Here is a 56,445-nt window from a genome sequence, read left to right on the forward strand (position 1 = left end):
AAACCCCAATTGCGAAAGCAGTTGGGGTTTTGTTTTGGGCGCTCGAAAAGTGTCCACCTTGTCCCCGTACACCTGTGCGCCCCAACCTCCGACTTGACTGCCCCGACAAATTTGCACAGTTATTTCTGAGCGACACCACTAGAATAGCCACCTAATCATTTTTAGAGTCAGAGCCCTATCTATGCTCGATCCGGTTGATGCCCACGAGGTATCGGATTTACCGCTAGACGATCTGGTGGCATGCCATGAGTGCGACTTGCTGATGCGCAAACCAACGCTCGCCCTCGGCGAAAAAGCCCAATGCCCACGCTGCGGCTACGAGCTATACGCTCACCGTCACAATGTGGTCGAGCGCAGTCTCGCCTTGGTACTGGCAGCCCTGCTGCTGTACGTCCCCGCGAACTTTTTGCCCATCATGCAGCTCAATCTACTCGGGCAGTCTTCGGAGGACACCGTGTGGAGCGGCGTCGTTGGCCTGTTCGATACGGGCATGCAAGGCGTTGCCGCCGTGGTGTTCCTGTGCAGCATGGGCATCCCCTTGCTCAAGCTTCTGTGCCAGTTGGCAGTGCTGCTCAGTATTCGCTGGAACATCGGGCGCAATTACGGGCTGCTGCTATATCGCATCTACCACCACATGAAGGACTGGGGGATGTTGGAGGTCTACTTGATGGGTGTGCTGGTGGCGATCGTAAAGCTCGCCGACATGGCCTCCATCACAATTGGCCTGGGTCTGGTCTGCTTCGTGAGTCTATTAATGGTTCAAGTTCTGCTTGAGGTGGTGATGTCGCCCCATCAGATCTGGCAAGCGCTGTCAGGAGAGGATGACCATGCGGGCGATTGATGCAGGTATTCTGATTTGTACCGAATGCCATGAGTTGAACAAGCAGGAAGCGGATAGCGAGGAGCAGCTCTGCACACGTTGTGGCGCGTTGATCCATGCCCGTCGCCCCAATAGCCTTACACGTACCTGGGCGCTGTTGATCACCGCGGCGATCCTGTATATCCCCGCTAACCTGTTACCCATCATGACGGTCAGCTCCCTTGGCCAAGGCGACCCCAGCACCATCATGTCGGGTGTCATCCAACTGGTGCAGCACGGGATGTTTCCTATCGCTGCCGTGGTGTTCATCGCCAGTATCCTGGTACCGACCTTCAAGTTGGTCGGCATTGGCCTGCTGCTGTTCTCGGTGCAGCGTCACCAACCGCTGTCCGCGCAACAACGCATTGTGATGTATCGCTTTATCGAGTTCATTGGGCGTTGGTCCATGCTGGATATCTTCGTGATCGCCATCCTGGTGGCGCTCGTTAACTTTGGGCGGCTAGCCAGTATCGAGGCCAACCTCGGCGCTGCGGCGTTCGCCAGTGTGGTGATCTTGACGATGTTTGCCGCAGTAACTTTCGATCCCCGACTGATTTGGGATAACACGGAGTCGGACGACGACCATGAGTGATTTGCCTAAAGCTAAAACCCGCCCAGCCTCTAACTGGTCGGCCATTTGGGTGCTGCCCCTGATTGCCCTGATCATCGGTGGCTGGCTGGGGTGGCGTGCCTATTCCCAGCAAGGTATCGAGATTCAAGTTCGCTTTGAAAGCGGCGAAGGTATTCAGGTCAACAAGACCGAAGTGGTCTACAAAGGCATGACCGTGGGCAAGGTCAAAACCCTGGCCCTGGATGACGAAGGCAGCAATCGCGGGGTGATCGCCACCATCGAGATGAACAAGGACGTGGAGCAGTACCTCAAGACCAACACCCGCTTCTGGTTGGTCAAGCCCAGCGTCAGCCTTGCCGGTATCACCGGCCTGGAAACCCTGGTTTCAGGTAACTACATCGCCGCCAGCCCCGGTGATGGCGAGCCCACGCGCAAGTTCAAGGCGCTCTCCGAAGAGCCGCCGTTATCCGACGCCAAGCCCGGCTTGCACCTGACCCTCAAGGCCGATCGCCTGGGCTCGTTGAACCGTGGCAGTCCGGTGTTCTACAAGCAGATTCAGGTCGGCCAGGTCAAAAGCTACCTGCTGTCTGAAGACCAGAGCACCGTCGAGGTCAAGGTCTATATCGAGCCGACCTATGCCAACCTGGTGCGCAAACACACGCGTTTCTGGAATGCCAGCGGCATCAGTATCGACGCCAACCTTTCCGGCTTGAAAGTGCGCAGCGAATCCCTCTCTAGCATTGTCGCTGGTGGTATCGCCTTCGCCACTCCTGAAAACCGCAAAGACAGCCCGCCCACCGACCCGAGCCTGCCTTTCCGCCTATACGAAGATTTCGACGCCGCCGCAGCGGGCATCAAGGTCAAGGTCAAACTCACCGACTTTGAAGGCCTGCAGGCCGGGCGTACGCCGGTCATGTACAAAGGCATCCAGGTCGGCAGCCTGAAAACCCTGAAGATCGACCCGGACCTGTCCAGCGCCAGTGCCGAGCTGACCCTCGATCCATTGGCTGAAGACTACCTGGTCGAAGACACGCAATTTTGGGTGGTCAAACCGTCCATCTCCCTGGCGGGCATCACCGGCCTGGAGGCCTTGGTCAAGGGCAACTACATCGCGATTCGCCCAGGCGACAAAGGCTCCCCGCCACAACGCGAATACGTAGCCCGCGCCAAGGCGCCACCTTTGGACCTACGCTCCCCGGGCCTGCACATGGTGTTGCTCACCGACAGCCTGGGCTCGTTGGATGTCGGCAGCCCGATTCTGTACAAACAGGTCAAAGTCGGTTCGGTGCAGAGTTACCAGTTTTCACGCAAGAAAAAACAACTGGTGATCGGCGTTCATATCGAGAAGGAATACGAAAGCCTGGTCAACGGCTCGACGCGCTTCTGGAATGCCAGCGGCGTCACCCTTACGGGCGGGCTCACCGGCGGTATCCAGGTCAAAAGCGAATCCCTGGCCAGCCTGATGGCGGGCGGTATCGCCTTCGAAACGCCGGAACCGAGCGTGCCATTGAAACATCGCATCCCGCGCTTTCGCCTGTATGCCGACCGTGATGCCGCCAACCAGCACGGCACTCTGGTGACCATCAAAGTCGACCGCGCCGACGGCCTGAGCGCCGGCACACCGGTGCGCTTCAAGGGGCTGGATGTGGGCAAGATCGAAAGTGTCGACCTCAGTGCCGACATGCAGTCGGTGCTGCTCAAGGCGCGTATCACTCAGGTTGCGGACCGCATTGCGCGCACGGGCAGCCAGTTCTGGGTGGTCAAGCCGGAACTGGGGCTGATGAAGACGGCTAACCTGGAGACCCTGGTCACTGGCCAATACATCGAGGTGCAACCGGCCGCGAAAAACACCGGCCCGCAGAAGAGCTTTGTCGCCCTGGCCCAGCCGCCCGAAGCGGTGCATCAGGAAGCTGGCCTGAGCCTCACACTCAGCGCCGCCCGCCGTGGTTCGTTGAAGGAAGGGGTACCGGTGACCTACCGTGAAGTGACGGTCGGCAAAGTCACCGGCTATGAGCTGGGCCAGACCGCCGACCGTGTGTTGGTGCACATCCTGATCGAGCCCAAGTACGCACCTCTGGTACGCAGTGGCAGCCGCTTCTGGAACACCAGCGGCTTTGGCCTCGACTTCGGCTTGTTCAAGGGCGCGACCGTGCGTACCGAGTCCCTTGAAACGCTGGTGGCCGGCGGCATCGCCTTTGCCACCCCGGATGGCGAGCGCATGGGTAACCCGGCACGGCCGCAGCAGACGTTCCCGTTGTTCGACAAGTTTGAGGATGAATGGCTGACCTGGGCGCCTAAGATTCCACTCGGTAAATAAACCGAGGCGCGGCTATCGCGGGCAAGCCCGGCTCCCACAGGGATATGCATTTTCAGCAAGTATGCATTCCAACTGTGGGAGCCGGGCTTGCCCGCGTTGAGGCCCACAAACACACCGCAAATCCCAAGCCCCAAAAAAAGGCCGCGATCCCAAAAGATCGCGGCCTTTTTGCCTCTCAGTACAACCCGTCAGACTTCATCCAGCTCCGGCTCGTCCGCCTGCACATTCATCGTCGCCTTCACTACATCATGGCGACGGATGTACTTCCAGTCCGCCTCATCGATGTAGATCCCGTTCGGCCCGCTGCCGCCCTCCAGGTCGATCGCCACCTGGGCGGACACCTGCGGCTTCACACTCGCCAGGATCGGTACAAAGCCCAATTGCAGGCTGGTTTCCAGCAGTGCTGCCTGGTTCTTTTCATCGATGTCTGCCGCTTCATCGAGGTAGTACGGCAACCGCACGCGACCGGCCTGGTCGCGGTCCATCAGGTGCAGCAACAAGTACATGTTGGTCAGCGCCTTGATGGTCATGGTAGTGCCGTTGGACGCAGCGCCGTCGATGTCGGTATGGATCACCGGCTGGCCGTTGACCTTGGTGATTTCGAACGCCAATTCGAACAAGTCCTTGAGGCCCAACTGGTTATGGTTGGCGGCGACCAGGCGAGCCAGGTATTCCTTGGCTTCTTCGTTCTTGTTGTCCTGTTCGGCGCTCTGGCTGAGGTCGAACACTGAGAGGGTCTCGCCTTCTTCATACTGACCGGCACTGTGGATGATCTGGTCGATATGCTTGAGCGCTTCCTTGTTCGGCGCCAGTACGATGCGGAAGCTTTGCAGGTTGGAGACCTGGCGCTTGTTGATCTCGCGGTTGAACAACGCCAACTGGTGTTCCAGGCTGTCGTAGTCACTACGGATGTTGCGCAGGGTACGGGCGATGTCGGTGACCGCTGCACGGCGCGCCTTGCCGAGGGTCAGCGCCTCGTCGGTACGGTGCGCATAGGCGTTGATCAGCAGTTGCAGACGACGCTCGACATCATCCTCACTGTCGAACTTGGCCACGCCCTTGAGACGCACCTGGGCGTACAGCGCTTCGATCTGGCCATCGGCGCGCAGCAAACCCTGCCAGCTGTCCTGATAGTCATTGAGCAGCGGCAGCAGGTTGTCCATGGAGTCGTCGACCGGGTCCATGAACGGCGTGCCGAACGGCAGGTCCGCCGGCAACAGCTGACGACGGCGCAACGCGTCATCCAGCGTGCGTTGCTTGGCTTCCATATCGCCGATCTGACGGCCGACCAGTTGCAGCTTGGCCGACAGTTGCTGGACGCGCTCGGTAAAGGCATCGCTGGAACGCTTCAACTCGTCCTGGGCCGCTTCCATCTGCGCCAGGTTTTCCAGCTTCTCGCCTTCTTCGGCGCTCAGGGTCTGGGTGCGGCGGAAGTCTTCCAGGGCCTTTTGGGCATCCAGTACCTGCTGGTACAGCGCTTCGGTCTGGGTCTTGCTTGCGGCGCGGTCGGACGCCACGGCCTGCTGGGTTTTCAGTTGCTTGAGCTCTTTTTCCAGGCGCTCTTTCTGGTCACGCAACGCGGCGCGATCCGCCAGGGCTTGCAGTGCCGGCGGCTCGATGTGCGAGATGTCGATGGACAGCCCCGGCACCTCAAAGCGCTCGCCCTTGAAGCCATCGAGAATCTGCTCCAGGGATTTGACCCACTGGCCGTCCTCGTCCAGCGTGATGCCATGTTCGCCCAGCGGCAAGCTGAACAGCGAGCTGTTGAACAGGCGCATCAGGCGCTCGACATCCTGCTGCGAAAATTCTTCGCGCAGCTTGGCGTAGCTGTTGTTGTCCGCGTGATCGAGCTGCTGCTTGACCGACTTCAAGCGCTTTTCCAGGTCGCGCAGGCGTTCTTCCAAGTCCTCGGCGCTGAACTGTCGCGACTGCGCCAAGGCGCCCGCCAGTTCATCGTGGGCATCCTTGGCGGCGAGCAATTGCTGCTCCAGCATCTTGACGTCATCCACCAGGGCAAAGCGGTGCTTGAGCACCGACAACTCGCCCAACCAACGCTGGATGCCACTGATTTCCCGCTCCAGGCGCATCAGCTCCTGTGTGCCGCCGCGCTGGTCGTTTTGCAGCGCGTCCTGCTCGTTGCGGTAGTGTTCGGCCTGGATGGTCAGCTCTTCCTTGCGCGCACTGGCGTAGTCCGACCAGGTGCCCAGCAACGAATCCAGCAGCGGTGACAGGCGATGCAGTTTGCCGCGCAGGGCGTCGCGCTGTTTCACGCCATTGGCCAGGGCTTCAACCAAGGGGCCGGCAGCCACCAGCGAGTTGTAGTCCTGCTCCATGCGTCGCACATCACGGAAGGCTTCTTCACAGGCCGCGATGTAGTCGACACTGCCCGAACGCAGGCTGTGTTCGAAGGCATCAAGGAACAGTTGCTTGAGCTTGGCCGCGGTGATTTCGCGCATGTGCAGCAGGTTGATAAACAGCGCGCGGAACGTCTTCAGGCTCTGCTCGCTGGTGGAGCGCAGCGGAATCAGCGTCAGGTCCAGCGGGACCGACGTATGCCCGCCCACCAGCAAGCGCCGCAGTTCATCGGGCTTGAGCTCGTAGGCTTTCAGGCCCTCGCGCTCAAGGTTGGTGAACAGCTCTTTCTGACGCAGGCAGGTGTCGTTTTTCTGGTAGTGGGCCAGGTCCAGCTTGCCGGCGTAGGCAAAGAACTGGTGACCAAAGCCGCCGCCCGGGCCGCGGCCGACCACGCCGATAACGTGCGGGCCGTGGGGCAGAGAGACTTCTACCAGGATGTAGCTGGTGTCGGTGGCAAAGTAGAAACGCCGCGATTGTTCCAGGGTGTACTTGCCGAAGCTCATGTCCGACATGCGTGCCAGGATCGGGAATTGCAAGGCGTTGATCGAGGCGGATTTACCCAGGTTGTTGGCGCCGTACACCGACAGCGGTTCTTCCAGCGGGAACAAGCCCAGGCTGTAACCGGCGGTGTTCAATAGGGCGAAGCGGCGGATGCCGTAGCGTTCCTTACTCATGCGTCGGTCTCCTGTTCTTCGGCAATGGCACGGGCCAGGGCATCTTCTTCGCTTTCTTCGGTGAAGGCGCTCAGATCCAGCGGGTCATCAGTCTTCAGCAGTTTCTCGTCGCTGTCCTCGTCGATAATCACCGGTGCCGGCAGCGGCAGTACGCTGTGTACGCTGGCGGCAAGGTCGCGGTCCTGCTGCACCGACAGGCACACATCCAGGAAGCGGTGCATCGGCGGCAGGAAGCGGTAGATACCGTTGTCTTCGCTGGCAAAACCCAGTTGGGTCATGCGGCGCATGATTTTTTCTTCGAGCTCTTCCTGGGTCTGCACCTCGGCCTGGATAAACAGGTCACGGTATTTCTCCAGCAACGAAGGCAATTCATCGCGGCCCAGGCTGCCGCCGTCGAGCACCGCAATCGGGTCGCGACCCTGGTCGGCCAGGTGTTCGACGATGATGAAGGTGAACAGGGCCAGGCGCTGGGCGGTTTTGTTCACCTGCGCGGCAGCCACGGCAGTGTCCGGCACGAAGTAATAGAAGCCGCGGGTATCGCACACCAGCTCAAAGCCCAGGGCCTTGAACAGCGTGCGGTACTGGTCCTGGAAGTTCGACAGTTGCGCGTACAACTCCGGGTCGCGGCGGCTGACGTGGTAACCCTTGAACAGCTCGCGAAAGATCGGCGCCAGCTGGGACAGTTCGGATAGATCAAGATGCATAAGGCGTGCTCGCAGAATTCTCGGTGGCATCGACGCCGGCCGGGAGCAGGGCGAAGGAGCGCAGGCTGACCTGGTGCTCGTGGGTGTGGTAATCGCGACGTTCCAGGCGCTCGCGCTTGAAGCGTTTTTCCCGGGACAGGCGCGAGAACCAGTACAGCAATTCATCGGTGGCGCCGTCCGGTTCCTGCTCCAGCAGCCAGGTCATCAGGTCGGGCATCGGCAGCGCGTCTTCGCAGCGTTCGAGCATTTCCTTGACCGTACGCGGTGCGCGCTGGGCTTCGCCTTTGTGGGACTTGTGCGCCTTGGGGAAACGCGCCGGCTTGGGTTCGAAATTGGCCAGGGCATACACATAGGCCTCGACCTGGCTCGCACTGCCCAAAAAGGTGCTTTGCGGCCGGGTGAACATCGGCATCGCCGCTTGCGGCACCGCGTCCAGGCCTTTGCGGCGAATCGCCGACAGGGCCAGCGCCGCACCGCGAGTCACGGCGTTATGCCGGCGTGCTTCTTCACGCAGCGGCAGCAGCAACTCCCGCGCATGGCGCAAGGTCAGCTGGGCGCTGGTTTGCATCTCGAGGATGCGCGCATGGGTGCGCAGCAGCATGTCGTCATCTACCAGGTGGCCAAGACGCTGTTGCTCGGTGAGCATGCGCAGCAGCACGTTTTCCACCTTGCGTACGCCTTGCTCGAAGGCGCCGTCGGCGTTCACCAGTTGGATCATCGGCTCGACGTATTCGTCCCAGGTCGCCAATACCTCGGCGTAACGCTGGCGCAACGGGATCTGGCGGTCGCTGGTCTTGGCGCGGTCGGCCACGGCGGCGAGGGCCTGTTCGTCGTTGGCGAGTTTTTTGAGCACATCGCGCACGCGCATATCCAGCAGGCGCAGTTGCCGGGCCAGGTCGTGGCCGTCACGGATGTCGAAGGCGTCCTGGATGTAACCGGCCAGACGCTCCAGGTGGCGCAGGTAGGCTTCGATTTCCAGGCACAGGCCAAGCCGGTGCTCCTTGCGAAGATAGGCGAGGAAGTCGTGGATCTGCGCGTTGAGCTCGAAACGGTTCGGGCTCTTGGCGACAGGTACCAGGATATCCAGGCGAATCCACACGTCCAGTAGGCTGGTGATGTCCTGGGGCGTGCTGTCCAGTTGTTGGGCGGCCAACTGTGCGCGCAGCTCGGCCAGGCTCAGGGTGCCTTGGTCGAAGTGTTCGCACAGAGGCTCAAGTAAGGCCCAGTGTTCGGCGAGGGCGCGCAGGACGCGCTTGGGTTCGATCATGGGAATGGCCGGCTGGTTGGCGATTAAAAGTCGCGATTGTACTGCATCAGGCGCGGGATTTATCCACAGCCGGTCAGTGCGCAGTGGGCGATTGTTGCCGAACAGCGGTAGAATCCCCGCTCTTTACTTATCCACAAGTGGCCGAGCTGTGCTTATCGAGTCCCGACGTCGCGCTTACTTGACCGCCATGCAGGTGGTCAACTGGCTGCCCCGCACCGAACTGCCGTTTGCCGCGCCTTCGCGGCCCGAGTTGTTGCAGGCGCTTGAGCCTTATGAGGCGTTCGAGTCGTCGGGGGAAGAAGCGGCCGCGCCCGTGGCGGTGGTCAAGCCCACCCCTGAGACGCGCCCGGTGGTCGAACGGGCCAAGATCGAAGTGCCGCGCCCTGCGCCGGTGACCAAGGCTGCCAAGGTGGTGGAGGAGGCTGCGCCGGTGGCCAAGGCGCCGGTCGTGCCGCCGCCACGCTTTGCCCTGCAATTGCTGCGGGCCGGGCGTTGCCTGTTGCTGGTGGAACTGCCGACCGGCGAACGTTTCCAGTCCCGCGACCCGGCCTACCTGTTGCTCAAGGACATGCTGCGCGCCGCCGGCCTGCCCGACAGCCCGCAAATCGTCGGTGAGCCGGTGCGCTGGCCGCTGCTGGTGCGCGGCACCATGGACCAGGGCCCCGAGGCCGCACGAGATTTCGTCCAGGGGTTTGTCTCGGCACGCCTGGAAGACGAGCCTTGCGTGTGCCTGTGCCTGTGGCTGATCGGCCTGCCCGCTGTGCGGTTTGCCGGTGAAGCAAACGCCGAGGCCTGGTACCGCGAGCTGCAGGTTGAAGGCCTGGGTTCGGTGTGGGCCCTGCCGGGCCTGGAATTATTAATGGAAGAGCCACAGCGTAAGGCTGATGTCTGGCAAGCCATGCGCCGGCTGATGGCGCGCTGGAAAACAACTGATGAGTGAGGCTTTATCCTTTCGCCCGATGACCGAGGCCGACCTCGAGGCCGTGCTGAAAATCGAATACGCGGCGTTCAGCCACCCCTGGACCCGCGGGATTTTTCTCGACGGGCTGGGCAAGTACCAGATCTGGCTGATGTTCGAAGGCGAGCAGCAAGTGGGGCACGGGGTGGTGCAGATCATTCTCGATGAAGCGCACTTGCTGAACATTACTGTGAAGCCGGAAAACCAGGGCCGTGGTTTGGGCCTGGCGCTGCTGGAGCATTTGATGTCGCGTGCCTATGCCGCCAATGCGCGAGAATGCTTCCTCGAAGTGCGGGACAGCAATACCGGCGCGTTTCGCCTGTATGAGCGTTATGGCTTCAACGAGATCGGCCGTCGCCGGGATTACTACCCCGCTGTGGGTGGCCGCGAAGATGCAGTCGTGATGGCGTGCACCCTGGTCGATTAAATACAGAGCCCCCTATGTGCAGAACCTCTGTGGGAGCCGGGCTTGCCCGCGATGCAGGCACCTCGGTCTTCAAGTAACACCGCGGTGATACCATCGCAGGCAAGCCAGCTCCCACAGGGTCAGCGCTTGCCGTTCAGCGGGTCCAGATCAGCCAGTTCCGCCTCATCCAACCCATTCCCGCCACCAATGTCATTCTCTCCCACGACGCTCAAGTCATAGTCGGCGGCATTGTCTTCGCCTTCCTCCTGCGCATCCCGCGCGCCGTCCTCACGGATCAGCGTCTCCGGGCTCATATCGTCGTCGGTGGATTCATGATCATCCGTCGATGCGCCGGTCAGCCCGGCTTCGCGCACCCGTTCGTCGGGCATCAGATGGTCGCGCTCACGGCGGGGCAGCTCGTCGCCGATTTCCGCAGTCTGGTCCTGCTCGTCAAAATCCAGCTCGCGCATCTCACCCATGCGGTCTTCGTTGTCATCGATCGGTTCCGGCTGCGTTGCGCCGTAGGGACGTCGTGATTCAGTCATGGCCAATCCTCATACTGTGGGGCTTATAGTGTGTGGACAGGCATGGCAGCCAAAAAATTCAAGCTAATTAGCGCCTGGCGTGACCCGGACGAGGGCTTGTCAGTCACAAACCTGCGCATCATTCCTGAGGCTTCCCTGATGAACGAACTACAAGACCTGCTTGATAACAACGAACGCTGGGCGGACGCGATCAAACAGGAAGATCCCGAATTCTTCGCCAAGCTCGCCCGCCAGCAGACCCCGGAATACCTGTGGATCGGCTGCTCCGATGCCCGTGTACCGGCCAACGAGATCGTCGGCATGTTGCCCGGTGATCTGTTTGTGCATCGCAACGTGGCCAACGTGGTGCTGCACACTGACCTCAACTGCCTGTCGGTGATCCAGTACGCGGTGGACGTGCTCAAGGTCAAACACATCCTCGTCACCGGTCACTACGGCTGTGGCGGCGTGCGTGCGTCGATGCAGGACCGCCAGTTCGGCCTGATCGACGGCTGGCTACGCACCATTCGCGACCTTTACTACGAAAACCGCGATGTGCTGGCCCAGTTGCCGACCGAAGAAGAGCGTGTGGACCGCATGTGCGAGCTCAACGTGATCCAGCAGGTGGCCAACGTCGGCCACACCAGCATTGTGCAAAATGCCTGGCATCGTGGGCAGAGCCTGTCGATCCATGGCTGCATCTATGGCATCAAGGACGGTCGCTGGAAGAGTTTGAACACCACCATCAGTGGCTTCGAGCAATTGCCGCCGCAATACCGCCTGCGTCCGTTGGGCGAAGCCTAAGGTCGTTTGTGCTCACGCCACCAGGCCATGAAGGCCTGGCCTTCGGCGTTCAGCGGCTCCTTGCTGCCGGTGATCCAGCCCCGGCAGTTCAGCTCGCCGCAATGGCAAGCGAACTGCCGGGCCAGTGTGTCTTCGGTGGTGGCGTAATCCAGCGTCAGCAAGCTGCCGGCGCCGATGGGTTGCACCGTCCATAGCTCCAGGTACGTCGTGTCTAGAAACACGTTCGGGTTGCAGGAGTGCTGTAACAGGCCGCAGAGCCAACAATCGTACAAGTGGATGCGGGGTGACAGTTGCAGCGTGTACGGGCGCCGTTCGCTCACGGCATAACCGGAAACCTTAGCAATGCGCGTGCGACTCTCAAAGGCCACGCGCGCCGTGACCCTGGCCGCAACCCCTTCAGCCTCTTGCTTGACCTCAAAGTGCTCGGTCGAGGGGTAACCCTGTTCCACGAGCAGCGTCTTGAAGGGATAGAGGCAGTCATTCACAGCCGTTTCAGCCTTATCCATGGCTCGAGTTTTCATCACTCTCCTGAGCGGGGCTGCATGGACCTGCGGGTGTGACGGCCAGTCTTGCAGCAAATGGGCGCGGCCCTAGATTCGCCGAAGTGGGATCCGGTTTCTACTGTCAAAGTTGACAGTAGAAACGGTTTCTTCGCCTTAAAGCGCGGGGGCTATGACGGTGGGCGTGGGAGCGGCATTTCTCAACAGTTTCAACTGCGCTTTGATAGGCGCTGTGGCGCACTTGGCGTTGGCCTGCTCGGGCGTCAGGTGGCGCACCGAGGTGTAGAACAATTCACACGTCTGCTCCTTGCGCGTGACTTGCCAAGTGTTCAGGCAGGCCTTGAGCAATACGTTCGCATCGCTGGCGGGTTTCTGGCCCATGCCTGCTTGCCAGCAGGCGGCGCTCAAGTCCTGGCCCATCACTTTCAAACCGGCGTCATCAGCCTTTTGTTCATCACCGTCATAGCTGTCGGGGCTGGCCGCATACCAAATGTAACTTGGGTGGTTGGCGCCCAATACCGCGACGGTTTTGCCAGGCTCCGGGCTGATCTGCGCCAGGCTCAGCACGCCCACGGTTTGCCCGTATTGTTGCTTGATCCAGCTACGCACTGGCGCGCCGAAGGCCACCATGGGTAATGCGCCGCCAGGGCGCAGGCTCAGTTCCTTGACCATGCGGGTCTGGTAGTCGGTGAAATATCCGTAGACGGTTTCCAGGTCTTTGCCGGCATTGGACGGCGCAGCGATGGGCGCGATATCGATGATGGTCTGGTACGCCGGCGTTTCCGTGGCCGGTACGCCATTTTCGCTTAACAAGGTGGCCCAGCGGTCGGTGGTGGCCGATTCCAGGTAATCCTGGGCCTGGGTCAGCGAGTAATCCGGAGGGAAGTGCAACAGCTCGATGCTTTTGCGGTTTTCCAGGGCCATGCCCAACGGCAGGAACAGGTACCAGTTGTAGGCCCATTTGCCATCGCTGTTGAGCTGGCTGGCGCCTTGGTAAGCCAGGTCGGCGGTATTGAGCAGCGTGGTCAGTGGCTGGCCGTAACTGTCGGGCACGCCGCTGAAGGTCGCCGTGACCTGACCGTCGTGGGTCTTCACACTGACCTTGGCCCGGCTGTAACCGTCACGTTGCAGGCTCTGGTTCAAATAGTGTTCGGCGGTCTGCTCCAGTGACCATGGCCGGAAGCAGATCACATTGCAGTTGTTGGGGTACGCGAACAACTGGGTGACGCGCTGCGTGCTGCCCAGTGGCACCTCGATGTCGGCCTGTACGACCGCACTCGCCAGTAGTGCGGCGAGGGTGAAGGACAGCCTGGTCGGTTTAAACATAGTCGATTCCTTGTCAGCGAAGCCCGTCTGCGCGGGATGGAAGCCCACCTGCACACAGTAGCGGCTGACCGGGAAAATCGCGTGTTAAATCGCCCGGCATGTCGTTATTGGATAAGCCCCTACAGGCTGAACTGCAAGGCATTGCTCAGATCGCCCATGGGTTTCTGGCCGCGCGCGATCATCGCGTCATCGCGCTGCTTGAGGCCGTCCAGGGTTTCCAACTGGAACACCCGGGTGATCAAACGCAGGATCGATGCCGTGTCGTACACCGTATGGTCCACCGTGCCTTTGCGGGCAAACGGCGACACCACCAGCGCCGGAACCCGCGAGCCCGGGCCCCAGCGGTCACCCTGGGGCGGCGCCACGTGGTCCCACCAGCCGCCGTTTTCATCCACGGTCACCACCACCACCATGTTTTTCCACTGCGGGCTTTCTTGCAGCACCTTCAAGGCGCGGGCGATATGGCGGTCGCCCGAGGCCACGTCGGCATAACCGGCGTGCATGTTCAAGTTGCCCTGGGGTTTGTAGAAGCTCACGGCGGGCAGCTTGCCGGCCTGGGCGTCGGCGAAGAACCGGTTGGTGCTTGACTCATCGCCCAAACCGCCGTCGCGCAGGCGCCTGGCACGTTCTGCCGGGTTTTGCGGCCCTTGCTGCTTGAAGTAATTGAACGGCTGGTGGTGGTACTGGAAATTCGGAATCTTGGGGATGCCGCCGGAGTCCTTGAACTGCTCCAGGGTGGCTTGCCACGCACCGGCGTACCAGGCCCAGTCGATGTTCTTCTTCGACAGCTTGTCGCCAATATGCTCGTGGGTTTGCGGCACCAGCACATTGGGCAGGTCGGGCTTGGAATAATCCGGGTTTTGCGGGTCGCGGATCCAGGTGGGCCAGTAGGGTGGGGCCAGGGTGTTTACGCCGTAACCATCGGGTGTCAATGCGCTGGGGCCGAATTGTGGCGGGCCGGTCATGGCGCTGGCCGGTGACGTGTCCAAGGGCTTTAGGCGCGTGCCGCTGGGGTCATCGCTTTGCAGCGTGGCGATCTGCGCCTTGGCCACCGACTGCGCGGCATTGGGATAAAACGGCGCGGTGGCGCTGATCAGGTACTGGTGGTTAAGGAACGAGCCACCAAACGCGCCCTGGAAGAAGTTATCGCACAGCACAAACTCCTTGGCCACGTCCCACAGGCGCAGGGCATAACGGCTTTGGGCGTAATGGCCCATCACCAGCCCACCGGAATCGCCCCAGGCGACAAAACCATCATTCTTGCCGCCGTTGATCTGCATCTGGTTCTGGTAGAACACGTGCCATAGGTCGCGGGTCACCAGGCTCAATGGCAGGTCTTCGCCCTGCGGGCCTTTGAGGGCGAACGGCGCGTTGGGCAGGTTTTGCTGGAATTGCACTTCGCTGGGGTAAGTCACCCCGTCCACCGTTTGTGGGCCGACCTGCAACACACCGCCCCAGCTCGGTGGCAGGGCAGGCAATACGCTGCCATCGCGGTCGCGCTGCTGGAAGTCCTTGGCGGTTAACGCCGACAGCGGTTTCTCCACCCCGGGGAAATCTGCGAACAGGTTGTTGAAGCTGCGGTTCTCGGCATAAATCACCACCACGGTTTTCACCTGCTCGCGCAGCGCCTTGTCCAGTTCCTGGGGCGTGAGCGGCCGCGCCACGGGTGGGTTCGGTGCTTCGCTGGTATTGCCGCAGGCACTCAAGGTCGCCCCCACCCCCAACACCGCCGCACCGCCGAGGAAGCGCCGACGGCTGGTGTCTACCGGCGTTTTGGGGGCGCAGTCGTGGGCAGGGTGGTCGTTGTGCTCGTCACTCATTGCGAGGAATCCTTGGCGAGATGTTGCAAGATATTTCGCAGGACGGTAGCAATGGAATGTGACGGAACAAAGACACGCGTGTGATGGGCGGGGCGTGTCTACACGGCTCAAGCGCTGCTAGACTGCCCTTCTAATGCACATCACTGAGGTGAGTCGTGAGACCTTCAACTGCACTTGATCTGCAACGAACGGCTGTACGAGAAGTGGTCGGACGTTTCCGTATTTCCAATCCCAGAGTATTTGGGTCGGTACTGATGGGGACTGACCAAGAAGGCAGTGATCTTGATTTGCTGGTAGACGCGCCGCCGGGCACAACGCTCTTTGATCTCGGTGGGTTGCAGGTCGAGCTTGAGGACTTGCTCGGCGTTAATGTCGACCTGCTTACGCCTGGCGACTTGCCTTTGAAGTTTCGCGATAAAGTGCTAGCGGAGGCCCGGCCAGTATGACGGAAAGTCGGCTAGGGGATTATCTGGCAAGCGGCCACTGACGCGATCACTTTTGTAGAGGGCTTGAGCAAAGAAGAGTTTTTGGAGGACCGGCGAACACAACAAGCTGTGGTCATGAGCCTGATCATCATTGGTGAAGTGTCGACGAAAATCATGGATCAGCATCCGGACTTCGCGGCACGCCATTCACATATTCCTTGTACAGAGTGCATTACCTGATCTATTGGCACGCCTTCCTGTAAATCCTTGACCGCAACTGTTTACCAACAGTTGCGGTCACCCGTTATTCAGGGCATCACAGGCGGCAAATACTTCAGCGTCGTTCCCAACGCCCACAGCAGAAACAACACCAGCGGCGTATGCACCAGCAACTGCACGAACGAAAACCCGATCAAATCCCGTGCCTTCAGCCCCAGCACACCCAGCAACGGCAACATATAAAACGGGTTGATCAAGTTCGGCAGCGCCTCGGCGGCGTTGTAGATCTGCACCGCCCAGCCCAGGTGGTATTGCAGATCATTGGCCACTTGCATCACATACGGCGCTTCGATGATCCACTTGCCGCCACCTGAGGGGATGAAGAAGCCCAGCACTGCTGAGTAAACGCCCATCAGCAGGGCGTAGGTGTCGTGGGAGGCGATGGAGGTGAAGAACGTCGAGATATGGTGCGCCAGAGTCTGGCCGTCGCCGCCCTTGACCACCGTCATCAGTGCGGCAATCGAGCCGTACAGCGGGAACTGGATCAGCACGCCGGTGGTGGTCGGCACCGCACGGGCCACGGCATCGAGGAAGCTGCGCGGGCGCCAGTGCAGCAGCGCGCCCACCATGATGAACAGGAAGTTATAGGTATTGAGCCCCGAGATGGCGCTGATCGCCGGCTTGGTCGAGAACTCATGGAACAGCCAGCCGGCCGCCAGCAACGCCAGCAGAATCGTCAGCAACGGGCTGTGTTCCAGCCATTCACCGGGGCGCGTCGGCGCCTGCGGCTTGGGCAGGTTGAAGGCCGGGTCAATGCCGCAGGCCTTGGCATCCCGGGCGCTGTTGGGGCCAGGCGCGGTGGCGTAGGCGATGATCAGCGACACTACGATCAGCGCCAGCAACAGCACGCCGGATTGCCACAAAAAAATGGTCTCGGTGAACGGGATCATCCCAGTGATCGACAGAATCGACGGCGGCAAGCTGGCCGGGTTGGCCTGCAACTGCGCGGCCGACGACGACAGCCCCAGCGCCCATACGGCCCCCAGGCCCAGGTACGCTGCAGCGCCAGCGGCACGGTAGTCCATGCGCAAATCCGTGCGCCGGGCCAATGCCCGCACCAGCAAACCGCCGAACACCAGGGACAGGCCCCAGTTAAGCAACGACGCCACCATGGAAATCAACGCCACCCAGGCCACAGCCGAACGGCCATTCTTGGGAATGCGCGCCAGGCGGTCGATCAACTTCACTGCCGGCGGTGAGCTGGCGACCACGTAACCGCCGATCACCACAAAGGCCATCTGCATGGTGAACGGGATCAGGCTCCAGAACCCATCGCCAAATGCCTTGGCCGCTTCGGCCGGTGCGGCGCCCATGCCCAGGGTCGCGACGGCGACGATGATCACGGCGAGGGCGGCAAACACCCAGGAGTCAGGAAACCAGCGCTCGGCGAAGTTGGAGCAACGCAGGGCAAATCGGGCATAGCGGCTGTCTTCGATAGCATCGGCCACGAGTCTTTCCTCTTGTAGTTATTATGGGGTTTGGCAGTTTTACGGCATGTTCCTCTACGGCCATTGATTTGGGAATGTTGTTATCTTCAACGATCAATGAGTAAAACAAATATATCCGTCACGATTGCCATCGATGGGCTCAGCTCATAACCTGCACGCCATTTTGTTTGCCTGCCGAGCCTGCACATGACTGCCACCTTTTCCCCACGGGCGCAGCGTTTTTCCCGCTCCGACTACAAAACCCTGGGCCTGGCCGCCCTCGGCGGCGCCCTGGAAATCTACGACTTCATTATCTTCGTGTTCTTTGCGCTGACCCTCAGCCAACTGTTCTTCCCGCCGGAAATGCCCGAGTGGCTGCGCCTGTTGCAAAGCTTCGGCATTTTCGTGACCGGCTACCTCGCCCGCCCACTGGGCGGCATCCTGATGGCGCACTTTGCCGACCACCTGGGGCGCAAGCGCGTCTTCAGCCTGAGCATCCTGATGATGGCCTTGCCCTGCCTGTTGATCGGCGTCATGCCGACCTACGCGCAAATCGGCTATTTCGCCCCGCTGATCCTGCTGGCGTTGCGCGTGCTGCAAGGCGCAGCAGTGGGCGGCGAAGTGCCCAGCGCCTGGACTTTCGTCGCCGAGCACGCACCGCGTCACCATCGTGGCTATGCCTTGGGGTTTTTGCAGGCCGGCCTGACCTTCGGTTACCTGCTGGGGGCGCTGACCGCCACCTTGCTCGCGCAAGTCTTCACCCCTGCCGAAATCCTCGACTACGCCTGGCGGTTCCCCTTCCTGCTCGGCGGCGTATTCGGTGTGATCGGCGTATGGCTGCGCCGCTGGCTCAGTGAAACCCCGGTGTTCCTGGAGATGCAGGCGCGTCGCCAGGCCGCCGCCGAAATGCCCTTGCGCACCGTGCTGCGCGACCATCGCGCCGTGCTGCTGCCGGCGATGATCCTTACCTGCGTGCTGACGTCTGCCGTGGTAGTGCTGGTGGTCATTACCCCGACCATGATGCAGAAAACCTTCGGCATGAGCCCCAGCCACACCTTCGCCCTCAGCGCCCTGGGCATCGTCTTCCTGAATATTGGCTGCGTGCTCGCCGGCCTGCTGGTGGACCGCATCGGCGCATGGCGCGCGGTATTGGTCTACAGCCTGTTGCTGCCGGTGGGCATTGCGCTGCTGTACGCCAGCCTGATCGCCGGCGGTGTGTGGCTCGGCGCGGCGTATGCCGTGGCGGGCCTGAGTTGCGGCGTGGTGGGCGCGGTGCCGTCGGTGATGGTGGGCCTGTTCCCGGCGCAGGTGCGGGTGTCGGGGATCTCCTTCACCTACAACATTGCCTACGCGCTGTGGGCGAGTACCACACCGCTGCTGTTGATCGCGCTGATGCCGACCAGCCCGTGGATCTGTGTGGGGTATTGCGTGGTGATGGGGGCGGTGGGGGTGGCGAGTGTGATGCGTTATCAGAGGCTCTCGTTACGTTGAGTTCCAGGTGTAAGTTGTAGGAAAGCATGCTTTGGTGCTTTGCGTATCAGTTGCTCAAGAGTAAGGCATTGCTGGGGGGGGGCAGTGTGGTAGAGGTTTTTAATCTCTACCACTAGGTTGGCTACTACTTTTCTTCCTTTGTGGGTATTTGGCAGAGAAATCCTTCCGATACTTTTGGGAGCGCTCTGAGTTCTGAGGCTTTAAACTGAAGCTCTTTTGGTATCATTTCTTTTACGTTTGGTCTTCGGCGAAAGCCTGTAAATAGTGAGTAATCCAATATGAATGCCTCAAAGCGTTCGCCAGCTTTACGTGGCGTAATTGACTGGTGTATTAGATGAACCATGCGTAAGTCACTCAGTACTTTTACGAGCGAGCGCTCCTCTGACTCGTCACTTCTAATTAAAAAAGCGTTAATTTTTTTGTCGTCTAAGCAAAGTTCTTCTAACTTGTTCAGCATTTCGCGGAGCATGCCAGCTTCGTTGCGCGCGTCGCGTTGCAAATCATCCATTTTCTGTTGGCCGAATTCTCCAATAGCTACGTTTACATCAGATAAAGTAATCGTGGCATGTCGGGTGCGTGTTGCATGCTCCAGCGAGCGGCCAAACATTTGTAAAAAATCTCTCGGTACGCCGGCATTTGCCCAAGCCAATCGACGAAATGCGGATTCGGGAATCACTGCGCTTGTGAGAGAGTAACCGACGGAGTTCAAGAAGCTATCTAGGATTGCTCTTAGATGTGCCTCCGCAGCTTCAGGATTTTCAAGCGTTAAATCCAAGGAAATGTATTGCGCATCTCCTGGTATCTGTAGGCCTTTCCTGGTTTTAGGTGAATAGACATTAAGAAGTGAGCTAAGCCCAGCGACCTTTAACCATCCATTTGCTCCTTTTAGAGCTGCATTGACAGAGTGCAATAGTTCGGGTTGAGATTTTTGGTCTATAAGGTGAAAGTCATCAAGGAAAACAAAGGCATTGCTTCTTGTGATTTTCGTTATGTCTGCCAGAATTCTTTTAATCGAGATCGGGGCTCGATCAATTGAAATAACGCTCGATGAAATTTCAGATGCGACTGTGAGTAATTTTTGTGTGAGTTTTAAAGATTCTTTATCGCTATTAATTGCTTCGCATGCAGCAGCTAGAGATGTGCACATGTCGTATGCGACTTCTCTGATGAGATCGTCTCCGGTTAGTGTGGAGTAAGACTGCATGTCTAAAACAGTTACTATGGCAGGCGTTTCAGCTAATAGTTCAGTTGCACGTCTTATAAGCGTGGATTTTCCAACTCCTCTCCGTCCTCTGACAATATGAGAGGCAGGTTGAGCGAGTTGGTGATCCTCACGTTTTTGGAAAGGCACGTATGGAACTGCATAACCCCGTGAAGAACTACCTTGGGAAACTTCGCGTGTAGAACGCGTCAGCAATATAAGAAGGGCACTAGCTTCGATGGATGCCGGGAAGTTTTTTGGTTTTATTGGCGCAAGCGCCATAGCTCCTTTGAACGTATTTTCTTTTTCTAGTTTTCTCTGGCTTTCATATAGAGCATATCTGTAGAGTGGGGCGTCGCGCCCTACAGAAAATTTAAGAAACTCTTGATTTCCCACTTGAGTTCTAGTGCATGGAACGCCGGTAACACCTATCTCTCGTTCGAAGGCAATTATTGCTTCGTGGATGTCTCTCTGTTCATTGATTTCGATGTTCATAGGCCGATATTACACTTTGAATTTAAGTAGGAACGTGCAGCCGCTATAAATTCTTCGGCTTCAACGATGGCGGCTGCTGGTTTCAATGTGAAGTCAGCTTGTGTACTTGACCAATTGTCATAGTCGGCGCGTAATCGATGCTCATAAAGAAGTGATAAGCGCCCGGCCCATGTAACTACCTCTGGGAAATCACCCGGCAGCTCAGAGGAGGCCTTTCCGTGATCGTCACCTTTTAGGCTAACGAATCCTTGCGTCATATAGCGCATTCCTTTCGACGCGTTATAAGCAGCATAGTATGCACGGGAAAATACCGCTCGGATGCACCCCGCCGCTTGGATTTTTTTTGCTTCAGAGAGGTGTTGCTCTCCTAATCGAAACCACGCCACACAGACGTGCTGCGCATAGAACCCAAGCTCCGGTGTTGTGCATCCTAAGGTTGTGAGCTTTCGACTCAACTCCAGATGATTGGCGGAAAATTTCAAAAATTCTAGTTCGTGAACCGGAGGTGCTTTAGTCGCCATTTAGTCGCATCACTTGGTTGTCCTTAACTCTTGGATGGTAATTCATCTGTGGGGAAGGAGGGAGAATGAGTTTATCTATTTTTGTCTTACCTGTTGCGTCTTAAGGATACGCGGCTGTACCCGTAAGGCCGTTTTTCTCAGTGCATCATTTGTGCAGGTGTGGTCGACGAACCAGATCAGCAATGCCAGAGCAGCAACGTACCCACAAGCCCAACCACCGAAACAATCGTCTGCAACACCGACCACACCCAGATCGTCTGTTTCAACTGCAAGCCAAAGTACTCACGCACCATCCAGAACCCGGCGTCATTGACGTGGCAGAAGAACACCGAGCCGGCGCCGATGGCCAGGGCGACCAATGAGCTTTGCGTTGCCGCCAACCCGGCCATCATCGGCGCGAGGATGCCGGCGGTTGTGGTGGTGGCGACGGTGGCCGAGCCGGTGGCCTGGCGCAGGGCCACGGCGATCAGCCAGGCCAGCAGCAGGTAGGGCATGTGCGCGCCTTCGGCGACTTTGCTGATGGTCTGGCTGACGCCGGCGTCCAGCAGGGTTTGCTTGAGGCCGCCGCCGGCGCCGATAGTCAGCAGTAGTACGGCGATGGGCGCCAGGGCTTTGCGCAGGGTGTTGCCGACGTCGGCGCGTGGCATGCCCGCCGCCCAACCCAGGCAGACGACCGCGGCGATTACGGCCAGGCCGAGGGCGACCAGCGGTTCACCGAGGAATTTCAAGGTCAGGGCGAGGGTGCTTTCCGGCGCCAACGCGACTTTAGCCAAGGTGCTGCCGAGCATCAGGATTACCGGCAACAGAATGATCAGCAGCGACACACCGAAGCTCGGCTGGCGCGGGGCCTTGGGCGGTGCGCTGAACAAGGCGCCGATATCGGCCGGCTCATCCACGTGCAGGCGCTTGGACAGCCAGTTGCCATACAGCGGCCCGGCCAGGATCACTGCCGGCACCGCCAGGCAAAAGCCCAGCAACATGGTCAGGCCCAGGTCGGCGTGCAATGCGCCTACGGCAATCAGCGGCCCAGGGTGAGGTGGCATCAAGGCATGCAAGGTGGTCATGCCCGCCAGTGCAGGGATGGCGATCTTCAGCAACGGCTGGTTCGAACGCTTGGCCATCACAAAGATGATCGGCACCATCATCACCAGGCCCACTTCGAAGAACAGCGGCAGGCCGATCACCATGGCGACCAACGCCATCACCCAGGGCAATGACTTGCCTTTGCCCAGCCCGAGCAACGTGGTGGCAATACGGTCGGCCGCGCCGGATTCGGCCATCAGCGCGCCGAGCATCGCACCCAGGGCAATGATGATCCCGGCTTCCCCGAGAATCGTCCCGGCGCCTTTGCTGAAAGCCTTTGCCACTTCTTCCGGTGGCAGGCCGGCGCCGACCCCGGCGATAAAGGTGCCGATCAGAATCGACAGGAAGGGTGGCAGTTTGGTCGCGCTGATCAGCACAATGATGCTGGCGATCGCCAACAGCACGCAGAGCATGAGGCGGGTGTCGTGAACCATCCACGCGGCAGTCGATAACTCCAAGACGGAACTCCTTATCGAGCAGGTTGGCTAATATGTTTCTTTTTGTTTCGGCCCAAAAAGCTTACCTGATACATCTTCCCCAACGCGTGCATGAACGATTTTGGTGCGCCCGAAGCTAACGACCCTCTGGCGCTCAGATGACAATTTTGCAAACCATGCCAGTGGATCTGGCCTATAGCTCTATGATCCGCCCCATCCCAACCCACGAGGACATTTCATGAGCGCAGGACACAGCCACGCCCAAGTACGCGCCGGCCACGAACGCAAGTTATGGATCGCACTGGGGCTGACCGGCAGCTTCATGCTGGCCGAAGTCATCGGCGCTTTTATCACCGGCAGCCTGGCGCTGTTGTCGGACGCGGCGCACATGATGACCGACGCCCTGGCCCTGGCGATTTCCCTGGTGGCGATCCAAGTCGCCAAGCGCCCGGCAGACCGCAAGCGTACCTTCGGTTATGCGCGCTTCGAGATCCTGGCGGCCGCCTTCAACGCATTGCTGTTGTTCGCCGTGGCGTTCTACATCTTGTACGAGGCTTACCAGAGGCTGCAGGCGCCCGCCGAAATCCAGTCCACCGGCATGCTGGTGATTGCGCTGCTGGGGCTGGTGGTCAACCTGATCTCCATGCGTCTGCTCAGCGCTGCCAGTGGCGAGAGCCTTAACGTCAAGGGCGCCTACCTGGAAGTCTGGAGCGACATGCTGGGCTCCGTCGGCGTGATCATTGCCGCGCTGGTGATCATGTTCACTGGCTGGGGTTGGGTTGACTCCGTGGTCGCGGCCGCCATCGGCTTTTGGGTATTGCCGCGCACCTGGACGTTGCTTAAGGCGAGCATGAACATCCTGCTGCAAGGTGTGCCGGAGGGTGTGGACATCGAGCGGGTGGAGCAGGCCATCCGCAGCGTGCCGGGGGTCAGGGACGTGCACGATCTGCATATCTGGGCCCTCACCAGTGGCAAGAACGTGCTGAGTACGCATCTGGTCGCGGATGCGTCCCAGGGCACTGAGCAACAGATCCTCAGCCGAGTGACGGAGTTACTGCACGAACAGTTCGATATTTCCCACGCCACGATCCAGGTCGAGGGCGAGGGTTTTCAACATGACGATCACGACGAAGTGCATGCCTGAGCCTGGCTAACGGATTTGTAATCTTTCGCCCACGGCCCTGATAAGTACCGAAAGCTACATTGCCCCCGCTGGGAAACCTCAGCGACTTCATGGGCGTGGAACTCTCGTTATGGCAATTTTCGTTAGAACACTGTTGGGGGCGGCGGCACTGGTAGTGTGGATATCCGCAAACGCCGCCCAGGCACAACCCCTCACCCTCGATGCAGCCTTGCAAACCGCCTTCGCCAACAACCCGGACCTGGCGGCCGCACAATGGGAAATCGACATCGCCCAAGGCGGCCGGCAACAGGCCGGCCTGATCCCCAACCCGGTGGCCTCCTGGGACGCCGAAGACACCCGCCGCAACAGCCGCACCACCAGCATCAAACTCAGCCAGACTCTTGAACTGGGCGGCAAGCGCGGTGCACGCATCGAGGTGGCCACCCGCGCCCAGGATGCCGCCGCGCTGACCCTGGAGCAGCGTCGCAACCAGTTGCGTGCCGAGGTCATCGACAGCTACTACGGCGCCCTGCGCGCCCAGGAACGCCTTGACCTGGCGCAACGCTCCATGACGCTTGCCGAGCGCGGGCTAGTGGTCGCCAATGGGCGCGTCACCGCTGGCAAGTCGTCGCCGGTGGAAGCCACTCGCGCCCAGGTGCAGGTGTCGGAAATCCGTCTGGAATTGAACCGCGCACAGATTGGCCTCACTGACGCCTACCGTCGCCTCGCCACCAGTACCGGCAGCGCCGCCACCGACTTCCAGGCCGTCGCCACGCCAAGCACCTCGGTACCGGCGTTACCCGCCGCCGCGCCATTGCTGGCACGCCTTGAGCAAACTGCCGAATTGCGCCTGGCCGAACTCAGCATTGTGCAGAACGAAGCCAGCGTGGGCCTGGAAAAAGCCCAGCGCATTCCTGACCTGGACGTGTCGATCGGCAGCCAATACGACGCCAGTGTGCGCGAACGGGTGAACCTGGTGGGCGTGTCGATGCCGATCCCGCTGTTCAACCGCAACCAGGGCAACATCCTCGCGGCCACTCGACGCGCCGACCAGGCCCGCGACCTGCGCAACGCCGCCGAGCTGCGCCTGCGCACCGAAACCCGCCAGGCCCTGGACCTGTGGCAAACGGCAAATACCGAAGTGCGCGCGTTCAACCAGCAGATCCTGCCCGCCGCACAAAGTGCGGTAGACAGCGCCACCCGTGGCTTCGAGATGGGCAAGTTCAACTTCCTCGACGTGCTCGACGCCCAGCGCACCTTGATCGCGGCCCGCACCCAATACCTTGCGGCCACCGCCCAGGCCACCGAGGCCTGGGTACGCATCGAACGCATTTACGGCGACCTCGCCCGCTTTTGATTTTTCCTGGAGTCTCCTGATGAACAAAAAACATGGCATGGCGCTCGCCGTCGCCCTGGGCCTGATGCTTTCCGGCTTCGCCCACGCCGAGGAAGAAGAAGGCAAGCTCGAACTCACCGAGCAGCAGATTCAAGCCGCCGGCATCCAGTTGGCCCAGGCGCAACCGCGTGCCATCAGCACCGTGCTGACGCTGCCGGGCGAAGTGCGTTTTGATGAAGACCGTACCTCCCATATCGTGCCCCGTGCGGCAGGCGTGGTGGAGGCGGTGAAGGTCAACCTGGGCCAGTCGGTGAAGAAGGGTGAGCTGTTGGCGGTGATCGCCAGCCAGCAGATTTCCGACCAGCGCAGCGAATTGGCGGCCAGTGAGCGCCGGGTCGAACTGGCGCGTACCACCTTCCAGCGCGAGCGTCAGTTGTGGCAGGACAAAATCTCTGCCGAACAGGATTACCTGCTGGCGCGGCAAACCCTGCAAGAAGCCGAAATCGCCCTGAACAATGCGCGGCAAAAAATGACTGCGCTCAGCGGCAGCGCCGTATTGGCCGGCGGCAATCGTTATGAACTGCGTGCGCCCTTCGCCGGTGTGGTGGTGGAAAAACACCTGGGGGTGGGCGAGGTGGTCAGTGAAACCAGTAATGCCTTTACCCTCTCGGATCTGTCCCAGGTGTGGGTCACCTTCGGCGTATTTCCCAAGGACTTGAACAAGGTTCGCGTGGGCAAACCGGTGAAAGTCAGCTCGACGGAAATGGGCACCGAAGTGCTGGGCACCGTGGCCTATGTGGGCAACTTGCTCGGTGAGCAGACGCGCACCGCCACCGTGCGCGTAACGGTCCCCAACCCTGACGACGCCTGGCGCCCGGGCTTGTTTGTGGCCGTGCAAGTGGCCACCGACACCTACCAGGCCAAGGTCACCGTGCCGCAAACCGCTGTCCAGACCGTCGAGGACAAACCCTCGGTGTTTGTGCGTACCGAGGACGGCTTTATCACCCGCCATCTTGAACTGGGCGTCAGTGAAAACGGCTACGTCGAAGTGCGCAAAGGCCTGGAGGCCGGCGCGCAGGTGGCGACGGCTGGCAGCTTCATCCTCAAGTCCGAACTGGGCAAAGGCTCGGCCGAACACGCCCATTGATCCTGCGAGTGATTCCCCATGTTTGAGCGCCTTATCCAATTCGCCATCGAGCAGCGCATCATCGTGTTGCTGGCGGTGCTGTTGATGGCCTGTGTCGGCATCGCCAGCTATCAGAAACTGCCCATCGACGCAGTGCCTGACATCACCAACGTACAGGTGCAGATCAACTCGGCGGCGGCCGGTTTTTCGCCGCTGGAAACCGAGCAGCGCGTCACCTTTCCCATCGAAACCGCCATGGCCGGCCTACCGGGCCTGCAGCAGACGCGATCGCTGTCGCGTTCCGGTTTGTCCCAGGTCACGGTGATTTTCAAGGACGGCACCGACCTGTTCTTCGCCCGCCAATTGGTCAACGAACGCCTGCAAGTGGCCCGTGAGCAATTGCCTGACGGCATCGAAACCGCCATGGGGCCGATTTCCACTGGCCTTGGGGAAATTTTCCTGTGGACCGTCGAAGCCGAGGACGGTGTGCGCAAAGAGGACGGTACGCCTTACACCCCCACCGACCTGCGGGTGATCCAGGACTGGATCATCAAACCGCAACTGCGCAACGTGCCAGGCGTGGCCGAGATCAATACCATCGGCGGCTTCGCCAAGGAATATCAGATTGCGCCAGACCCCAAGCGCCTGGCCGCTTACAACCTGACCCTCAACGATCTGGTCACGGCGCTGGAGCGCAACAACGCCAACGTCGGCGCCGGCTATATCGAGCGCAGCGGCGAACAGTTGTTGATCCGCGCGCCGGGCCAGGTGGCGTCTATCGACGACATCGCCAACATTGTCATCACCACCTCGGACGGCACACCGATCCGCGTGCGCAATGTGGCCCAGGTCGACATTGGTCGTGAGCTGCGTACCGGCGCCGCCACCGAAAATGGCCGTGAGGTGGTGCTGGGCACGGTGTTCATGTTGATCGGCGAGAACAGCCGCAGCGTGTCCCAGGCGGTGGCGAAAAAGCTTGAGGAGATCAACCGCTCGCTGCCCGAAGGCGTGGTGGCGGTCACTGTTTACGACCGCACCAACCTGGTGGAAAAAGCCATCGCCACGGTGAAGAAAAACCTCTTCGAAGGTGCGTTGCTGGTGGTGGCGGTGTTGTTTCTGTTCCTGGGTAATATCCGTGCAGCGCTGATCACTGCGATGGTGATTCCGCTGGCGATGCTGTTCACCTTCACCGGCATGTTCACCAACAAAGTCAGCGCCAACCTGATGAGCCTGGGCGCGCTGGACTTCGGCATTATCGTTGACGGTGCGGTGGTGATCGTCGAGAACGCCATCCGCCGTCTGGCCCACGCACAGCAGCGCCACGGCCGGTTGCTGACCCGCAGTGAACGCCTGCACGAAGTGTTCGCCGCGGCCAAGGAGGCACGACGCGCGCTGATCTTCGGGCAGTTGATCATCATGGTGGTGTACCTGCCGATCTTCGCTCTCACGGGCGTGGCCGGGAAGATGTTCCACCCCATGGCATTCACCGTGGTGATTGCCTTGCTCGGCGCGATGATTCTGTCGGTGACCTTCGTACCGGCGGCGATTGCGTTGTTCGTCACCGGCAAGGTCAAGGAAGAAGAAAACTTCGTCATGCGCAGTGCGCGTCGGGTGTATGGCCCGGTGCTCAACTGGGTGATGGTGCGTCGGCCCCTGGTGTTCGGCCTGGCCGCACTGACCATCGTCGTGTCGGGGTTGGTCGCCAGCCGCATGGGCAGTGAATTTATCCCCAGCCTCAGCGAAGGTGACTTTGCCCAACAGGCGCTGCGTGTGCCTGGCACCAGCCTGACCCAATCAGTGCAGATGCAGCAGCAACTGGAAAAAACCTTACTGGCCCAAGTGCCGGAAATCGAGCGGGTGTTTGCGCGCACCGGTACGGCGGAAATCGCCTCCGACCCGATGCCGCCGAATATTTCCGACAGCTACGTGATGCTCAAACCCAAGGACCAATGGCCGAACCCGAAGAAGTCCCGCGAGGCAATCATCGCCGATATCCAACGGGCCAGCGCGATTGTGCCGGGCAGCGTGTATGAGCTCTCGCAGCCGATCCAGTTGCGCTTCAACGAGCTGATTTCCGGAGTGCGCAGCGATGTGGCGGTGAAGGTGTTCGGCGATGATATGGCGGTGCTCAACCAGACTGCCGGGGAAATCGCCGAGACCTTGCAGAAGCTCAACGGCGCCTCGGAAGTGAAGGTGGAACAGACCTCCGGCCTGCCGGTGCTGACCATCAATATCGACCGCGACAAGGCCGCTCGCTTCGGCCTGAATGTGGGTGATGTGCAGGACACCATCGCCGTCGCTGTCGGTGGGCGCCAGGCCGGTACGCTGTACGAGGGTGATCGGCGTTTTGACATGGTGGTGCGCTTGTCCGACACGTTGCGCACCGATATCGACGGCTTGTCACGGCTGTTGATCCCGGTGCCGGCGCTGGCGAGTAGTACCTCGGGGCAGTTGGGCTTTATCGCCTTGTCCCAGGTTGCCAGCCTCGACCTGGTGTTGGGCCCCAACCAGATCAGCCGCGAGAACGGCAAGCGCCTGGTGATCGTCAGCGCCAACGTGCGCGGGCGCGATATCGGCTCGTTTGTCGAGGAGGCCGAAGCCGCCATCACTACCCAGGTGAAAGTCCCTGCCGGTTACTGGACCACCTGGGGCGGCCAGTTCGAACAGTTGAAGGAGGCTTCCGAACGCTTGCGCATCGTGGTGCCGGTAGCGTTGCTGTTGGTGTTCGGGTTGCTGTTCATGATGTTCAACAACCTCAAGGACGGCCTGCTGGTGTTTACCGGCATCCCCTTCGCGCTCACCGGCGGGATCATGGCCTTGTGGCTGCGTGATATTCCGCTGTCGATTTCGGCGGGTGTGGGCTTTATCGCCTTGTCGGGCGTCGCGGTGCTTAATGGCCTGGTGATGATCGCCTTCATCCGAAACCTGCGCGAGGAAGGCCGCTCGTTATCGGTGGCGATCCACGAAGGCGCGTTGACCCGCTTGCGCCCGGTACTGATGACCGCGCTGGTGGCGTCCCTCGGGTTTATCCCCATGGCACTCGCCACCGGCACCGGCGCCGAAGTGCAGCGTCCATTGGCGACGGTGGTGATTGGCGGGATTATTTCTTCGACTTTGCTGACCTTGCTGGTGCTGCCGGCGTTGTACCAATGGGCTCATCGCCGCGATGAAGAGGCTGCCTGACAACCGTGAAAACGCCGCAATGTGCGGGCTTACCCTCTGTAGGAGCGAGCTTGCTCGCGAAAAAACCACAGGCGCCGCGTTTATTCAGGAAACACGCGTTATCGTTGACGTTTTTCGCGAGCAAGCTCGCTCCTACATTGGGCCTAGGCTGGCTTTGAAGGAAACACCAGGCTGAACCGCGTAAAACGCCCAGGCTGGCTGGTGACATGAGCATGCCCCTGATGCAAATGCATGATCGATTTCACGATGGCCAGCCCCAGCCCGGTGCCGCCCTCTGCACGGGTACGGCTGCTGTCGGCGCGGTAGAAACGTTCGAACAGGTGCGGCAGGTGGTGCGCTTCAATGCCTCGCCCCGGGTTGCCCACCGACAGCGATACGCTCTGCTCGTAGGTCTCCACCAACAGCAACACGGTAGAGGCCTCGGGTGTGTGGCGAATGGCATTGGACAACAAGTTGGAAATCGCCCGCTGGATCATCAGTCGGTCGCCGGTCACCCAGGCATCGCCGCGCAGGCTCAGGGTGACGCCTTTATCTTCGGCGCTCAGGGCAAACAACTCCATTACCCGCTGGGCTTCCTGCGCCAGGGACACCTCGGTGAATGAGGCCCGCGCCGCCGGATGGCTGACCTGCGCCAGAAACAGCATGTCGCTGACAATTCGCGCCAGGCGCTCGAGTTCTTCGGTGTTGGATTCCAGCACCGCCTTGTATTCCTGCGGCGGGCGCTGTCGCGACAGGGTCAACTGGGCCTTGCCCATCAGGTTGGTCAAGGGCGCGCGCAGTTCGTGGGCCAGGTCATCGGAGAATTGCGAGAGTTGCTGCACACCGGCATCCAGGCGGTCGAGCATCACGTTGATGCCGTGGGCCAGTTCACCCAGTTCGTGGGGCAGGTTGTCCACAGACAAGCGATGGGTGAGGTCTTGGGTGGTGACTTTCGCCGCCACCTGGCTGAACTGCTTCAACGGCGCCAGGCCCCGTTGCACCAGCCACCAGGCGCCCATGCCAATCAGTATCAGCAGTAGCGGCAGCGCAATCAGCGTGGCGCGCAGGTAGGCACTGAGCAATGCCTGGTCGTCCATGCGGTCCAGGGACAGCAGCACCCGCACGCGTTCACCGTTGGCCAGGCGCATCAAGCTGGAGGCACTGAGTACCTGGTTGCCGTAGCTGTCGACCCAATTGAGGTAGCCCAGGGTTTCCCGTGGCTTGAAGTCGGTGAGCAGTGGTTCCTGGGGCTTGCTGCCGACGTTCAGCAGCACACTGTTATCGGGCGCGGTGCCGACGATGGTCAGGTGGAAATTGTCGTGGCCGATCACCAGGTCCATCAGCGAGTGCGGGCGGGCGCGGATGGCATGGGCGTCCAGGCCCAGGGCCAGGCTGTGCTGGATCTGTTCCATCTTGCTTTCCAGGTTTTTTCGCGCGAGTTTTTCCAGCTCATGGGTGAGGGCCAGGTAGGCCAGGGTCGCCAGCAGCAACACCAGACCCGCGCCCATCAGGCTGACCGTCAGGCCCAGGCGCATCGACAGGCTGCCGGTCTTCATGGGCGCGCTTCCAGCACGTAGCCTACGCCGCGAATAGTGTGGATCAGCTTGACCTCGCTCTGGTCATCCACCTTGGCGCGCAGGCGGCTGATGGAGACTTCGACCACGTTGGTGTCGCAGTCGAAATTCATGTCCCACACCAGGGAAATAATCTGTGTGCGGGTCAGCACTTCGCCGGCCTGGCGCATGAGCACTTGCAACAGTGCGAACTCCTTGGTGGTCAGGTCGATGCGCCGGGTGCCGCGATAAGCGCGGTGGCGGCGCGGGTCCAGTTCCAGGTCCGAGACGCGGAACACTTCCGGCTGTGGAATGTGCTCGCTGCGACGCATCAGGGTGCGCACGCGGGCCAGCAGTTCGGGAAACTCGAACGGCTTGACCAGATAATCGTCGGCGCCCATGTCCAGGCCCTTGATCTTGTCAGCCAGCCGGCCACGGGCGGTGAGCATCATCACGCGCTGGGTGCCGTTGCGGCGCAATTCTTCCAGTACTTGCCAGCCATCCTTGCCCGGCAGGTTCACGTCCAGAATCACCAGTTCATAGGCGTGTTGCCCGGCCAGGTGCAGGCCGTCGATACCATTGGCGGCGCAGTCGACCACGTAGCCACTTTCGTTCAGGCCCTGTTGCAGGTAGTCGGCGGTTTTCTGCTCGTCTTCAACCACAAGAATACGCATGGGGGTTACCTCTTGAATTAGGGGAGAGAAGGCGCCCATGTCCCTATGGCGGCGGGTTCGGAAGTGGGAAAAGTCTGAAGGCTAAAGTAGCTTTAGGGTCAACTGCGACCGTCGGTCGCATGTGTCGCAGGCAAAAAAAACGCCCCAAGCGGGGCGTTAAAAATTCATCTCTTTCCAAAGGAGCTACACAAAAGCTTCAGAGATGAATGTGCTCGGGTGAATAAGTTGAAGCGAGTATAGAAAGTTCCACTTAACGAGAAGCTGAGGCCAATATTACAATTTTGATAACTGGCTATTTGTGAACAGGTGTTAGTTAATCGCGAGCGAATGTAAGGGCTACAGCACGACCAATGGGTATTCGGCAATCAGACGAACTTCTTCCAGGTCTGATTCAAACGCACTGGAGCGCACGGTGGCCTGGCGCAAGCGCAGGGACAAATCCTTCAAACGCCCACTTTGCACCACGTATTTGGCCTCGATATCCCGTTCCCAGCGGCGTTGATCGGTCAAGGGGTTACCCGCTGCATCGCGGCGCATATACACGGCATTGGCGTTGCTATAGTCGGCGCCGGTGCCTTTGCCGTAGCGGGTCATGAACGACAAGCCGGGAATGCCGAACGCTTGCATGTCCAGGTCGTAGCGCACCATCCATGAGCGCTCCTTGGGCGCGTTGAAGTCGCTGTACTGGATGGAGTTATTGAGGAAGATCGAGTCTGATTGGCGCAGGTAGTCGAAGTCATCGTCGCCGTTGTTACGCTGGTGCGACACGGCCACGCTGTGGGCACCGACCTTGACCCCGAGCCTGGCGCTCCAGATGTTGTTGTCGAACTCGCCGAGCCGTTTCTGGCCTTCGTCCACGGCCTTGTAGTAGTTGAAGTCACCGAACAATGACACGTCGTCGGTCAATGCGTAATTGGCATTGCTGCCGAAGTAGTACTGATCCCAGGCGTCCTTCAAGCGGCTGCTGTACAGGCTAAAGCCCAGATGGCTGTTGAGCTGGTAGTCACCGCCGAAGTAGGCGATCCAGGGCGAGTCGACCTTGCCTGCATAGAAGGTGGCAAAGCCTTTGTTCATGCCGCTTTCACTGGGCTGGCTCATGCCGCTCAGGCGCCCGCCTTGCAGGCTCAAGCCTTCCAGACTGGTGTTTTGCAGGGTGACGCCGCGAAAGCTCTCGGGCAACAGGCGAGAGTCGCCGTAGGCCACCACCGGCGTAAGTGGGAACACGTCGCCGGCCTTGATCACGGTGTCCAGCACGCGCAGTTTCGCCGCGCCGCCGATTTTGCTGTAGCTGTTTTCCGGCTGGTTGTCGCTGTTCACCGGCAGCACGCCGAACGAGCCTTTGCCGCCGCTGCGGCCGCTGCCCGAGTCAAGTGTGAGGCCGTACATGGCGAATGCGTCCAGGCCAAAACCCACGGTGCCCTGGGTAAAACCGGATTCGAATTTGCCGATGAAACCCTGGGCCCAGGCTTCGGAGTAACCATTGCCAGTGGGGCTGGACTGGCCTTTGCGGTCATCGCGGTTGAAGTAGAAGTTGCGTGCCAGCACGTTGATGCGGCTGCCCTCTATAAAACCCTCGGGCTTGTCCTCCACTGCCATGGCGGCCATGGGCAGTGCAGCCATCAGTGAAAAGGGAAGGGTGTAATGACGAATGCTCATGATGCGCTCCTCGGTGATGGCAGTTATCGGCTTCTTATAGAGGCGGGCGTTTTTATTGATCTGGCCCTGGCTGATAGTTGCAAATGGCGGATAACAACTGCATGGCTTGCACATTACAATTCTGGAAACTAACGACCATCTAACAAATAAGTAATGTTCTGGTGAACCTGCCGTCAGGGTGGGTTGGTTAATCTCGACACTGAACTTTTCAGTCGAGGAAACCGCGATGAACTTTTATAAAGCAGGTTTGGCTGTATTAACGGCTGTGTTGTCATTTGGCGCACTGGCCGAAGGGGGTGGGGACCGCACCTTTGCCCTGATGATGGAGCGCAATGAGAAAGCCATGGCCGCGTACGCCATCAAAAAAGGCAAGCCGGTGCCTGAGGTCCAGGCGTACCGCTATGGCATGGACCTGGACATTGCCAAGGTCGTCAACGTGACGCCGCCGATCCGCTCGTGCAACGCCGTACCGTCGCGCATGACCTACGAAGACTCCAGCGGCAAGCTCAATACCCTGGAATATCAGGTCATGGGCGTATGCCGTAACAATGGCGGTTGAAAATATAGTTCGGCCCAGGGCTCAAGCGCTCTTCAGAAAACCCCGGCAGCGCCGATGCAAGTGAGTACACCTACCTCACTTGCCTAACGGTGCCCCATGTTCAATACCCGCCTGAAGCAGGAGCTGACCGCTCTGCGCGAAGAATTGTCGAGCTTGCTCCAGGTGAAAGAGAGCCTGGAAAGCGAAATGCTCTGCCTGACACTGGACCCTGAAGGCCGTGTGGAGTGGGCCAATGCCAACTTCCTGCAGGAGCTGGCTTACTCGCTGGGCGAGATTGTCGGGCGCGCGATCGAAGACCTGGTGCCGGCCCACGTGCGCCAGGACGAGTTCCAGCTGCGCTTCAAGCACGCGCTGGCCCGCGGCGAACACTTTGCCGGCGCCGTGCGCCTTATGCGCGGCAATGGCAAGGAAGCCTGGTTGCGCTCAATCGTGCAGCCGGTGCGCAGTTCGGAGGGGCGCATCAAGCAGTTTTCGATGTTCTCCAGCGACCTTACTCGCACCATCGAGAGTTCGCGTGAACATGAAAACCTGATCACCGCGCTGATGCGTTCTACCGCGTTGATCGAGTTCGATCTGGAGGGGCATGTACTCACCGCCAATGACCGCTTCCTCGGCGCCATGGGTTACAGTCTGGCGCAGATCGAAGGCAAACATCACAGTATGTTCTGTGAACCACAGGAATACAACAGTGCCGAATACCAACAGTTCTGGAAGCGCCTGAACGCCGGTGAGTTCGTCGCCGCGCGCTTCAAACGCGTGGACAGCCACGGCCGCCTGGTGTGGTTGGAGGCCACCTACAACCCGGTGCTGGACGCCAATGAGCGGTTGTACAAAGTGGTCAAGTTCGCCACGGTCATTACCGACCAGGTCAACCGCGAGCAGGCGGTGGCCGAGGCCGCCAATATTGCCTACAGCACCTCGTTGCAAACCGACGACAGCGCCCAGCGCGGTACCACTGTGGTCACCCAGGCCGTGGACGTGATGCGCGACCTGGCCCAGCACATGCAGCAGGCCGGTGAAGGCATCGAGGCGTTGAATGCCCAGTCCCAAGTGATCGGCAGCATCGTCAAGACCATCAGCGGCATTGCCGAGCAAACCAACCTTTTGGCGCTCAACGCCGCCATCGAAGCGGCGCGTGCCGGTGAGCAGGGGCGTGGCTTTGCGGTGGTGGCCGATGAAGTACGGCAATTGGCGTCACGTACCAGCAAAGCCACCGAGGAAATTGTCGGTGTAGTGCGCCAGAACCAGGACATGGCCCGCGACGCGGTGGCCTTGATGGCCGACGGTCGTGCGCAAGCCGAGCAGGGCCTGGCCCTGGCGGCGGAGGCGGGTACCGTGATCGTCGAGATTCAGGACGGTGCGCAAAAAGTAGTGAGTGCGGTCGGGCAGTTTGCCAATCAGCTGTCGAGCTGACCTGTCGGGCTTGTGCTTGAGGTATCGTAGGTCTTTTATCGCTTGCAGAGCTGATCGACCATGAGCCCTACGTTCCGTCGCCCCGTACCACTGTCCAAGGCTTACCGTTTGCTCAACCACGGGCCGACCGTGTTGGTGAGTGCAGCCCACAACGGCCAGCGCAATATCATGGCCGCTGCCTGGGCCATGCCGTTGGATTTCGAACCACCGAAAGTCGCGGTGGTGCTCGACAAGGCCACCTGGACCCGCCAGCTACTTGAAGGCGCCGGCACTTTTGTGCTGCAGGTGCCTTGTGTTGTGCAGGCTGATCTGGTGCAGACGGTGGGCAATACCCGCGGCGTTGAAACCGACAAATTCGCAGCCTACGGCCTGCACTCTTTCAGCGGTGAGCACACCGAGGCGCCGATGCTGGAAGGCTGCGTGGCCTGGCTGGAATGCCGCTTGCTGCCCGAGCCGCATAATCAGCAGGCCTATGACCTGTTCCTGGGCGAAGTGGTCGCGGCCTATGCTGATGAGCGGGTATTCAGCGAGGGCCGCTGGCATTTTGAAGGGCATGATGAACTGCGCACGTTGCACCATGTGGCGGGCGGGAATTTCCTGGCCATTGGCCAACCGATTGTCGGGCGCCAGCTCTGACAGAGGCGCAAAGCCACGAAGATCAACTGTGGGAACTGGCTTGCCTGCGATGGCATCACCTCGGTGTACCTGATGTACCGAGGTGTCTGCATCGCAGGCAAGCCAGCTCCCACAGTCCAACCCAGTACTCAGCGTCCGAGCATTTTCACCCAACGCGATGGCGGCATGCCGTAGGTGCTGCGAAATTGGCGGGTCATGTGGCTTTGGTCGGTGAAGCCTGCGGTCATCGCCGCATCCACCAACGATTGGCCCTGGGCCAATAAGTGGCGCACCAGGTCCAGCCGGCGCATGGTCAGGTAGCGGTAGGGGCTGGTGCCGAACAACAGACGAAAATCCCGCGATAACGCCCAGCGGTCGCGGCCGGCATGGTCGGCAATTTCATTCAGGGTGATGCTGCGGCCCAGGGCGCTGTGGATGAATTCACGGGCGCGTTCGGCCGCGACGTAGTCGAAGGATTTACGGCGAATGAGGGCCCCGGACGCAGCGCTCAGCGCGTGGGCCAGGTCGAACATAGCGTCTTGTTCTTGCATCGGGTCTATCGGGCAATCCAGGCTCTGCAGCAACACTTCGCTGGCGCGGTGCAGCCGTGGGTCGGTGGACAAGCCGCCGGGGATAAACGGCAACGGCTGCCCACCAAGGATCTGCTGGATCAGCGCCGGCTCCACATAGATCATCCGGTACTTGAAGCCTTCGTCGCTGCCAGCGCGACCGTCATGGGTTTCATCCGGGTGGATCACCATGGTGGTGCCAGGCAGGCTGTGGGTTGTGCCGCCGCGATAATGAAAACTCTGTACGCCGAACAACGTGCGCCCTATGGCGTACGTGTCATGGCGATGAGGGTCGAAGGCGAAGCCGGCAAAGTACGCCTCGATACGGTCAAGGCCACTGGCGTGGGGCGCGCGGTGCAGCCAGTCGAGGGAGTGGATGGGGTTGCCCATGGTGACTTGTCACAAAAGGAAGTGGAAACACGTTAACTGAGTCTGCACCGGTTGTCTGCTGGGGTCTTGTACGATTGTGCAGGTGTGGGGCAATGCACATCGGGTAGCGAATCGCTAACCACCCATGGTAAGAAGCCTTACTTTCAACAGTGAGGCCGGGTCATGAGCAAGGTGCGGGTAGGGATTATTTTTGGTGGCCGTTCGGCTGAGCATGAGGTCTCGCTGCAATCGGCGCGCAACATTGTCGATGCCCTTGATCGCTCACGCTTCGAGCCGGTTTTGATCGGTATCGACAAGGCCGGTCACTGGCACCTCAATGACACCTCGAACTTTCTGCTCAACCAGGAAAACCCGGCACTCATCGCCCTCAACCAGTCCAACCGTGAATTGGCCGTGGTGCCCGGCAAGGCCAGCCAGCAAGTGGTGGAAACCTCCGGGCAGGGCATGCTGGAACACATCGACGTGATCTTCCCGATTGTCCACGGCACCCTCGGCGAAGACGGCTGCCTGCAAGGTTTGCTGCGTATGGCCGACTTGCCCTTCGTCGGCTCCGACGTGCTCGGCTCGGCGGTGTGCATGGACAAAGACATCAGCAAGCGCTTGCTGCGCGACGCGGGTATTGCGGTCACGCCGTTCATCACCCTTACGCGAGCTAATGCGGCGCGCACCTCGTTTGAAACGGCCGCTGGCAAGCTCGGTGTGCCGATGTTCGTCAAGCCCGCCAACCAGGGTTCGTCGGTGGGGGTAAGCAAAGTCGGCAGCGAAGCCGAGTACCGCGCTGCCGTTGAACTGGCGTTGGGGTTTGATGAGAAGGTGCTGGTGGAGTCCGCCGTCCAGGGCCGTGAGATCGAATGCGCCGTGCTGGGCAATGACGAGCCCATCGCCAGCGGTTGTGGCGAGATCGTGGTGAGCAGTGGTTTCTATTCCTACGACAGCAAATACATCGATGGCCAGGCTGCTCAGGTGGTGGTGCCGGCGGCGATCAGTCACGAAGCCAGCGAACGGATTCGCAGCCTGGCCATTGAGGCGTTTGAAGTGTTGGGCTGCGCCGGGTTGGCGCGGGTGGATGTGTTCCTTACGCAGGACGGCGAAGTGCTGATCAACGAGATCAACTCACTGCCCGGTTTTACCCGCATCAGCATGTACCCCAAGCTGTGGCAGGCGGCGGGCATGAGCTACAGCGAGTTGGTGAGCCGGTTGATTGAGTTGGCGTTGGAGCGGCATGCGGGGCGCAAGGGCTTGAAGATCAACCGCCAGTGATTGGCCCGAAGCAGTAACGCGATCAGGCGTTACTGAGTACTTCGCGAAAAACGTCCGGCCTTATGGCCGCAATATGCAGTAGCGAACGTGCTGCTCCGGAAGGTGCGCGACGCCCTTGCTCCCATTCTTGAAGGGTTCTTACTGACACGCCCAGAAGCTCGGCAAATTTGGGTTGTGAGAGCCCTGTCTTGCTTCTTGCTTCGGCAGCCTGAGTGACCTCAACGTGCTGCACGGCACCGTAACGTCCCGCTTTGACATCCTGAATGGCTGTGAGTAGTTCTTCGCCTATATTGCGTTTGGCGTCACGTTCCTTCAGTTCTTTATCAGTGAGTGGCATGGTTCATTTCCTTTGCGATTTTGTACAGGATATGTGCCGGAATATTCTCCGTGGCGCTCTTGCCATAAATCAGTAGCGCGACGACTGCTCCGCACTCCAGTTGTGTGGTGTAGATGACCCGCACTGATCCACTTTTACCCCGGCCCTCCATGCTCCAGCGTATCTTTCGGCAACCTCCCGAGCGCGGGATGACATTTCCAGCATCAGGATGGCTGGCGAGAAACGCCATGAAGATACCTTTTTCATCTTCAGTCCAATAGTCAGGCCATTGCCTGCTGAATAGAGGAGATTCTATGAGAGTGAGCACGCGAAATTCTACGTCTTTGACGTAGCCTCTGGCAAGAAAGGGCGGGCCAGAAAATCGCAGGTGAGATGGGGCTGCTCAAGAAGGTTTTTATCGCAAAAGATGACATGGCACTTTGAGTTCTGGCGCTCCGCGTAGGATTTAAGGCGTAAGGGTGCAGGTCTTTTTTATAAGCCTGTACGGATAGATCAACGTCTTAGTCACCCAACGCCTCACCTTCACGCCGAGGGTCAGCACCGCCACTGAGCGTCACCTTGCCGTGGGCATCCCGTGTGCGCACGATGGCCTGCACGCCGCTGGTCATCTCGATCTCGCTCAGGGCGTGGCCCTTGTCCTTGAGCACCTGTTTCAGCTCCGGGCTGAACAGCCCAGCTTCCAACTCGGTAGCACCATTGCGACTGCCGAAGTTAGGCAGGCTGATGGCCGCCTGCGGGTCGAGCTTCCAGTCGAGCATGGCCACCAGGGATTTACTCACGTACTCGATGATCTGCGAGCCGCCGGGGGAGCCGACGGTAGCCAGCAGTTCGCCTGTCTTGCGGTCGAACACCAGGGTCGGCGCCATGGCCGAGCGTGGGCGTTTACCCGGTTGTACGCGGTTGGCCACAGGCTGGCCGTTTTCTGCGGGGATGAACGAGAAGTCGGTCATCTGGTTGTTGAGCAAAAAGCCCTGGACCATCACATGAGAGCCGAATGCCGCTTCAACCGTGGTGGTCATCGACACGGCGCCGCCCTGGTCGTCCACCGCCACTACCTGTGAGGTGGAGATGCGCAGCGGCGAGCGGTCTGGTGCGTACGCCACCTGAATACCGGCGGGTTGGCCGGGCTTGGCGATGCCCATGCTGCGCTCGCCGATCAGCGTGGCGCGTTGTGCCAGGTAACCTGGCGCGACGAGGCCGGCGACCGGGACGGGGGTGAAGTCTGCATCGGCCACGTACAGCGCGCGGTCGGCAAAGGCCAGGCGCCCGGCTTCGGCGAGCAGGTGCACGGCCTCGGGTGTCGGCTCAAGCCCGGCCGGCGAAACACTCTTGACCGGTGTCATGGGGGCGATGGCCAGGCGTGGGTCGCGGGTTTCCAGCGCCTGCAATGTCCCCAGGATCTGCGCCACGGCAATCCCGCCCGAGGACGGCGGTGGCATGCCGCAGACCTTCCATTGTTTGTAGTCGGTGCACAGCGGTGCGCGCTGCTTGGCGGTGTAGCCCTTGAGGTCGGCCTGGGACAGGCTGCCGGCATTGCGATGGCCCTGTACCTTGCGTGCGATTTCATCGGCAATCGGGCCTTGGTATAGCGCATCCGGCCCTTCCTTGGCGATGCGCTTGAACACCGCGGCCAGTGCCGGGTTTTTCAATCGTGTACCGGTGGCTTTTGGCGAGCCGTCGGCATTCAGGAAGTACGCCGCCATGTCGGGTGATTGCGCGATAAAGCGGTCAGCGGCGATCAAGCTGTGCAAGCGTGGGGAAATGGCAAAGCCTTGCTCCGACAGACGAATTGCCGGCTCGAACAGCTTGGCCCATTGCAGGTGGCCGCTCTTTTTGTGCGCCATCTCCAGGGCGCGCAGTACGCCCGGCGTACCCACCGAGCGCCCGCCAATCTGCGCATCCGTGAACGCCATCGGCGTACCGTCGGCCTTCAGGAACAGACGCTCTGTCGCCCCGGCCGGTGCTGTTTCACGGCCGTCATAAGCCTGCACCTGTTGTCCATCCCACAGCATGATGAATGCACCGCCGCCGATGCCGGACGATTGCGGTTCCACCAGAGTCAATACCGCTTGCATGGCAATCGCCGCATCAATGGCTGAGCCGCCTTGACGCAGCATTTCACGCCCGGCTTCAGCGGCCAGTGGGTTGGCGGCGGCGGCCATATGGCGCTCGGCGTGGCGGGTGCTCAGGTCGGTGCGATAGCCCGAACCCAGCTCTGGCGCCGCAGGCTGTTCGTTGACGGGCGTGTGGCAGGCTGCGAGGGCCAGGGTTGCGGCGATGACTGTCAGGCTGCGGCGGGAAATCAAAAACACGCGCTGAACTCCGTTCATGTTGAGAAGGTGCTGTGGTCCTTGGGCTACTGCGTTTTTTACAGGTAAATCGTGCCTTGCATGTACAGCACGGCCTTGCCGGAAATAATCACCCGGTCACCCTGGAGTTCACAGCGCAACTGGCCCTTACGCTGGCCGCCTTGTTCGGCGCTCAATTGCGGCTTGCCCAGGCGCTCGGCCCAGAACGGTGCCAGCGAGGTGTGCGCCGAGCCGGTAACCGGGTCTTCATTGACGCCCACATTCGGGCCGAACCAGCGCGAGACAAAATCAAACCGCGTGCTCTTGGCGGTCACCGCAATGCCGCGTTTAGGCAGGCCCTTGAGTCGCGCAAAGTCCGGTGCCAGGGCCGCTACCTGCGCTTCATCCTCCACCAGCACAATATAGTCGTCGGTGCCAAACACCTCGGCGGTTTCAAGCCCCAGGGCACTCAACATGCCGTGGGGCGGCTCGCAGCGTTCGGGTTTCTTTGCCGGAAAATCCATCGCCAGCTCATCGCCGTTGCGCGTTACCCGCAACTCGCCGCTACGGGTGGCAAAGCGAAGAACCTGCGGGGCGTCCGCCAATTTGTGGATCAATACCCACGCGGCTGCCAACGTGGCATGGCCGCACAGGTCCACCTCAACTTCCGGCGTGAGCCAGCGCAACTCATAGAACTCGCCACGGGGTACAAAGAATGCGGTTTCCGAAAGATTATTCTCGGCCGCGATCTGCTGCAGTTGCTCGTCGGGCAGCCACTCGGTGAGCGGGCACACTGCTGCCGGGTTGCCGCCGAAGGGATGGTGGCTGAAAGCGTCGACTTGGTAGATGTCCAGTTGCATCGGGGGCACTCCGTGTTCAGGGGAGGCTGGACACTAACAGTGGGGTAGGGGGGCGTCAAAATACAGTTAGGGAGTTTTTTGCGCGCATAAAAAAACGGCCTACCTTTCGGTAAGCCGTTTTTAGTACTTGGTGGCTACACAGGGACTTGAACCCCGGACCCCAGCATTATGAATGCTATGCTCTAACCAACTGAGCTATGTAGCCAAGTGGCGCGCATTATTCGCTTGGAACGGCAATGCGTCAAGCGTTTTTGTAGAATTTTTTTCTACGCTTTCAACTGTTTAAGCCAAAGCGCTGGTTTTGGCGACGGGCGGTGACGAATGCGTTGTGGATGAGGGGAGTGGAAGCGCTTGGCGTTTTCGAAGGTTTACTCGCAGGCCATGTCCGACAGTGTTGGGCAGATATCCCTGTCGCCCAACACGTGACTGGCTAACTCAACTTACCGATGCAGTGGGGGGTGGGTGACGCGCTTGAGCTGTTCGCGGGCCCGTGACAAGCGCGAGCGCACGGTGCCGATAGGAATGTCCAGTACATCGGCGGTGTCCTGGTAACTGCCGTCGGTTTCCAGCGAGGCGTACAGTGTTCTGCGCATCTCGGTCGGCAAGTGGTCAATCGCACTCAGGGTATTTTCCAAGCGCCGGTTGACTTCGAACTCCCAGTCCAGGCTGTGGTTTTCTTCATGGCCATGCCACAGCGACTCGTCGAATTCGCAATGTGCAGGCTTGGCATACAGGCGCCGGAAGTGATTGCGGATCAGGTTCTGCGCGATGCCGCACATCCAGGTACTGAGTGTCGCGGTACCACTGAAACGTTCGCGATTGCGCCAGGCCTCCAGGTAAGTCAATTGCAAAAGATCATCCGCGTCTTCCGGGTTCAGGACCCGTTTGTGAATGAAACGGCGAAGTTTTTTCTGTTGATCGTCTGTCAGATGGAGCATGAATTGAGGCGAACTGCCACCAAGGTGAACGAGGGCTTCAATAGGGATATTCATGATTTTTCCTTAAGGTAGACGCAGTCGAAATAGTTTCGGCGGTTACCTCTTTTGCACTGCCTGTGCCAAAGGAGAATCATTGTGTAACCATATGATTTATATAAATAAATACGTTATGGTCGTGGTGGTTTTGTGCAGTAATTTGCAAAAGGCACCAGGGACCTGTACGGGTTTTTTCATCTTGTTGGATGAGTGAGTTTCAGTGGAACCATCTGGGCGGGCCTGACCACATATGGACACTCTCTTCCTGTACTGGCCTGCCCATGAAAGTCGAATCTACCAACGAAGTGCCAATGACCCCGCGGGTGGAACTCCCCACCGCTAGCCCGGCCGCCAAACCTGAGCCAGGCCAAGGTGTCGATGATCTTTCTCTGCACTTCAGTCAGGAGGTGGAATCCAGCAGTCGTACGTTGGATAAGCGTGTAATTGACGTGCGTGTGCCTCCTGTCCAGGTGCTCGCGCAGCTCTATGAGCAGTTGGGGCATCCGGCCCAGGAAAGCTTTGCCGCGGTAGTACGTCGAATCAGGCAGAAATTACTCACGCAACCCAGCATCGATACATTGCTGGAGCTCACTGGCGGTGATCCGGCGCGCACCTTCGTGGTACTCAAGGCGGTGTGCGGGCAGGCCGAGGCCGACGTGCGCAACTCCGAAGCCGACCTGGCGCGGGATGCAATTGCCAAGCTGGAGATCCGCTTCAAAGGGGAGATCCAGGCGGGCCTGAATATTGCCATGGCCTTGCATAAGAAGAGTGGCGATCCAGAAGAGCTCCAGGCGCTGCGCGCGCTCTATTACGCCAGTGTGGTGACACGGCAATCCCTGGCGACCATGATGCACGCGCTGCTCGGCATCTACAGTGACGACCGTTTTGCACATGGGTTGAAAATGATGTCCAGCGCCCTGACGGCCGACATTGCCGCCCATGTGTCCTCCGTCCCTACGGCAATGTTGCGCACCTTGCTGACAGGACTGGGCAAATGTGGCGCATTGAGCGGGGTGTTATGCAGCTGTCGTGAGCTGATTCAGAACCTTGCAATCGAAATGCATGCGGTAAGCCTGCTGCGACGCATGCTGGGTTATGCAGACACCGGCATCGTGACAAATGAAGTCATGCGCCTGGCTGAAGATATGGGGGCCAGCACATCAAAACTCGTGTCTCTCAATGCGCTTTATAAGCTGTTTCAAAAGTTGCCCGAGGCCTTGTGGCCGGATAGCAAATCACGCCAAGAGGCGCTGCACAATTTTCTGCTGGTGATGGACGAGCTTGCTCGCCTCGAACGCATACGCCCTGGTTTTCCTAATTCGACTATCCTGGCGTGAGCGTGCTGTCCACCCTCAACGGTGTACTGCTCAAGGTGGCGCAGCGTGCCGAGGTCTTGGGCGCGGTGGTGATCATGGCCATTGTGTTCATTTTCATCGTGCCGCTGCCTACCTGGCTGGTGGACATTCTGATTGCGCTGAATATCTGTATTGCCTGCCTGCTGATCATGCTGGCGCTTTACTTGCCCGGGCCTTTGGCGTTCTCTTCCTTCCCGTCGATTTTGTTGCTGACCACCATGTTCCGCCTGGCGTTGTCGATCGCAACGACGCGCTTGATCCTGCTCGAACAGGACGCCGGCGATATCGTTGAGGCCTTCGGTAATTTCGTAGTGGGCGGCAACCTGGCTGTTGGGATGGTGATCTTTCTGATCCTGACTCTGGTCAACTTTCTGGTGATCACCAAGGGCTCTGAGCGGGTTGCCGAAGTGGCGGCGCGCTTCAGCCTGGACGCAATGCCGGGCAAGCAGATGTCCATCGACAGTGACTTGCGTGCCGGCTTGATTGACGGCGTGCAAGCGCGGGACAAGCGTGAGCAGTTGTCCCGCGAGAGTCAGCTGTTCGGGGCCATGGATGGTGCCATGAAATTCGTCAAGGGGGATGCCATCGCGGGGTTGATCATCGTTGTGGTCAACCTGTTGGGCGGCTTCTCCACAGGTATGTTCCAGCACGGCTTGAGCGCCGCCGATTCAATGGCGCTGTATTCGGTGCTGACGATTGGCGATGGTCTGATTGCGCAGATACCGGCGCTGTTGATCTCTCTCACCGCCGGCATGATCATTACCCGCGTGGCGCCGGAAGGGCGCAAGGGCATCACGAACATGGGCGCCGAGATCGCACGCCAGATGACCAGTGAGCCCAAGAGCTGGATGATCGCCTCGGTGGCCATGCTGGTGTTTGCGATCGTGCCTGGTATGCCGACCCTGGTGTTTATTCTGCTGGCGATGATGACCGGCGCCTTGGGTTATTACCTCGACCGTCGGCGCCGACGTGAAGCGCAGCCAGAAGCCGAAGCCGTCGAAGCCGTGCGGCCTGAAGAAAATGGCAAAGAGGATCTGCGCGGGTTTGATCCGTCCCGGCCCTATCTGCTGCAATTTCCCTCGGCTTTGCGCGGTACGCCTGAGGTGACCGATCTTATTCACGGAATCCGTCAGGTTCGAAACTCCCTGGTTGCCAATATTGGCCTGACGTTGCCGCCGTTTGAAGTCGAGATCGATGACTCGCTGGACGATGATGAAATGCGCTTCTGCGTCCATGAGGTACCCATGGTCAAGGCGTCGGTGGTCCAGCACGTTGCCGTGGAGCGCAGCGCCCTGACGGTTGAGCCTGAGCATGGCGTACCGGGATTGGCCGAGCGCAATGAACAGGATTGGCTCTGGCTGCCACCCGACGACCCACTGCTCAATGACACGCAGTTGGAGCGCTTCACGGCGACGAGCCTGATCGTCGACCGCATGAAGAAGGCGATGATGCTCAGCGGGCCGCAGTTCCTGGGGATTCAAGAGAGCAAGTCGATCCTCAGTTGGCTTGAGAACAACCAACCCGAGCTGGTGCAGGAACTGCAACGCATCATGCCGATCTCGCGCTTTTCGGCGGTGCTGCAACGCCTGGCCAGCGAAGGGGTTCCGCTGCGCGCCGTGAGGTTGATTGTCGAATCGCTGATCGAATACGGCCAGCACGAACGCGAGCCGGAAGCACTGGCTGACTATGCGCGCATTGCCCTCAAGTCGCAGATCTACCACCAGTACAGCGAGGCCGATGGGCTGCATGCCTGGCTGTTGTCACCGCATACCGAAAACATCCTGCGCGAGGCGCTGCGCCAGACCCAGACCGGGGTGTTCTTTGCACTCGACGGCGATAATAGCGCTGCGCTGGTCAACCTGCTCAACCAGGCCTTCAGCGCACGGGCAAAAATAAAAAGTGTGTTGTTGGTGGCGCAGGATTTGCGCAGCCCCTTGCGCACCTTGTTGCTTGAGGAGTTCAACCATGTGCCGGTGTTGTCTTTCGCCGAGCTGGGGAGCACTTCCAAGGTCAAGGTGCTGGGGCGTTTTGACCTTGGCCAGGATGAGTTGATGCACGGGACATTGGCATGAACACAGCGCTACTTGCAGAGTACGGGGGGACGTACTGATGTTCGAACTCCGAGTGTTGGATGGTTTGCATCAAGGGGCCGCGCTGCCTCTGTTTGGTGAGCAGTGGAGCCTTGGCGCCAACGCGGACGCTGATCTCTTGCTGGATGATCCCGGTATCGCCGAGCACCACGCGCGCCTGCTATTGCTCGAAGGGCGCTGGTCGGTGCAGGCTGAAGCGGGGCTGCTGAAAAACGGCGATGGGCAAATGTTGGCGCAGATCGGCGATCTGGCACTCAACACGCCGTTTATGATTGGCCCCGTCAGCTTGTGTGTCTGCCCTGCCGATCATCCTTGGCGGCAGGCATCGGTGCTCAAGCCGCCCCGGCCGGCAACGGAGCCCTTGCCCCAGGCGCCATTGCCGCTGACGCTGTCTTCCATTCCCTTGTTGCAGCAAAAACGCTTGGTCAGCCTGGTTCTGCTATGCGCCGTGATCATCGCTGCGGTCGGCATTATCTTCAGCGGTGAGCGTGAGGCCCAGGCATCGCTGATGCCGGCGGTCATTCAGAAACCCGGGTTGGACTCACCCGCTGAGGTGCGTCAGCAACTCATGAAGATGCTCAACGAACGTGAATTGCTCCAGCGCGTCAGCTTGCAGATCGTCAATGGTCAGATTGCCCTCAATGGTGTTGTTTCCCAGGATGAAGTGGAACTGATTGCGCGCATGCTCGACCGTTTTGCCGAGCAATTCGACACTGTGGTGCCGGTGCTCAGTCGCGTACGGGTACGCGAAGGCAGGCTACCGTTCAAGATCTCGCAGATAGTGGGTGGCCCGAATGGCCACGTGGTGCTGGAGGAAGGAAGCCGCTTATTCGTGGGTGATGAAGTGGATGGCCTGCGCCTGGTTTTGATCGATAACAGCAAAGTGGTTTTTGACGGCGAGCAACGCTATGAGGTGGGCTGGTGAAGGGGTCGCTGCAGGAGCGTCTGGAGGCCTGGCAACTGAACCAGTCACAGGCGTTGAGCAGTTTCGCGCCGGTGACAATGCTCGGTCGTATCCAGCGCGTGAACGGCATGCTGCTGCAGTGCCGGTTGCCGCAGGCACGTATTGGTGACCTATGCAAAGTCGAAAAAGGGCCGGGCGACTACATGCTCGCCGAGATCATCGGGTTCGATCAGCGCGATGCGGTGCTCAGTGCCCTGGGCAACCTTGAAGGCGTGCGTGTAGGCGCCAGCGTCGAGCGGTTGGGGGTTCCGCATCAGGTCCGGGTCGGTGATGAGTTGTTGGGGCAGGTGCTGGATGGTTTTGGCCGCCCGATTGCGGGCGATGGTGTGAGCGCGTTCGTGGAAGCGGACACCCCTGGGGCGACCACAGTGTTATGCGAGGCGCCTCTTCCTACCGAACGGCCGCGGATCAACCGCGCACTGGCTACGGGGGTGCGCTCGATTGATGGCCTGATGACTCTGGGGGAGGGCCAGCGTGTCGGGCTGTTTGCCGGAGCCGGTTGTGGCAAGACCACCTTGTTGGCCGAAATCGCCCGTAACGTGGAGTGCGATGTGATCGTATTCGGTCTCATCGGGGAGCGGGGCCGGGAACTGCGCGAGTTTCTCGATCATGAACTGGATGAGCAGTTGCGTGCCAAGGCCGTGTTGGTGTGTGCAACCTCCGACCGCTCAAGCATGGAGCGCGCGCGTGCTGCGTTCACGGCAACTGCGCTGGCCGAAGGTTTCCGGCGCAAGGGCCAGAGGGTGCTGTTGCTGATCGACTCTCTGACCCGTTTTGCCAGGGCCCAACGTGAAATCGGCCTGGCTGCCGGTGAACCCTTGGGGCGCGGTGGTCTGCCGCCGTCGGTCTACAGTTTGCTGCCACGTCTGGTGGAGCGTGCCGGCTTGACCCGTGAAGGCGTGATCACGGCCATCTATACAGTGTTGATCGAACAGGACTCCATGAACGATCCGGTAGCGGATGAGGTGCGCTCTCTGCTCGACGGTCATATCGTCCTGTCGCGCAAGCTGGCCGAGCGCGGCCATTACCCGGCGGTCGATGTCCTGGCCAGCCTTTCGCGGATTCTAAGCAATGTTGCCGAGCCCGTGCATATCCGTGCCGGCACGGCGCTACGACGCTTGCTGTCGGCTTACCAGCAGATCGAGCTGATGCTCAAGTTGGGGGAATATCAGCCCGGCAACGATGCACTCACCGACCTGGCTGTTGACAGTCGGCAGGCGGTAGATGGCTTTCTGCGCCAGGACTTGCGCGAACCTTCGCCGCTTGCCGCCACCATGGACCAATTGGCTGAGCTGACCGCCCATGTCCCATTCTGAAGTGTTACCGGCTGAAATCGATACCCTGCGACGTTTGCGCCGACACCGTGCAGACCGCGCCGAGCGTGCGCTGCGTGAGGCAAAAAGGGCGCAGCAAGCGCTGGTCGCGCATATCCGGGAAGCGCAGGAAATCCTCGAGCAAACCCGCCTGGAAGAGGCCCGGCAATGCGCGCAGCTGTTGAGTCAGCACCAGGGGCAGGTGGTGACGTTCAAGGCGCTGAAAAACTGGAGTGCCAAGGAGCGGCAATTATCGGCGGGTACCCGGCGTGAAGAAGGCCAATTGTTGCAACTCCAAGAGCAGCAGCAAGAGCGGGCTGCACGGGTCGGCCAGGCGCAGAAACACGTCACCTTGTGCTTGCGCCAGGTAGAAAAAATACAAGAGTTATCTGAGTTACTGAGGCAGGAGCCGATATGAAACAGGTTTCAGTTAGTCCGCCTGAACGTCAGCGTCCGCGCGAGTCTCGCGATGATCGTGCACCTGAATTCGGTACCCTGGTGCCTTGGGAGCAAGGGCGATTGTTCGCCCGGTTGTTTGACGATGGGGGCCAGGACAGCGGGGGATATGGAGCGTCTCTGAATGGAATCAAAGCCTCGGGCGATGTCGCCATGATCGGGGCACTGACCGAGCAGTTGGCGCCGCGAATGCTCGTTGGTTCGCAATGGCCGTTGATGGCTGTTTTTCACCTGGGCCGCCTGGGGCGGATCAACGCCAGTATCCGCCGGGAGCAGGGGGGCTGGAACGTCGAGCTGCATGCAGAGCAAGACAATACGGTGCACTGGCTCAGTGGTGTACGCCAACAATGTGAGCAACGGTTGGCGCAGAGCCTGCGCCAGCCTGTCAGTTTGTATCTGGCAAAATCGACGTAGGCATGATGCTGCCACCTTTGATACTTCCCAGATTCAAAACCGATATTGCGGTTGCCCGGCAGCGCTTGGGGCAAGGGTTGTGTATGCCGTTCGAGGTCGCTGGGTCGAGTGGCGAGTTGAGAATGGAGCCTGGTACTGCTCCTGTGGGCATCCAGCCGCTCTGCTTCGAAACCGCCTGTGGCGTCTTGGCCTTCAGTGAGCCAGGACCACAGTTCAGCTTGATGGGTGAATGCCCCGTGACGCTCGAGCAGGCCGGGAATGATCCGGACGCCTGGTTCTGGGAGTTGTTCCAGCATCATCTGAGCCCTCAGGTGCAGGCGTTGTTTGGGTACCTGCGTTTGCTGCCAGGCGCTCGCCCCATGAACTTTGGTTGTCGACTCTGCGTGACGCTTGGGGCCTCTCGCGTGGCGGGCTATCTGTGGCTGTCTGTCGAGAGCTTTCTGGCGCTATGCAAGGCGGGGCCGTGGCGATCCAGGGCTGAGCCGATGCCGGCGCAGTTTCGGCTGGCGGTTGACGTAACGCTTGGGCACCTGCGGTTGTCCATGCACCAACTGCGCGGCTTGCGGGCTGGTGACGTGCTGGTGCTTGAGCGAGCCTTTTTCAGTGCGTCGGGAGCCGGCCACGTGCAGGTTGGCAAACAGCGCCTGGTGGGCTGGATCGACGCTGAGTCCGGGCCGATGCGCCTGACCCTTACTTCTATCGAGGATATGTTTGTGGATGAGGATTTTGCAACACAGCCCTACTCAGAGCATGAGGATGAAACAGCGGTGATGGATGTGTTCGGGCATGAACCATTCGACGAGCTGAGCATGGCGCTCAATGTACGGTGCGGTACGCTGAACCTGACCCTCGGCGAATTACGCAACCTTGCGCCCGGCGCGGTGTTGGGGGTTGCCGGCTATGCCCCCGGCACTGCCGGTCTCTATTACGGCGACCGCCCCCTCGGCCTGGGCCAGTTGGTTGAAGTGGACGGGCGGCTGGGGCTGCAGATGTCTCGCGTGATCTTTTCTCGATGAATAGTTTCCAGGGAATAGATCCGGTCGTCCTGGCAATATTTCTTGGGGCACTGTCGTTGATGCCCATGCTGTTGGTCGTCTGCACGGCGTTCCTGAAGATCGTGATTGTGCTGATGATCACCCGCAATGCCATCGGTGTGCAGCAGGTGCCTCCGGGCATGGCCATCAATGGTATTGCCCTGGCGGCAACCCTGTTCATCATGGCGCCTGTAGGCTATGAGATGGCCGAGATCGTCAAGGTGTCGCCCCTGGACCTGACCAGCGTAGGCGCACTCCAACAGACGGGAATGGAGGCGATCAAACCATTGCGCACCTTCATGCTGCGCAACAGTGACCCGGATATTCTTACCCACCTGTTGGAAAATGCCATGCGCATGTGGCCGGCGCAGATGGCGCAGGAGGTCCAACGTGAGGACCTGATCCTGCTGGCGCCGGCCTTTGTGCTGTCACAGTTGCAGGCGGGGTTCGAAATCGGCTTTCTGATCTATATCCCTTTCATCGTGATTGACCTGATTGTTTCCAATCTCCTCTTGGCTTTGGGTATGCAAATGGTCTCGCCCATGACCATTTCCCTGCCGCTCAAATTGCTCTTGTTCGTGATGGTCTCCGGGTGGTCGCGGTTGCTCGACAGCCTGTTCTTTTCCTATCTCTGAGTGACCTATGGAACCCATCGTACTGTTCAAGCAGGGCATGTTGCTGGTAGTCATGCTGACGGCGCCGCCGCTGATCGTGGCGGTGGTGGTGGGGGTCATGACCTCCCTGGTGCAGGCACTGATGCAGGTCCAGGACCAGACGTTGCCCTTCGGTATCAAGCTGGTGGCAGTGGGGATCACCCTGATCATGACCGGTCGCTGGATCGGTGTGGAGTTGATCCAGTTGATGAACTTGACCTTTGACATGATCGGTCGATCGGCCCTGCACTGAGGTCTGCCTGTGCTGTTATATCTTGAATATTTGCCCTCCCTGCTGGTCGCCATGGCGCGTATCTACCCCTGCGCTTTCCTCGTGGCGGCATTCTGTTTTCAACATATACGCGGCATGCTGCGGCACACCATTGTGGTGGTCATGGCACTGCTGCCTGCACCTGCCATTCATGTCTTGCTGGAGGGCCAGGAACACTCGGCGCTGATGCTCGGAGGGCTGGTCCTCAAAGAGTTGGCCCTGGGGTTATTGCTGGGCGTGTTGCTGTCGATGCCGTTCTGGCTGTTCGAGTCGGTCGGGGCGTTGTTGGATAACCAGCGGGGAGCTTTGGCCGGTGGTCAGCTCAACCCCTCGCTTGGGCCAGACGCGACGCCGGCCGGGCATCTGTTCAAACAATTGGCGATTTTTTTGCTGATGGCCAGTATGGGCCTCGGGGCGTTGACGCAGGTGATCTGGGACAGCTATCTGCTCTGGCCACCGACGGTGTGGTTTCCACTGCCCGCTGCCGATGGGTTCGATGTATTTGTCGGCCTGCTTGGCGATACCTTCACGCACATGATGCTCTACGCTGCCCCCTTTATTGCGGTGCTGCTGTTGCTGGAGTTCGGCATCGCGCTGCTGGGGGTCTACAGTCAGCAATTGCAAGTGAGTACGCTGGCGCCGCCCCTCAAGAGCCTGGCGGGTATCGGTGTGCTGTTGTTGTATTTTGCGTTGCTGCAGGATCTGATCGTCGGGCGCATGGGCTTGCTTAAAGACCTCAAGCACTCCCTGGGCGTGTTCTTCAAGGCCTCGCTGTCATGAGTGATTCGGGGGAAAAGAAGCACCCCGCATCAGCCAAGAAGCTGCGTGATCAGCGTAAGAAAGGCCAAGTCGCCCAAAGCCAGGATGTGGGTAAGCTACTGGTGCTGACAGCCATCAGCGAAATCGCCTTGTTCACCGCCGAGAGCAGCCTGCAACGTTTCCAGCAGTTGATGCTGCTGCCGATCACGCGTCTGTCCTTGCCTTTCCCGCAGGCGCTGGAAGAAGTGATGGTCGAAGGTTTGATGTTGTTTTTCTCCTTCGCCCTGTTGATGGCCGCGGTGGCGATTATCACGAAGCTGGTCAGCAGTTGGATGCAGTTCGGGATTCTGTTCGCGCCGGACGCCTTGAAGCTCGACTTCAATCGTCTCAACCCGCTCAGCCAACTCAAGCAAATGTTTTCTGCCCAGTCGGTAATGAACCTGTTGATGAGCATCGTCAAGGCAACACTGCTGGGCCTGATCCTGTACGTGGTGATCTGGCCTTCCCTGGGGGCGTTGATCAATATGGCCACCAGCGATCTGCAAAGCTACCTCCTGGGATTGATCGCCCTGTTCCGCTATCTGCTGCATGCCTGTCTCGGGTTATTGCTGGTGCTGGCGCTTATCGACCTCGCAATGCAGAAATACTTTTTTGCCAAGCGCATGCGCATGACCCAGGTCGAGGTCATGAAAGAGTACAAGGACATGGAGGGCGATCCCCACGTGAAGGGGCAGCGCCGCGCCCTGGCGCAGCAATTGGCCCAGGAGGAGCCGAAGGTCAAGCTGCCCAAGCTGGAGGAGTCCGATATGCTGGTGGTCAACCCGACGCACTTTGCCGTGGCCTTGTATTACCGCCCCGGCAAAACGCCGCTGCCCCTGCTGGTGAGCAAAGGGACTGATGATGACGCCCGTGCGTTGATCGCTCGCGCCAAAGCGGCTGATGTACCGGTGATCCAGTGCGTGTGGCTGGCCCGTACGCTGTATACGAACAAGCTGGGGGCGACAATTCCTCGTGAAACCCTGCAGGCCGTGGCATTGATCTACCGCACCCTGCGCGAGCTTGATGATGAGGCCAAGCGTGAAACTCTGGAGTTGCCGGAGCTTGACCTGCGTTGATCAGCGCCGGGTACGCGCATCCAGGGTTTCAAGGTTGGCCAACGACAACATTCGGCTGAGGAGCCTGTCGAGCAGGTTGGGCTGTGGGGGCAGTGCATGCCAGATCACCAGCGCGTCCTGTGCGTCAATGTAGATAAAGCAGCCATCGAATGCCACGGCCTGCTCGAAACGCCGCTCCAGCGCGTTCTGCAATTGTGAGGCTTGCAGCGCCTCGCGAGCCACGTGCAGGGCCAGACCCTGACGGGTTCCGGCTTGCATGTTGCTGGCTGTTACCCCCGGGCCAAGCGTCAGGTGGGCGGCAGAGCCGCCCACCAGGCTGTCGAGGAAGACCTGGCGTTCATCGGCCGGGGTTCCCTGGGCGCTCATCGTTCCAGCGACACCGTCTGATAGTCCGGACGCTCTCCGGCAGGGCCGGGTTCGACGCGCGTTTGTGAAGGCCACCAAATCACCAGCTTGTCCTTGGACGATTGCGGACGTGAGCAGGAGTCGCCCTTGCAGGTGGGCGTACAACCGGCGACGAGCAGCGCCGCGCCGATCAGGGTGACGTACAGCGAGCGATGTTTCATGGCTTGGCCTTTTGAGTTGGAGTGATCAGGGAGGGACGGGGCACGTTGATGTGTTCATCCTTGACCACCGGGCGCATGGCGATAAACACTTCTGCTTCCTCGCCCGGCTTGAGCCAGGCGCGGGGCCAGACACTCACGGCCAGGGTTTGCGAAGTACTGCATTCCTTTTCGTCGATGCGCACATTGCGATTGAACTGGTTGCGCAGCACCACCACGGCTACGTTGTACTGCGGGCCGGCGTACCACTGGCTGCGCTCGGTGTTCAGCGCCAGCAAGTTGCGGGTACTGCACAAGGTGTTCAGCCCCAGGGGCATCGGTGCTACCTTGAAGGCTTTGGGCACTTGCCCGGTGACCAGGTGCGCCAGGGTACTGATAATGTCGCTGCGCTTGATCACTGGCTGGTGAGGGTCGTAGCGCCTGGCCAGGGGGGTGAGAGCGGCTTGCAATTCGACCTGGTCTGCCCGGGGCAGGTAGCGTGACGGGTCGGTCTGGTCGCCGATAACGCGTGGCGTGAGGATAAATAGACGTTCGCGCCGATTGTTCTGTCGTTCAGTGGAGGAAAACAACGCCTTGCCCAACAGCGGAATATCCCCCAGCAGGGGTACTTTGCTGTGCTTGTCGGTGCTTTCGGTGACATGGAAACCACCGACCACGAGCGAACGTTTTTCGGCCATGATGGCTTGGGTGCTGACTTTGCCCCGGCGTACATCGAAGCTGCCGGGAGTAGGCTTGGCCTCTTCGAAGTTACCGTCCTCGATATCTACCAACAGCTGAATCTGATGGCCACCACGGCTCGTGATGACGCGGGGCACGACCTGGAAGCTGGTACCCACGGTGATCGGTAAAATCGTAGCGTTCTGCCGACCGCGAGTCAGGTATTGGGTCCGGTTGAAATCAATTACCGCTGGCTGGTTTTCCAGTGTCAGGACTGACGGATTGGACACCATGGTTGCCAGGCCCTTGGCTTCCAGCGCGCGTATCTCCGCGTCGAAACGACCGCGGTTTTCAATTGTCAGTTGAGCGTTGCCGGAAATCATGTTGGCTGCGCCACTGAAGCGACTGTTCTGAAAGCCCCATCTCACCCCGAATTCGCGCAGTTGCGTGCGCTCGATGTCGAGGATGATGGCATCGATTTCCACCAGTTTGCGTGCCACGTCGAGCTGGGTGATCAGTTCGCGATACATTGCCTGCCGTTCCGGCACGTCATAAATCAGGATGGCGTTATTGCGCAAGTCGGCTTCGACGCGGATACGGGCAGGGCTGAGGGGGGACCGCCGGGTGATTGACATGCCCGTATCGGTCGAGTCGTTCAACCCGGTTGTCGGCGTGGAGCCGAGCATTTGCCCCAGCAACGGGTTGCTCAAGCGTGGCACCACCGGAGTGATGAACGGGGGCGGGGTGATGGAGCGTTGAGACTGCGCCGAAGACGATGAGGGTGAGCGCGGTTCCAGAAGCCCTCTTAGCATGGTGGCTACACCGGGGATGATGATTTTTTCGTTGCGGTATTCCATTTGGCGATCCGCCGCGCTGGCGAATTTCAGTGGATAGCTCAGCACGCTCTGTTTTTCATCCGTAGAACGGCGCTGGCTGCTGAAGCGCTTGATCTGTTCGATATAAACCTTCGGGCCGGAGACCAGCACAACACCGTCTTCCGGCAACTCGCCCCAGCCGAAACGACTGTCGAGCAAGCCTATATCGGTCAGCGCTTGTTTGAGGTCCGCGATGGTCTCGGAGGAGACTTCCAGGCGCGCGGATTCTTGCTGGTCCAGGGTGCTGATATAGAGGGTGTTGTTATACATATACCATTGGAAACGGTGTTCGACCCCCAACCGGTCGAGCAATGATTGCGGCGTATTTGCGCGTATCTTGCCGTTGACGTTACCTTCGAGCAGGCCCTCGACCTGAAGCTGAGTACCAAATGTCTGGGCAAAATCCTCCAGCACTTCGCGCACTGGCTTGTGCTGGGCTTCATATGCGTAGGCCGTGTTCTTCCACTCAGGAGGTATAGCGGCCAGCGCGCTATCCAGTGGTAGCAGCCACCCAGGCAGCATAATGAGCCAACACCAGGCGGCGCGGGGAGTAAAAGCAGGTACGTGAGGGCGCAAGCGTTTGTGCTTGTCGTTTTTATCAGGCATGGGAAAGTCTCTGGTTAGTACGGTGTCGAGCGCAGCGACGTGGATATGAATGTGCGTACAGGCCGCGCCTGGCGCGCGACGACGGCGCGCCAGGTGTCGCGTTGGTTGAGGAGGGACTCGAGACACTTCGCCAGCGCTTCGCCGTGCCCCCTCTCCACGCATTGAATAAGCCAAAGCGCACCGGTGGTCGGCGCCAATGCAACTGCACCGTGAAAATAGCTCAGGCTAGGGCCTCCCAGGCGCATCCAGGTGCGCAACTGGGCTTTGTGATCGCCCGCCTGGGTCAACTGGACCTTTACCAGCAGTCTGTTCGAAACGCGTTGAAAGATGATTTCGTCGTCGCTCTCAAACAAGGTGAGCTGCTCTTCGTGGCCATTCAGCCAACCGGCAAGGAGTGCTTGCAACTTATTGCACGCCATCCAGCGCTGTTTTGAGCAGTGTATGTCTGGAGCGCGTGTGTTCGTTGAACGCGATGACTGAGAGCTTCTGTTGTTTCATGAGGTTGCTGAAGTAATCGATATCTGCATCGAGCGCTTCCGGATCTTTATAGGCCGTATTCACCCGCTTGATATCAGCCTGAACTTGCCTCAATAGATGGTTTTTCAGGTTTCCGTGAAAGTCCATGATTTTTACTCCAGATGTGTCTGAACTGTGTGGCGGGTTGTTTGCCACCAGTTCCATCGGAAGAAATTTTTTTAAAGATATCGCCCGCCTCTACCGCTATGTCCCTACAAGTTTGTAAACAATATTTCTCGCATCGAGGCCCAGTCGATCCGAAAATCGCCTTCATCTGTTTCCAGTAGCAGCGATTGAGGTTTGACCTGGTCATCGGGGCGAAGCTTCCAAGGTGTAGAGCCCAGCTGGACCAAGGCTTGGGCTATCTGCTCATGCTCGAGCGGGTTGCAAACCAGGGTGGCCTTCATAGGTGGAATTTGCGTCGTTACCAACTGTTTGACCAATGCCGAAAGGCGCTTTGGGGGA

54 protein-coding genes and 1 tRNA gene (1 of these 55 only partly in view) are annotated in these 56,445 nt (G+C 59.8%); 28 read left to right on the plus strand and 27 right to left on the minus strand.

Annotation, left to right across the window (positions count from 1 at the left end):
• Positions 1 to 181: 181 nt before the first annotated feature.
• Genes BT204_RS11990 through BT204_RS12000 form a run of 3 tightly spaced genes read left to right on the plus strand, consistent with a single transcriptional unit; the run spans position 182 to position 3,747 of the window.
• Positions 182 to 841: a paraquat-inducible protein A gene (locus BT204_RS11990; RefSeq protein ID WP_072446914.1), complete on the plus strand. Its 660-nt coding sequence runs from the start codon at positions 182 to 184 to the stop codon at positions 839 to 841.
• Positions 828 to 1,451 carry a paraquat-inducible protein A gene (locus tag BT204_RS11995; RefSeq protein ID WP_054897181.1) on the plus strand — a complete coding sequence of 208 codons (624 nt, stop codon included), beginning with the start codon at positions 828 to 830 and terminating at the stop codon, positions 1,449 to 1,451. The genes BT204_RS11990 and BT204_RS11995 overlap by 14 nt, the downstream gene beginning before the upstream one ends.
• On the plus strand, positions 1,444 to 3,747 hold the full coding sequence (locus tag BT204_RS12000; RefSeq protein ID WP_072446949.1) for a PqiB family protein: 2,304 nt from the start codon (positions 1,444 to 1,446) through the stop codon (positions 3,745 to 3,747). Before BT204_RS11995 ends, BT204_RS12000 begins: the two co-directional genes overlap by 8 nt.
• Positions 3,748 to 3,935: 188 nt before the next feature.
• Here the strand turns inward: BT204_RS12000 and mksF are convergent, their stop codons facing one another.
• The 3 genes from mksF to mksB are packed head-to-tail and all read right to left on the minus strand — an operon-like array spanning position 3,936 to position 8,747.
• Positions 3,936 to 6,776, minus strand: coding sequence for an Mks condensin complex protein MksF (mksF, locus tag BT204_RS12005; protein ID WP_057977435.1), 2,841 nt, complete (start codon positions 6,774 to 6,776; stop codon positions 3,936 to 3,938).
• Positions 6,773 to 7,480: an Mks condensin complex protein MksE gene (mksE, locus tag BT204_RS12010; protein WP_003188281.1), complete on the minus strand. Its 708-nt coding sequence runs from the start codon at positions 7,478 to 7,480 to the stop codon at positions 6,773 to 6,775. Before mksE ends, mksF begins: the two co-directional genes overlap by 4 nt.
• Positions 7,470 to 8,747: an Mks condensin complex protein MksB gene (gene mksB / locus BT204_RS12015; protein WP_032893713.1), complete on the minus strand. Its 1,278-nt coding sequence runs from the start codon at positions 8,745 to 8,747 to the stop codon at positions 7,470 to 7,472. Before mksB ends, mksE begins: the two co-directional genes overlap by 11 nt.
• Before the next feature lie 187 nt (positions 8,748 to 8,934).
• Here mksB and BT204_RS12020 point away from each other — a divergent pair, with 187 nt between their 5' ends.
• Positions 8,935 to 9,687, plus strand: a complete 753-nt coding sequence (locus BT204_RS12020) for a flagellar biosynthesis protein FlhF (RefSeq protein WP_072446951.1) — start codon at positions 8,935 to 8,937, stop codon at positions 9,685 to 9,687.
• Positions 9,680 to 10,132, plus strand: a complete 453-nt coding sequence (rimI, locus tag BT204_RS12025; RefSeq protein WP_054897177.1) for a ribosomal protein S18-alanine N-acetyltransferase — start codon at positions 9,680 to 9,682, stop codon at positions 10,130 to 10,132. The genes BT204_RS12020 and rimI overlap by 8 nt, the downstream gene beginning before the upstream one ends.
• A 119-nt stretch (positions 10,133 to 10,251) precedes the next feature.
• Here the strand turns inward: rimI and BT204_RS12030 are convergent, their stop codons facing one another.
• Entirely contained in the window at positions 10,252 to 10,656 is a 405-nt protein-coding gene (locus BT204_RS12030) for a hypothetical protein (protein ID WP_054897176.1), read from the minus strand.
• 138 nt (positions 10,657 to 10,794) lie between these two features.
• Between BT204_RS12030 and can the strand changes: the two genes are divergently transcribed.
• Positions 10,795 to 11,439 carry a carbonate dehydratase gene (gene can, locus BT204_RS12035; RefSeq protein ID WP_003188288.1) on the plus strand — a complete coding sequence of 215 codons (645 nt, stop codon included), beginning with the start codon at positions 10,795 to 10,797 and terminating at the stop codon, positions 11,437 to 11,439.
• Here the strand turns inward: can and BT204_RS12040 are convergent.
• From BT204_RS12040 to acpA, 3 genes are all read right to left on the minus strand, one after another.
• On the minus strand, positions 11,436 to 11,960 hold the full coding sequence (locus BT204_RS12040; RefSeq protein WP_034128124.1) for a hypothetical protein: 525 nt from the start codon (positions 11,958 to 11,960) through the stop codon (positions 11,436 to 11,438). The two genes, can and BT204_RS12040, sit on opposite strands and share 4 nt — an antisense overlap.
• A 135-nt stretch (positions 11,961 to 12,095) precedes the next feature.
• Positions 12,096 to 13,265 carry a hypothetical protein gene (locus BT204_RS12045; RefSeq protein WP_034128123.1) on the minus strand — a complete coding sequence of 390 codons (1,170 nt, stop codon included), beginning with the start codon at positions 13,263 to 13,265 and terminating at the stop codon, positions 12,096 to 12,098.
• Positions 13,266 to 13,384: 119 nt separating this feature from the next.
• The gene (gene acpA, locus BT204_RS12050; RefSeq protein WP_057977429.1) at positions 13,385 to 15,085 is read right to left on the minus strand and encodes an acid phosphatase; all 1,701 of its coding nucleotides are present in this window, start codon (positions 15,083 to 15,085) and stop codon (positions 13,385 to 13,387) included.
• Between the two features lie 155 nt (positions 15,086 to 15,240).
• Between acpA and BT204_RS12055 the strand changes: the two genes are divergently transcribed.
• Together BT204_RS12055 and BT204_RS28125 are read left to right on the plus strand one after the other, a co-directional pair.
• Positions 15,241 to 15,531: a nucleotidyltransferase family protein gene (locus BT204_RS12055; RefSeq protein WP_032893707.1), complete on the plus strand. Its 291-nt coding sequence runs from the start codon at positions 15,241 to 15,243 to the stop codon at positions 15,529 to 15,531.
• Between the two features lie 81 nt (positions 15,532 to 15,612).
• Positions 15,613 to 15,750 (plus strand): hypothetical protein, encoded by a 138-nt coding sequence (locus tag BT204_RS28125; RefSeq protein WP_230633863.1) that lies wholly within the window; start codon positions 15,613 to 15,615, stop codon positions 15,748 to 15,750.
• 68 nt (positions 15,751 to 15,818) lie between these two features.
• Here BT204_RS28125 and BT204_RS12065 read toward each other — a convergent pair whose 3' ends face one another.
• Complete coding sequence (locus tag BT204_RS12065) at positions 15,819 to 17,237, minus strand: short-chain fatty acid transporter (RefSeq protein ID WP_003188294.1); 1,419 nt, start codon at positions 17,235 to 17,237, stop codon at positions 15,819 to 15,821.
• Positions 17,238 to 17,423: 186 nt separating this feature from the next.
• On the opposite strand from BT204_RS12065, the gene BT204_RS12070 reads away from it, so the two are divergent.
• On the plus strand, positions 17,424 to 18,707 hold the full coding sequence (locus tag BT204_RS12070; RefSeq protein ID WP_072446953.1) for an MFS transporter: 1,284 nt from the start codon (positions 17,424 to 17,426) through the stop codon (positions 18,705 to 18,707).
• Positions 18,708 to 18,831: 124 nt separating this feature from the next.
• On the opposite strand, the gene BT204_RS27390 is transcribed toward BT204_RS12070, so the two are convergent.
• From BT204_RS27390 to BT204_RS12080, 3 genes are all read right to left on the minus strand, one after another.
• Positions 18,832 to 20,403 (minus strand): AAA family ATPase, encoded by a 1,572-nt coding sequence (locus BT204_RS27390; protein ID WP_072446954.1) that lies wholly within the window; start codon positions 20,401 to 20,403, stop codon positions 18,832 to 18,834.
• Entirely contained in the window at positions 20,400 to 20,924 is a 525-nt protein-coding gene (locus tag BT204_RS27395) for a hypothetical protein (protein ID WP_139271507.1), read from the minus strand. The genes BT204_RS27390 and BT204_RS27395 overlap by 4 nt, the downstream gene beginning before the upstream one ends.
• A 176-nt stretch (positions 20,925 to 21,100) precedes the next feature.
• A complete protein-coding gene (locus BT204_RS12080; protein ID WP_072446956.1) occupies positions 21,101 to 22,465 on the minus strand; it encodes a GntT/GntP/DsdX family permease in 1,365 nt (454 codons plus the stop codon).
• 217 nt (positions 22,466 to 22,682) lie between these two features.
• Here BT204_RS12080 and BT204_RS12085 point away from each other — a divergent pair, with 217 nt between their 5' ends.
• From BT204_RS12085 to BT204_RS12100, 4 genes are all read left to right on the plus strand, one after another.
• Positions 22,683 to 23,588, plus strand: a complete 906-nt coding sequence (locus BT204_RS12085) for a cation diffusion facilitator family transporter (protein WP_072446957.1) — start codon at positions 22,683 to 22,685, stop codon at positions 23,586 to 23,588.
• 109 nt (positions 23,589 to 23,697) lie between these two features.
• Positions 23,698 to 24,924 carry a TolC family protein gene (locus BT204_RS12090; protein ID WP_072446959.1) on the plus strand — a complete coding sequence of 409 codons (1,227 nt, stop codon included), beginning with the start codon at positions 23,698 to 23,700 and terminating at the stop codon, positions 24,922 to 24,924.
• 19 nt (positions 24,925 to 24,943) lie between these two features.
• Positions 24,944 to 26,050 (plus strand): efflux RND transporter periplasmic adaptor subunit, encoded by a 1,107-nt coding sequence (locus BT204_RS12095; RefSeq protein WP_054897168.1) that lies wholly within the window; start codon positions 24,944 to 24,946, stop codon positions 26,048 to 26,050.
• 18 nt (positions 26,051 to 26,068) lie between these two features.
• Positions 26,069 to 29,212: a CusA/CzcA family heavy metal efflux RND transporter gene (locus tag BT204_RS12100; RefSeq protein ID WP_072446960.1), complete on the plus strand. Its 3,144-nt coding sequence runs from the start codon at positions 26,069 to 26,071 to the stop codon at positions 29,210 to 29,212.
• 143 nt (positions 29,213 to 29,355) lie between these two features.
• Here BT204_RS12100 and BT204_RS12105 read toward each other — a convergent pair whose 3' ends face one another.
• From BT204_RS12105 to BT204_RS12115, 3 genes are all read right to left on the minus strand, one after another.
• The gene (locus BT204_RS12105) at positions 29,356 to 30,747 is read right to left on the minus strand and encodes a heavy metal sensor histidine kinase (protein WP_072446962.1); all 1,392 of its coding nucleotides are present in this window, start codon (positions 30,745 to 30,747) and stop codon (positions 29,356 to 29,358) included.
• Complete coding sequence (locus BT204_RS12110; RefSeq protein WP_032893695.1) at positions 30,744 to 31,418, minus strand: heavy metal response regulator transcription factor; 675 nt, start codon at positions 31,416 to 31,418, stop codon at positions 30,744 to 30,746. Before BT204_RS12110 ends, BT204_RS12105 begins: the two co-directional genes overlap by 4 nt.
• Before the next feature lie 336 nt (positions 31,419 to 31,754).
• On the minus strand, positions 31,755 to 33,074 hold the full coding sequence (locus BT204_RS12115; protein ID WP_054921782.1) for an OprD family porin: 1,320 nt from the start codon (positions 33,072 to 33,074) through the stop codon (positions 31,755 to 31,757).
• A gap of 226 nt (positions 33,075 to 33,300) precedes the next feature.
• On the opposite strand from BT204_RS12115, the gene BT204_RS12120 reads away from it, so the two are divergent.
• The 3 genes from BT204_RS12120 (at position 33,301) to BT204_RS12130 (ending at position 35,682) form a co-directional block, all read left to right on the plus strand.
• On the plus strand, positions 33,301 to 33,633 hold the full coding sequence (locus BT204_RS12120) for a DUF2790 domain-containing protein (protein WP_014716799.1): 333 nt from the start codon (positions 33,301 to 33,303) through the stop codon (positions 33,631 to 33,633).
• 96 nt (positions 33,634 to 33,729) lie between these two features.
• Positions 33,730 to 35,046: a methyl-accepting chemotaxis protein gene (locus BT204_RS12125; RefSeq protein ID WP_072446964.1), complete on the plus strand. Its 1,317-nt coding sequence runs from the start codon at positions 33,730 to 33,732 to the stop codon at positions 35,044 to 35,046.
• Positions 35,047 to 35,106: 60 nt separating this feature from the next.
• Entirely contained in the window at positions 35,107 to 35,682 is a 576-nt protein-coding gene (locus BT204_RS12130; protein ID WP_072446965.1) for a flavin reductase family protein, read from the plus strand.
• 128 nt (positions 35,683 to 35,810) lie between these two features.
• Here the strand turns inward: BT204_RS12130 and BT204_RS12135 are convergent, their stop codons facing one another.
• Positions 35,811 to 36,620, minus strand: a complete 810-nt coding sequence (locus BT204_RS12135; RefSeq protein ID WP_072446967.1) for an AraC family transcriptional regulator — start codon at positions 36,618 to 36,620, stop codon at positions 35,811 to 35,813.
• A 162-nt stretch (positions 36,621 to 36,782) separates the two neighbouring features.
• On the opposite strand from BT204_RS12135, the gene ddlA reads away from it, so the two are divergent.
• A complete protein-coding gene (gene ddlA / locus BT204_RS12140) occupies positions 36,783 to 37,880 on the plus strand; it encodes a D-alanine--D-alanine ligase (RefSeq protein ID WP_072446969.1) in 1,098 nt (365 codons plus the stop codon).
• A gap of 22 nt (positions 37,881 to 37,902) precedes the next feature.
• On the opposite strand, the gene BT204_RS12145 is transcribed toward ddlA, so the two are convergent.
• From BT204_RS12145 to BT204_RS12170, 6 genes are all read right to left on the minus strand, one after another.
• Positions 37,903 to 38,217, minus strand: a complete 315-nt coding sequence (locus tag BT204_RS12145; RefSeq protein WP_019817027.1) for a helix-turn-helix domain-containing protein — start codon at positions 38,215 to 38,217, stop codon at positions 37,903 to 37,905.
• The gene (locus BT204_RS12150) at positions 38,204 to 38,446 is read right to left on the minus strand and encodes a hypothetical protein (RefSeq protein ID WP_197986766.1); all 243 of its coding nucleotides are present in this window, start codon (positions 38,444 to 38,446) and stop codon (positions 38,204 to 38,206) included. The genes BT204_RS12145 and BT204_RS12150 overlap by 14 nt, the downstream gene beginning before the upstream one ends.
• Before the next feature lie 271 nt (positions 38,447 to 38,717).
• Positions 38,718 to 40,547, minus strand: a complete 1,830-nt coding sequence (gene ggt / locus BT204_RS12155; RefSeq protein ID WP_072446971.1) for a gamma-glutamyltransferase — start codon at positions 40,545 to 40,547, stop codon at positions 38,718 to 38,720.
• Positions 40,548 to 40,585: 38 nt separating this feature from the next.
• Entirely contained in the window at positions 40,586 to 41,365 is a 780-nt protein-coding gene (locus BT204_RS12160; protein WP_072446973.1) for a PhzF family phenazine biosynthesis protein, read from the minus strand.
• Between the two features lie 128 nt (positions 41,366 to 41,493).
• Positions 41,494 to 41,570, minus strand: a tRNA-Met gene (locus BT204_RS12165).
• A gap of 235 nt (positions 41,571 to 41,805) precedes the next feature.
• Positions 41,806 to 42,357, minus strand: a complete 552-nt coding sequence (locus tag BT204_RS12170; RefSeq protein ID WP_054897146.1) for an RNA polymerase sigma factor — start codon at positions 42,355 to 42,357, stop codon at positions 41,806 to 41,808.
• A 263-nt stretch (positions 42,358 to 42,620) separates the two neighbouring features.
• Here BT204_RS12170 and BT204_RS12175 point away from each other — a divergent pair, with 263 nt between their 5' ends.
• Genes BT204_RS12175 through sctU form a run of 11 tightly spaced genes read left to right on the plus strand, consistent with a single transcriptional unit; the run spans position 42,621 to position 52,763 of the window.
• Positions 42,621 to 43,676, plus strand: coding sequence for a TyeA family type III secretion system gatekeeper subunit (locus tag BT204_RS12175; RefSeq protein ID WP_054921795.1), 1,056 nt, complete (start codon positions 42,621 to 42,623; stop codon positions 43,674 to 43,676).
• On the plus strand, positions 43,673 to 45,766 hold the full coding sequence (gene sctV / locus BT204_RS12180; RefSeq protein WP_072446975.1) for a type III secretion system export apparatus subunit SctV: 2,094 nt from the start codon (positions 43,673 to 43,675) through the stop codon (positions 45,764 to 45,766). Before BT204_RS12175 ends, sctV begins: the two co-directional genes overlap by 4 nt.
• 37 nt (positions 45,767 to 45,803) lie before the next feature.
• Positions 45,804 to 46,709, plus strand: coding sequence for an FHA domain-containing protein (locus BT204_RS12185; protein WP_034128103.1), 906 nt, complete (start codon positions 45,804 to 45,806; stop codon positions 46,707 to 46,709).
• Positions 46,706 to 48,064 carry a FliI/YscN family ATPase gene (locus BT204_RS12190; RefSeq protein WP_034128102.1) on the plus strand — a complete coding sequence of 453 codons (1,359 nt, stop codon included), beginning with the start codon at positions 46,706 to 46,708 and terminating at the stop codon, positions 48,062 to 48,064. The genes BT204_RS12185 and BT204_RS12190 overlap by 4 nt, the downstream gene beginning before the upstream one ends.
• Entirely contained in the window at positions 48,051 to 48,479 is a 429-nt protein-coding gene (locus tag BT204_RS12195) for a type III secretion system stalk subunit SctO (protein ID WP_054921802.1), read from the plus strand. The genes BT204_RS12190 and BT204_RS12195 overlap by 14 nt, the downstream gene beginning before the upstream one ends.
• Positions 48,476 to 48,931 carry a type III secretion system HrpP C-terminal domain-containing protein gene (locus tag BT204_RS12200; RefSeq protein ID WP_054897141.1) on the plus strand — a complete coding sequence of 152 codons (456 nt, stop codon included), beginning with the start codon at positions 48,476 to 48,478 and terminating at the stop codon, positions 48,929 to 48,931. Before BT204_RS12195 ends, BT204_RS12200 begins: the two co-directional genes overlap by 4 nt.
• Before the next feature lie 2 nt (positions 48,932 to 48,933).
• A complete protein-coding gene (locus BT204_RS12205; RefSeq protein WP_057977403.1) occupies positions 48,934 to 49,947 on the plus strand; it encodes a FliM/FliN family flagellar motor switch protein in 1,014 nt (337 codons plus the stop codon).
• Entirely contained in the window at positions 49,944 to 50,600 is a 657-nt protein-coding gene (gene sctR / locus BT204_RS12210; RefSeq protein WP_034128098.1) for a type III secretion system export apparatus subunit SctR, read from the plus strand. The genes BT204_RS12205 and sctR overlap by 4 nt, the downstream gene beginning before the upstream one ends.
• Before the next feature lie 7 nt (positions 50,601 to 50,607).
• A complete protein-coding gene (gene sctS, locus BT204_RS12215) occupies positions 50,608 to 50,871 on the plus strand; it encodes a type III secretion system export apparatus subunit SctS (protein ID WP_034128097.1) in 264 nt (87 codons plus the stop codon).
• A 9-nt stretch (positions 50,872 to 50,880) separates the two neighbouring features.
• Positions 50,881 to 51,669, plus strand: coding sequence for a type III secretion system export apparatus subunit SctT (gene sctT / locus BT204_RS12220; RefSeq protein WP_072446977.1), 789 nt, complete (start codon positions 50,881 to 50,883; stop codon positions 51,667 to 51,669).
• Positions 51,666 to 52,763, plus strand: coding sequence for a type III secretion system export apparatus subunit SctU (sctU, locus tag BT204_RS12225; RefSeq protein ID WP_034128095.1), 1,098 nt, complete (start codon positions 51,666 to 51,668; stop codon positions 52,761 to 52,763). Before sctT ends, sctU begins: the two co-directional genes overlap by 4 nt.
• On the opposite strand, the gene BT204_RS12230 is transcribed toward sctU, so the two are convergent.
• The 6 genes from BT204_RS12230 to sctL form a co-directional block, all read right to left on the minus strand.
• Positions 52,764 to 53,129: a hypothetical protein gene (locus BT204_RS12230; RefSeq protein ID WP_034128094.1), complete on the minus strand. Its 366-nt coding sequence runs from the start codon at positions 53,127 to 53,129 to the stop codon at positions 52,764 to 52,766. It abuts the gene before it with no gap.
• Positions 53,126 to 53,329, minus strand: a complete 204-nt coding sequence (gene hrpT, locus BT204_RS12235) for an HrpT family type III secretion system protein (protein ID WP_054897139.1) — start codon at positions 53,327 to 53,329, stop codon at positions 53,126 to 53,128. Before hrpT ends, BT204_RS12230 begins: the two co-directional genes overlap by 4 nt.
• Positions 53,326 to 55,464 (minus strand): type III secretion system outer membrane ring subunit SctC, encoded by a 2,139-nt coding sequence (gene sctC / locus BT204_RS12240; RefSeq protein WP_072446979.1) that lies wholly within the window; start codon positions 55,462 to 55,464, stop codon positions 53,326 to 53,328. The genes hrpT and sctC overlap by 4 nt, the downstream gene beginning before the upstream one ends.
• A 14-nt stretch (positions 55,465 to 55,478) precedes the next feature.
• Complete coding sequence (locus BT204_RS12245; RefSeq protein WP_034128091.1) at positions 55,479 to 55,868, minus strand: type III secretion system chaperone; 390 nt, start codon at positions 55,866 to 55,868, stop codon at positions 55,479 to 55,481.
• Between the two features lies 1 nt (position 55,869).
• A complete protein-coding gene (locus tag BT204_RS12250; protein ID WP_034128090.1) occupies positions 55,870 to 56,088 on the minus strand; it encodes a hypothetical protein in 219 nt (72 codons plus the stop codon).
• A gap of 104 nt (positions 56,089 to 56,192) precedes the next feature.
• Positions 56,193 to 56,445, minus strand: partial view of a type III secretion system stator protein SctL gene (gene sctL / locus BT204_RS12255; protein ID WP_054897137.1) — the end only. The gene runs 320 nt beyond the window's last position; the window shows 253 of its 573 coding nt (coding positions 321–573); its start codon lies beyond the right edge, outside the window; the stop codon is at positions 56,193 to 56,195.

This window comes from Pseudomonas sp. NFPP02, from assembly GCF_900119355.1.
Lineage (GTDB): Bacteria > Pseudomonadota > Gammaproteobacteria > Pseudomonadales > Pseudomonadaceae > Aquipseudomonas > Aquipseudomonas paracarnis.

Bases quoted from the DNA above. Each gene is read 5' to 3' on its own strand.
- BT204_RS11990 (WP_072446914.1), top strand. From the start codon at position 182: ATGCTCGATCCGGTTGATGCCCACGAGGTATCGGATTTACCGCTAGAC.
- BT204_RS11995 (WP_054897181.1), top strand. From the start codon at position 828: ATGCGGGCGATTGATGCAGGTATTCTGATTTGTACCGAATGCCATGAG.
- BT204_RS12000 (WP_072446949.1), top strand. From the start codon at position 1,444: ATGAGTGATTTGCCTAAAGCTAAAACCCGCCCAGCCTCTAACTGGTCG.
- mksF (WP_057977435.1), bottom strand. From the start codon at position 6,776: ATGAGTAAGGAACGCTACGGCATCCGCCGCTTCGCCCTATTGAACACC.
- mksE (WP_003188281.1), bottom strand. From the start codon at position 7,480: ATGCATCTTGATCTATCCGAACTGTCCCAGCTGGCGCCGATCTTTCGC.
- mksB (WP_032893713.1), bottom strand. From the start codon at position 8,747: ATGATCGAACCCAAGCGCGTCCTGCGCGCCCTCGCCGAACACTGGGCC.
- BT204_RS12020 (WP_072446951.1), top strand. From the start codon at position 8,935: ATGCAGGTGGTCAACTGGCTGCCCCGCACCGAACTGCCGTTTGCCGCG.
- rimI (WP_054897177.1), top strand. From the start codon at position 9,680: ATGAGTGAGGCTTTATCCTTTCGCCCGATGACCGAGGCCGACCTCGAG.
- BT204_RS12030 (WP_054897176.1), bottom strand. From the start codon at position 10,656: ATGACTGAATCACGACGTCCCTACGGCGCAACGCAGCCGGAACCGATC.
- can (WP_003188288.1), top strand. From the start codon at position 10,795: ATGAACGAACTACAAGACCTGCTTGATAACAACGAACGCTGGGCGGAC.
- BT204_RS12040 (WP_034128124.1), bottom strand. From the start codon at position 11,960: ATGAAAACTCGAGCCATGGATAAGGCTGAAACGGCTGTGAATGACTGC.
- BT204_RS12045 (WP_034128123.1), bottom strand. From the start codon at position 13,265: ATGTTTAAACCGACCAGGCTGTCCTTCACCCTCGCCGCACTACTGGCG.
- acpA (WP_057977429.1), bottom strand. From the start codon at position 15,085: ATGAGTGACGAGCACAACGACCACCCTGCCCACGACTGCGCCCCCAAA.
- BT204_RS12070 (WP_072446953.1), top strand. From the start codon at position 17,424: ATGACTGCCACCTTTTCCCCACGGGCGCAGCGTTTTTCCCGCTCCGAC.
- BT204_RS27390 (WP_072446954.1), bottom strand. From the start codon at position 20,403: ATGAACATCGAAATCAATGAACAGAGAGACATCCACGAAGCAATAATT.
- BT204_RS27395 (WP_139271507.1), bottom strand. From the start codon at position 20,924: ATGGCGACTAAAGCACCTCCGGTTCACGAACTAGAATTTTTGAAATTT.
- BT204_RS12085 (WP_072446957.1), top strand. From the start codon at position 22,683: ATGAGCGCAGGACACAGCCACGCCCAAGTACGCGCCGGCCACGAACGC.
- BT204_RS12090 (WP_072446959.1), top strand. From the start codon at position 23,698: ATGGCAATTTTCGTTAGAACACTGTTGGGGGCGGCGGCACTGGTAGTG.
- BT204_RS12095 (WP_054897168.1), top strand. From the start codon at position 24,944: ATGAACAAAAAACATGGCATGGCGCTCGCCGTCGCCCTGGGCCTGATG.
- BT204_RS12100 (WP_072446960.1), top strand. From the start codon at position 26,069: ATGTTTGAGCGCCTTATCCAATTCGCCATCGAGCAGCGCATCATCGTG.
- BT204_RS12105 (WP_072446962.1), bottom strand. From the start codon at position 30,747: ATGAAGACCGGCAGCCTGTCGATGCGCCTGGGCCTGACGGTCAGCCTG.
- BT204_RS12110 (WP_032893695.1), bottom strand. From the start codon at position 31,418: ATGCGTATTCTTGTGGTTGAAGACGAGCAGAAAACCGCCGACTACCTG.
- BT204_RS12115 (WP_054921782.1), bottom strand. From the start codon at position 33,074: ATGAGCATTCGTCATTACACCCTTCCCTTTTCACTGATGGCTGCACTG.
- BT204_RS12120 (WP_014716799.1), top strand. From the start codon at position 33,301: ATGAACTTTTATAAAGCAGGTTTGGCTGTATTAACGGCTGTGTTGTCA.
- BT204_RS12125 (WP_072446964.1), top strand. From the start codon at position 33,730: ATGTTCAATACCCGCCTGAAGCAGGAGCTGACCGCTCTGCGCGAAGAA.
- BT204_RS12130 (WP_072446965.1), top strand. From the start codon at position 35,107: ATGAGCCCTACGTTCCGTCGCCCCGTACCACTGTCCAAGGCTTACCGT.
- BT204_RS12135 (WP_072446967.1), bottom strand. From the start codon at position 36,620: ATGGGCAACCCCATCCACTCCCTCGACTGGCTGCACCGCGCGCCCCAC.
- ddlA (WP_072446969.1), top strand. From the start codon at position 36,783: ATGAGCAAGGTGCGGGTAGGGATTATTTTTGGTGGCCGTTCGGCTGAG.
- BT204_RS12145 (WP_019817027.1), bottom strand. From the start codon at position 38,217: ATGCCACTCACTGATAAAGAACTGAAGGAACGTGACGCCAAACGCAAT.
- BT204_RS12150 (WP_197986766.1), bottom strand. From the start codon at position 38,446: ATGGCGTTTCTCGCCAGCCATCCTGATGCTGGAAATGTCATCCCGCGC.
- ggt (WP_072446971.1), bottom strand. From the start codon at position 40,547: ATGAACGGAGTTCAGCGCGTGTTTTTGATTTCCCGCCGCAGCCTGACA.
- BT204_RS12160 (WP_072446973.1), bottom strand. From the start codon at position 41,365: ATGCAACTGGACATCTACCAAGTCGACGCTTTCAGCCACCATCCCTTC.
- BT204_RS12170 (WP_054897146.1), bottom strand. From the start codon at position 42,357: ATGAATATCCCTATTGAAGCCCTCGTTCACCTTGGTGGCAGTTCGCCT.
- BT204_RS12175 (WP_054921795.1), top strand. From the start codon at position 42,621: ATGAAAGTCGAATCTACCAACGAAGTGCCAATGACCCCGCGGGTGGAA.
- BT204_RS12185 (WP_034128103.1), top strand. From the start codon at position 45,804: ATGTTCGAACTCCGAGTGTTGGATGGTTTGCATCAAGGGGCCGCGCTG.
- BT204_RS12195 (WP_054921802.1), top strand. From the start codon at position 48,051: ATGTCCCATTCTGAAGTGTTACCGGCTGAAATCGATACCCTGCGACGT.
- BT204_RS12200 (WP_054897141.1), top strand. From the start codon at position 48,476: ATGAAACAGGTTTCAGTTAGTCCGCCTGAACGTCAGCGTCCGCGCGAG.
- BT204_RS12205 (WP_057977403.1), top strand. From the start codon at position 48,934: ATGATGCTGCCACCTTTGATACTTCCCAGATTCAAAACCGATATTGCG.
- sctR (WP_034128098.1), top strand. From the start codon at position 49,944: ATGAATAGTTTCCAGGGAATAGATCCGGTCGTCCTGGCAATATTTCTT.
- sctS (WP_034128097.1), top strand. From the start codon at position 50,608: ATGGAACCCATCGTACTGTTCAAGCAGGGCATGTTGCTGGTAGTCATG.
- sctU (WP_034128095.1), top strand. From the start codon at position 51,666: ATGAGTGATTCGGGGGAAAAGAAGCACCCCGCATCAGCCAAGAAGCTG.
- BT204_RS12230 (WP_034128094.1), bottom strand. From the start codon at position 53,129: ATGAGCGCCCAGGGAACCCCGGCCGATGAACGCCAGGTCTTCCTCGAC.
- hrpT (WP_054897139.1), bottom strand. From the start codon at position 53,329: ATGAAACATCGCTCGCTGTACGTCACCCTGATCGGCGCGGCGCTGCTC.
- sctC (WP_072446979.1), bottom strand. From the start codon at position 55,464: ATGCCTGATAAAAACGACAAGCACAAACGCTTGCGCCCTCACGTACCT.
- BT204_RS12250 (WP_034128090.1), bottom strand. From the start codon at position 56,088: ATGGACTTTCACGGAAACCTGAAAAACCATCTATTGAGGCAAGTTCAG.